We start from the raw sequence: 57,671 nt of genomic DNA, 5'->3' as shown, positions 1-57,671 counted from the left end.
AGCGGCGCGCGCGGCTCTGGCGTCCGGCAGCCTCGGGATCGTCCACGATGACGCGGGTCACGCGGTCGCCGCCGTCCGCTACGCCGACCTGATCGACGTCGCCGAGCCCGACCTGCGCACGGCCGTGCCCCGCCTCGCGCCTGTCATCGAGGTGGACGCCGACGTGACCTTCGCCGAGTTCGCCGCCTCGCCCTCCGTCACCCTTCTCGACCTGGGCGTAAGGGTGCTCGTCCTTCGGGATGGCGACCATACCGTCGGGATCGTCCCGGCAGAGGTGTTCGCCGCTCACCTCGCCTCACCGGACTACACGCCGCCGGCCCCCGTCATGGCTGGAGCGGGCGGCCTCGGCGACTCCACCCTTCCCGGACAGCCACGGACCGGCCTGGCGCCCGTCGTCTGTCAGGAACCCGGATGCGGCCATCTCAACCGGCTGGCCCACTACCGGCACAGCGCGCCGCCCTGGTGCCAGCGCCCGGAACCGCCCCGTCACCGGCTGCAGATGGGCGGCTGAGGGCGTGCTCGGTACCGTCGTCAAGGAGGCCGGGGGGCTGCTGGACCGCCGTTTCTTCCTCAACGGTCTGCTTCCCGTGCTGGCGTTCCTCGGATGCTGTCTTCTCACCGTGGCCGCCGCGAGGGGAGGAGTCGCCGGCGCGGTGAACGCTTGGCAGCGGCAGGATGTCACCATCAAGATCATTCACATGCTGGCGTTCCTCGTCGTCGCGCTCCTCGCCGCCGCGTGGCTGGCCAGTGCCGCGACCACCCTCGTCCGGCTCTATGAAGGCTACTGGCCCGGCCTGATCGGCCGTCCACTACGGGCCCTCGGCCTGCGCTGGCACCGCAACCGCCTGGCCGCCCTCGACCCCGTCGACGACCGGGACTACGCCCGTCTCCACACCAGCTATCCCAGCGACCCCTCCGAGGTCATGCCGACTCGCCTCGGCAACATCCTCAAGAACGCCGAACTACACCCCGAGGACCGCTACGGTCTAGACGCCGTCGTCGTCTGGCCGCGCTTGTATCCGTTGCTCCCCGAAGAGCAACGCACCGCCCTCATCGCCGCCCGCACCGAACTGGAGTTCTTCCTCACCGTTTCCGCCCTCGCCGCTGCCTACAGCGCCACCTCCGGAATCTTCCTTATCCTCGCCGGTGCCGACCCTGGGCTGTTTCTCCTTTGTCACGCCACCGGGGGTGTCGTCGCGCTCCTCGCCTACCGGGCCGCTCTGCCCAGCGCACGCCTCTACGGCCAGCAGGTCAAGGTCACCTTCGACGTCCACCGCGCCCTCCTGCTCACGGCGATCGGTCAGCAGGACACAGCAGGCATTGATGAACACCTTCTCTGGCAGGCTCTGGCCCGCCACTGGTATCGCGGCATCCCATTGGCCGCCACCTACCGTGCAGCCGCCGCAAGCCCCTCGCCCGACGACCTGCTTCTGGACGACCAGTCCATGCCTTCCCGCCGATCGCTCCCGCCGACGGCTGTCCTCCTCGCCGCCATCCTCATCACGAGCGCCCTCGGCGCCGTGCTTCTCCAGTGAACGGCGTTGACGACAGTGGCTCGCGCAAGCGCGCCGGGCGCTCGCAGCGTCCATGCGGAACGGATAGGCGGAATCCGGCTTCACAGGCCCGGCCAGAGTGCTTCGCCCACCCCGGCACACTCTCTCGTCACCGGCTCTCATGTGAGGCGAGGGAGGCCGGCGACCCGGCGGCCCAGCACGGCCAGCAGACACATCATGACCACGCCGACGGCCGCCAGGCCGGCGCGGTCGGCCGCCGTGTCGGTGTTGGAGATCAGGCCGAAGGCGGTGTGGGCGATCAGGGCGCCGGAGGCCAGGGCGAGACTGTGCCGGTCCGTCCACAGGCCGCCGGCCGTCCAGCGGCGCAGGAGCCACGCGGCGGTGACCGCCAGAACGGCGGCGGCCGACATGGGCACGATCACCCACCCGCCGTGGGTGAAGGCGGGCTGGGTCGCGCCGCCGAAGGGGAACAGCGACGCCAGGTATCCGAAGACGGCCACGGCGCCGAACACCCCGGCCGCCGCGGGCGCGGGCGGGCTGATCGAGGACATGCCCGGGCGGGACTTCAGCCGCAGCCCCGCCGCCGCGAGCAGGACCACGGCGGCCGCACAGCCCGCCAGGATCGCCGGCGGCGCCTCGTACCCGGGGTCGATGCTCGTCACCACCGTCGTCCGCAGCAGCAGCGTGCCGAGGACGAAGACCGCCCCGGCCAGCCAGGTGCCGAGTCTGCCCAGGTAGGGGCGGTCGCGCAGGGACGGGACGATCAGGTCGGCCAGGAGGATCGGGATCGCGGCGCTGAAGACCGCGTGGTAGGGGATCTGCAGCTCGGTGTAGGCGCTGTTCACGCCCAGGATCCGGGGCGCCCATCCGGCGGCGCCGTAGATCGTGGGGCTGCTCAGCGCCTGCAGCGCAAGGCCCTCCTCGACGATGCCGTAGGCGGCGCCGAGCAGCAGCACCCCGGTCCAGCCCGTCCCGGCCCGCCGCACCAGCTCGCGCACCAGGACGACGCCCGCGCCGTATATCGGGATCCACAGCAGCAGGAGCCAGGCCATGCGCAGTGGCGGATTGCCGAGGGTGAACTCGGCCACGAGCGGTGTGATCACCGCGAGGAGCAGTGCGGCCAGGCGGCCGCGCGTCTTGTTCGCCGTCATGCGGCCAGCGTGTTCCGCGCACACCACCGACGTCTGCCGCCCCGGGTCCTGCCCGTGGCAACCCAGGTGACAACCCGGCGCCGACTTTGGTTGCTGCCGTCGGCGGGCGCGCCGTCATTACGCTGGGCGTCCGTGACAGCAGACGTACGGCCTGGCCCTGCCAGGACCCGGCGGGACCGGGCGATCCGGGTGGGGGGCGTCGCCTGTGCGCTGGCCGCGGCGGCGGTCGTCGTGCGAGACGACCTCGGCGCGGCTTCCGGCTGGTGGCTGGTCGCGGACGTGGCCGGCGGCGCGGCGGCGTGCGTGGCGCTGTGGCTGTCGCGCCGATGGCCGGCCACCATGGCGCTCGTGGCCGTGGCGCTGGCGGTGCCCGCGGCCTCGGCGTCGGTCGCGGCCGGCATCGCCACGCTGATGGCCGCCCTGTACCGGCGCTCGATCGTCGCGATCGGTGTGGGCGCGGCCTGGGTGGCCGCGACGCTGGCCCGGTTCTGGCTGCGGCCGCCGGGGCTGGCGCCGTACCCGGTGTGGGCGCTGGTCGCGGTGCTGTTCGGGGTGGCGCTGACCGGATGGGGGATGCTGGCGCGGGCCCGCCGCCAACTGGTGCTGTCGCTGGCGGAGCGGGTCCGCAGGGCCGAGGAGGAGCAACGGCGACGCGTCGAGCGGGCCCGCCACGCCGAACGCCTGGCCATCGCCCGAGAGATGCACGACGTGCTGGCGCATCGGCTGTCGCTGCTGGCGTTGCACGCCGGGGCGCTGGAGTTCAACGCGCGGGCCGACCCCGAGGAGGTGGTGGAGGCGGCCGCGGTGGTGCGCTCCAGCGCGCACCAGGCGCTGCAGGAGCTGCGCCAGGTCATCTCGGTGCTCCGCGAGGCGCCCGTCCTGGCCGAGCTGGACCTGCGCACTCTGGTCGAGGAGGTACGGCGGGCGGGCATGGAGGTCGAGATGCACGACGGCGGTGTGCGCCTGCCCGAGCTGCCGGGCGCGACGGCGCGGGCGGCCTACCGGATCGTCCAGGAGGGCCTCACGAACGCCAGGAAGCACGCGCCGGGCATGCCGGTGAGTCTCCGCCTCGGCGGCAGGCCGGACGGGGGGCTCGCCATCGAGGTGCGCAATCCCATGGTGCGCAATCCCATGGTGCACGCTCCCCGGGGGGAGGGCGCCGGCCTGGCCGGGATGCGGGAGCGGGCCGAGCTGGCGGGCGGGCGGGTGGAGCAGGCCGGGGTGGAGAAAGGCGAGTTCCGCTTGGCGGTCTGGCTACCATGGCCGGTGTGAGCGCCATACGCGTGCTGGTCGTGGACGACGACCCGCTCGTCAGGGCGGGTCTGACGCTGATGCTCAGGGGCGCCGACGAGCTCGTCGTGGTGGGCGGCGTGGCCGACGGCGCCGACGTCGGAGCCGCGGTCGACGCGCATGCGCCCGATGTGGTGCTCATGGACATCCGCATGCCGGGTCTGGACGGGATCGACGCCACCCGGCTGCTGCGGCGGCGGCCCGACCCTCCCCACGTCATCATGCTGACCACGTTCGACGCCGACGAGCACGTCTTCGGCGCGCTGCGCGCCGGGGCCAGCGGGTTCCTGCTCAAGGACACCCCGCCGGAGGGCATCGTGGACGCGGTCCTCCGGGTCGCGGCGGGTGAGCCGATCCTGTCGCCCGGTGTGACCCGGCGCCTGATCGCCCACCTGGCGCCGGAGGCGGAGGACCGCCGTCGCGCCGACGCACGCAGGCTGCTGTCCAGGCTCAGCGACCGCGAGCGTGAGGTCGCCGCCGCGGTCGGCCGAGGCAGGTCCAACGCAGACATCGCGGCCGAGCTCCACATGAGCGTCGGCACGGTCAAGAGTTACATCTCCCGCATCCTCGCGAAGACCAGCCTGGACAATCGCGTCCAGCTCGCCCTCATCGCCCACGACAATCCGCTCTAGCCGGGCCCGTTTCCCGCACACGGCCGACCTTCAGCGGAGGTCTCCGGGAGCGGCGGCCTTCACTGGACGACGACGGGCGCGAGCGCCGCGGGAAGCAGGCGGCGCGGGGCTCCTGAGCCGTCCGCCGGCGCCGTCCAGATGTCGGCGCCGAAGTCGCCCGGCAGGGCGTAGCCGAGCGTGCTTGCGTCGAGCCACACCGCCTGGTCGTCGACGCTGCGCCGCTCGGCGATCGGGGTCTCCCGCATGGTCCGAAGGTCGAGGACGTACAGCCGCCACGGCGCGTCCTCGGGCAGGCCGGCCACCCGCTTCTTGAACGCGATGCGGGTGCCGTCGGGGGAGAGCGACGGGCACTCCACGTTCTGCCGCACCGTGGTCAGGGTGCGGGCCGCGACGTCCCCGCGCGCCAGCCACGTGCGGCCCCCGGTCGCGAGGGTGACCCAGAAGTGGCCGTCGTCGGCGAAGGTCACCCCCCACAGGTTGACGTCGGCAGCGTGATAGGGACGGCCGTCCTTGAGCACGCGGTAGGCCTCCAGGTTCTCCTCCAGCGACCAGGTGCGCGTGTCCAGGATCGAGGTGCGGGTGGAGAAGTTCGTCCCCGCGTACGAGTCGCCGCCCACGAAGACGGTCCAGGCCGCCATGCGGCCGGACGGGGAGACCCTCGTGCGGGTGGGGATGCCGGCGAGGGGGAACGCGCGCCGCTCCCGCAGCCGCGCGTCGAGCACCACGGCTCGGTAGGTGTCGCCCAGCGGGCCGTGCGCGGCCTGGAGACAGGCGCCGGTGCCGGACGAGGCGTGGAAGCGCAGGCACCGCACCCCGGACGAGACGCGCGGGCCCCCCGGGTCGTCCGCGGGCACGGCGACCACCTCGTCGCGGTGCGGACCCCACGCCATCGTCCGGAAGAGCATCCGGCGCCCCTGTCCCGCCGCGAGCGTGACCGCACCCGGACCGGCGGAGGGCTCCCCCGTCCGCGGCAGGCCCCGGCTCTCCGCGCGGGCGGCGGCGTGCACCACCACCCAGGCGGACAGACTCCCGAGGAGCAGCACCGCAGCCAGCAGGACCGTCAGGCGGGGTGGGATGGTCACGGGGCTCCCTTCCCTCCGCACGCTCAGGCCGTCCGCTGCGCGGAGGGGCACGCGGAGGAGCGGAGTGCGGCGAGCGCGATGGGGGTGGAGATCGCCAGCCCCGCCGTCGCGACGGCCAGCGCCGGGCCGTCGCCCCAGGCCGTCCAGGCGGCGCCGAACCCGATCGAGCAGGCGAATCGGGCGAGGGCCTGGCCGGTGCCCACCAGGGCCAGCCCTCTCGCCCTCATCGCGTCCGGCACGACGCCGGCGACCGCGGCCGCCAGCACGCCGTCGGTCGCCGCGTAGAAGGCCCCGTGCAGCACGAGCACCGCCACCACCGCCGGCAGCGGCCCGCCGGGGACGGCCAGCACCAGGCCGTACGCGACGAGCAACGCCAGGTGTCCGAGCAGGAACAGCCTCCGCCGCCCGACGCGGTCGGCGACGGCGCCGGCGGGCACGGCCAGCAGCAGGAAGGCGGCCGCGGTCCCGAGCGGCAGCAAGGGGAACCACCGCGCGGGCACCTCGAACCTGCGCTGCAGCAGCAGGTAGACGAAGGAGTCGCTCACCGTCGTCAGCCCCAGCAGCACCGCGCACGCCGCCAGTCGCCCCACGCCGGGCATCCGCAGGAGCGCGGGTGCCCGGAGCGGGCCGGAGGGCGCCGCTCTCCGGCCCGCTCTCCGGCTCGTTTTCGGGGCGACGCCGACGCCGCCGGGACGGCCGGGGACGAAGAGCATCAGCACCAGCACGCCCAGCGCGGCGACGCAGGCACTGACCGTGAAGACGGCGTCGTAACCCTCCGCCGCCACCCCCAGCACCAGGAACGCCAGGACGGGTCCGCAGAGGGCTCCGGCGGTGTCCATCGCCCGGTGCACGCCGAAGGCATGCCCCCGGCGCTCGGGCGGGGCCGCCAGGGAGATGAGGGCGTCCCGGGGGGCGGTGCGCAGGCCCTTGCCCGTACGGTCGAGGGCCAGCACCGCGCCGATCACCGGCAGGGTGTGGGCGACCAGCAGCAGCGGCTTGCACAGCGCCGACAGGGCGTAGCCGGCCACGGCGACCGCCTTGTGCCGCCCGCCCCCACCGTCGGCCAGGTGGCCTCCGGCCAGCCTCACCAGGGCGCCGACCCCGTTGTAGACGCCGTCCAGCACGCCGAAGCCGAGCGGGGACAGCCCCAGCCCGGAGACGAGATAGAGCGGCAGCACGGCGGTGATCATCTCCGCCGACACGTCCGTGATCAGGCTCACCGTGCCCAGGGCCAGCACGGTCCCCGGAACCGCGGCCCACCGCCGTCCCCGGTGGGGGACGACGGCGGGCGCGTCGCGACCGTCCGCGAGGTACACGCGGTCAGTTCCAGATGCCGGAGATGGCCGATGCCGACGCCGCGTTGCCCGCGTGGCCGGTGCCGTACATGTCCTCGATGGTGCGCAGCAGGTTGTAGTGGTTGTAGGTGGTGCCGGAGGACGACCCCGCCGGCACCGGCTGCCCGTAGAGCACGGTGGCGATGCGGTTGCCGCTCAGCCGGTTGTCCTCGTCGAAGGTGACCACGAGAAGGCTGTTGTGGGTCTTGGCCCAGGTCGCGTACGCGCCGAGGTTGTTCTTCAGCCAGGTGTCCCCGGTGGATACCGAGCAGTCGTGCATGTCGCTGCACAGGTTCGGGACGACGAACGACACCTTGGGCAGTCTGGTGAAGTCGGTGGGGAACTGGGCGAACGTGTACGCGGTGGACGTCGGCACGTTGGAGAACCCGAACCAGGGGTTGTGCTTGCGGGCGTACTTGCCGCTGCTGCACGTGGTCGAGCCCTGGCTGGGCAGCGATTCGTTGTAGCTGGCCCAGCTCTTGCCCGCGGCGAGCAGCTCCGACGCCAGGTTGGGCGCGGAACTGAAGCCGGGGGTGTAGCAGGAGTCGTCGGTGATGCCCTGGGTCGACCCGGAGAACATGGCGAAGTAGTTGGGCTGGCTGGGATGGGTCTCGGCGTAGAAGGCGGTCAGGTTGGCCCCGCCGCTCTTCAGGGAGTTGATGTAAGGAGCGCTGGAGCTGCCGACGATCTGGGAGTAGGCGTGGTTTTCGAAGACTACGACCACCGTGTGGTCCGGCGTCGGCAACGTTGCCGCCTGGGCGCTGAAGCCTCCGGCGGCCCACAGGCCCAGGGCGGCGGCGGACAGCGTGAAGGCGGTGGTGAGGGCGGTGATCCGGCGGGACGGCATGGCTGTCCTCCAGAGGGGGGCGTCTGGGACCAGCTCAGGCTAGGAACACCCCATGACGCTGACCGCACGCCCGACATGAAGGTTGGCCGAACGGTAAATGAAGCCCCTTGTCGCCCGCTTTGGTGATGCAGACCGCGAGGTAGTTGGCCAGCGTCAGCTCACCGCACGGCATCGCGGTCGAGCCGTACTGCTCGCAGCAGGACTCGAACACACGCCACGCGCGCCGGTAAGCGATGCGGGTGTTCTCCGCGACGCCGTCGTGGATCAGCGCGGCGGCCTCGGGCGTCAGGCGCTCGCGGGGCGCACTCGGGCAGGCCGGGTGCGCTCTCCAGCGGTAGGCGACGCGAGGCCGCTCACGGCCGGCTCGTATCGGGTGCCGCGTTCTGAGGGAGTCGCGGCACGGGCGGGAGCGCGAACCTTCCTACTTATCGTGCTGTCGGCGCACCATCTCCGTGATCCAGATGGGCGCGAACGGAGACGTGCAGCCCGGGGGAGTCGGGTAGTCCTTGAGCACCTCCAGGCGCTCACCGATGTCGATGGCACGGGCGCGGTGCTCGGCGTGCTCGATCCCGATCTGAGCCAGGCAGTGGTTCATCGCCCACTGCAGGCGATCCGGGGCGTCCTTCATCTCCGCCTCGATGACGTCGAGCAGCCCTGCGAGGTCGAGGCCCTCAGGCTTCTTCGTCACGCGTTCGGTGGTCAGCGCCCAGCCGGCACTCGCGACCACTGGATCCGAATCGGCGGACCAGGCCAGGCGCAGCTCTTCGGAGTGCGGGTTCTTCTTCACCACGTAGTTCACGAGCCAGTCGTGCACCTTCGGCGTGCGCGCCTCGCGCAGCATGACGTCCAACTCGTCACGCTCGAACGCCTTCGGACGGCAGATCAGGATCGCCAGCAGCCTCGCCGCGCTGTCATCGGTCTCCCAGAGCCGGCACGCGAGTTCCTGCTGCGTCTTCAGCCGCTTCGCGAGCGCGCGCAGCTTGCTGAGGTTCACACCGTGATCGTCACCGTGTTTCTCGTTCACCTCGCGTGCCTTCGGGTCCTCGAGCCCGGCCAGCTCGGCCATCACCTCGGCCACCAACGTCTCGGTCGGCGTCGTCTCGGCCACCTCAGCCTCCTGTCCATCACGGGTGAGATTCAGCCTACGAGCACTCGCCTGTTCAGCGGGGGAGACGTGGACGCGGTGGACGAGGTTGCCTCGATCCGATTCCGGCACCGGTGACCGGCGGAGGGGCCGGGTGCCATAGGTATCGCCTATGGCATCTGCTTACATTTCGTCTTTGCCTCTCGTTCTTTTCCGGACGTACCGTTAAACAGCTCGACGAGGTGCTCAGGACCGCCAGGTCGGCGACGAGCACGGTGCCGGAGTGGGCCACCTTCGTGGAAGCCGACGTACGGACACGGGCTGGAGCGGAGGCGCTCGCCGCGGCCGCGCAGGAGGCGCGGACCAGAACGACGGCGCCGTGCCGCTGGGGCGAGATGGTCAGCCCGACGACATCGCCCACGCGGTGCTGTTCCTCGTGTCCGGCCGGGCGAGCTGGCTGACCGGGAGCAAGCTCGTCGTGGACGGCGGCGAATTCCCCAGGGGTTGACGCCGACGGCATTCCAGAACGCCGGTTTCGACAATGAGAACTCACCGAGCCGGGCCGCGGCGAAACCCCGGCACATCACCGAGTTTTGAGAGAAAGAACAAAAGAATCCTGGCATGGATAAGTACAGCGACAAAAATGTAGTGATCACTGGCGGCGGCAGCGGCATAGGGTTCGCGATGGCGGAGCTGCTGGTGCACGGCGGAGCGCGCGTGGTGATCACCGGTCGTTCTCAGGCCACGCTCGACGCCGCGAGGGAGCGGCTCGGCAAGAACGCGGTGGCCGTCCGAGGCGATGTGGCCTCACTGGCCGACCTGGATGCTCTCGCTGACCGTGTGAAGGGCGAACTCGGCACACCCGACGAGATCGCCAGGGCAGCCGCGTTCCTCGCCTTCGATGCCACTTACACCGCCGGCGCCGAATCCGTCGTGGACGGAGTCGCCACCCAGCTGTGAGTTCGTCCTGCCGTCGGCCATGGGCTCGCACCGGTCGCTCGTGGGGGATCGACGCGGCGCGAGAAGACCGCCACCTCGTAGGAGGTGGCGGTCTTGTCGTATCCGGTGGCGGTGCGGCCGTCAGGACATCGGTGAGAAGAATGCGGCATTGTGCCAGGTCTCCTGACGCAGGAGTTCGAGCAGGGCCGTCTCCGCCGGGCCCCGCGCCGGGCCGGACCACGGCGATGACGGGCTGGGACACGGCCGGGAACACCGGGCGGACGAGGTGCTCGTGACCGTGGGGCACCGCGGAGGCCGGGACGAGCGTCACCCCCAGCCCGTGGGCGGCCCAGCGCACGGCCGTCGCCGTCTGGGACACGCGGGCGACCGTGGTGGGGGTCAGCTCGTTGTCCCGCAGCACGTTCAGCAGCACGCCGTCGAGCGCGCTGTCGCGGTCGAACCTCACCCACGGCTCCCTCTCCAGCTCGCGCAGCTCGACCCGGTCGGCGGCGAGCTGCCGGTGCCCGGCGCCCAGCACCACGACGAACTCCTCGTCGCCGAGGTGGTGGGCGTCGTCGGGGGACTGCTCGCACGCCGCCATCAGGGCGAGGTCCAGCACGCCCCGGCGCCCCAATCGCTCCAGTTCGGCGGAGCTCGGCTCTTCGAAGACGGTGACCTCCAGCCGCGGGAAGCGGCGGCGCAGCGCGCTCAGCGCGCCGGGCAGCTGCCGCGTGCCAAAGCCCATCTGCACCGCGACCACCAGCTCGCCCACCAGCTCGTCGGCATGGGCCCGCGCCGTCGCCCTCGCCCGCCGCGACGCGCTCACCGCGACCTCCGCCTCCCGCAGGAACGCTCGGCCGACCACTGTGGGCACCAGTCCGGTCGGCGTGCGGGCGAACAGTTGCACGCGTGTAAGCGAGCGGTGTCGGCGTCCCAGTAGATGGTCTCGAGACCACTTTCCCGCCTTCGTGATTTGATCAACGGGATGGACAACAGGGGCGGAGCGTCATGGCATCTCACGGAAACCTGGGCGGGAAGATCACACTGGCCGTGGTCGGGGCACTGTCATTAGCGGCGCTCGCGTTGGGCGGCATCGCTGCGGCGAACCAGTCCAACGGGTCGGCCGTGACCGTCGTGAAGGAGACGCGAGGGGTCGGCGGCCGGGAGATCCTTTCGACGAACGTGGTGTGTGGAGAGGGTCTGCGGGCCGTGGGCGGAGGTCATGCTTTTCGCGGAGCCCATGACTTGAGCAAGCCGGTGGCGTTCCCGGTGAGCGCACCCGGCAGCACGAGCGATACTCCCGGTGCTGTTCAGAACGCCTGGGACTTCGTCGTGGTGAACCCTACGAGCGAGAAGATCAGCGTCGAGCTGTACGCGACGTGCGTCCCCATAGGTTGACCAGCCCTCTAATCCTCCACGCCCCGTCGACGAACCACACCGCGCCGCGCTGCCGGCCATAGGGGGCCGCACCAGCCGGTGCCGCACCGTAAGATCCTCCGACATCGCATGGGTGCGGGCGGTGTTCGGGGTTGCCGGTGATGGAGCGCATTCCGGGTGCGGAGCATCCGCACACATTGGCCGCCCGGCCCGGCCTCAAAGGACGCGGGCAGGAAGTGAAGCGCCCCGGTCCTAGATAGCGGACCGATGCCGAATGGCGTGGGAGGCCGTCGGTCGGCTCTGCGGCGATGCTCATAACCGTGATTCAGACGGTCCGGAGGGCTGGAAACGGCCGTTCTTTTCTGAAGCGGCAAACGGCGGATCACTCATTTCATCGGGCATGCCTGAAGAAGATCCCGGCAAAGATCGCTGCTCACGGGCGCCTCTCATCGGCAAGGAGTGGCCGACTGTGGCCAGTCGGGAACTTGCCGTAAGTGGCCTATTTACATCTATTCGTCGAACAGTCACCATATGACCGTGGCCACACCCCCTCGTTGATAAGCGGCTGGCGCTGAAAGTGTCACCGAGGTTGTCAACCGACGCGAATTTGCTATCCGCTCGCACGAATACGTGAGGAGAGGGCGTCCCGGGTGGCCATTCAGAGAAATTCTGGATGGCCGGCGATCCCGAATTCCTTAATGGCATAACGCCACACCAGAAGGAATGACACCGTGAGAATGACGCGAAGATTACGGGCCGCCGTGTGCGTGGTGGTGGCCGGTGCAACGCTGGTGGCCGGGGTAGGGACGGCGTCCGCCGCGCCCGGGGTCACCCCGGCCGACGTGACGCTGAAACTGGCTCCGGGCCAGTCGACGACGATCGCCAAGACCGTGTCCACTCCGGCGATCCCGCCCAAGCCGGATATCACGTTCCTGATCGACACGACAGGGAGCATGGGCGGGGTCATCTCGAACGTGCGGACCAATGCGAACACCATCTTGTCCAACGTCGCTTCGGCGCAGCCGGACGCGCAGTTCGCGGTCGCCGAGTACAGGGACGTGTCGGCGGACGCGACCTCGTTCCGGGTGGCGCAGAACCTCACCGCCAACCAGACCGACGTCACCAACGGTCTCAACTCGCTGGTCGCGACGGGCGGCGGCGACCTCCCCGAGGACGGCATCAACGGTCTGTTCCAGGTCGCGTCCGGGGCGATCGGCTTCCGGCCGAACAGCACCCGGATCGTGTTGCTGATCGGGGACGCCCCCAGCCATGACCCCAGCAACGGCCATACGCTGGCCGACGCGATCAGCGCCCTGCAGGCAGCCGACATCACCGTGCTCGCGTTCGACCTGGCCGGGCTGAACACGGGCGGGCAGGCGACCGCGATCACCGACGCCACGGATGGACAACTGTTCTCCGGCCTCAACGCCTCGGAGGTCAGCGACACCATCCTGGCGGCCCTGCACAACCTGCCGGTCACGGTCACCCATCAGCTACGCGACTGCAATCCGAACCTGTCGGTGTCCCTGACCCCGGGCAGCCGGACGGTGACCAGCGGCGATGACGCCACCTTCACCGAGGTCGTCTCCGTCGGCGCCGGAGCCGCACCGGGAAGCACCCTGACCTGCAAGGTGGACTTCCTGCTCAACGGCGTCCTGTCACCAGGCTTCACCGAAACGATCACCGAGCACGTTCCGAAGGCGACCCCGTCGATCGCCACGACGCCGTCGGGCCAGGTGCCCGCGGGCGGGAACGTCTCTGATACGGCGACCCTGTCCGGTGGGTACCACCCGACGGGCACCGTCACGTTCCAGCTGTTCGGACCCGGCGACACCGACTGTGCGACGCCCATCGCGACTCGTACCGGGACGGTGTCGGGCAGCGGCACCGCCGCGTCCGGGAACATCCCCGCGGGCGGGGTGGGCACCTACCGGTGGGTGGCCTCCTACAGCGGCGATGACGCCAACAACCCGGTCACCTCCGCGTGCGGCGATGAAGAGGTCGTGGTTGTGAAGGCCACCCCGGGCGTCGCCACCACCCCGTCGGGGTCCGTGCCGGCCGGCGGCGTCGTGTCCGACACCGCCACCGTCTCCGCCGGGTTCCACCCCACAGGTACTGTCACGTTCCAGCTGTACGGCCCCGGTGACACCGACTGTGCGACGCCGATCGCCACCCGCACCGGCACGCTGTCCGGCAGCGGCACCGCCGCGTCCGGCGACGTGACCATCGGCGCGGCCGGCACCTACCGGTGGACCGCCACCTACGGCGGCGACGCCAACAACAACTCCGTCACCTCACCGTGCAGCGAAGAACAAGTCACCGTCACGCCGCAGCGGCTGACCGGACGGGCCTACGGCCTGACCGCAGACGCCGCCCTGGCCGGCATCCAACTGGTCAACATCGCACGCACCCCCGACACCGGCGCCATCTCCACCACCTCGACCGGCACCACCTCGGTGCCCTGCACCGCCAGCCTCAGCGGACTGATCAGCGCGCACGCCCTGTGCGCCCAGGTCGCCACCACCGAATTCCCCGGCAAATCCGTCGCCACCGCCTCCATCGACGACACCACCGTCGGGATCACCGGCATCCCGGTGATCACCGTCAAGACCATCAAATCCACCTCCACCACCACCTGCGCCGGCTCCACCGGAGCCACCACGATCGCCTTTCTCAAGGTCGGCAACACGGTGGTCATCGCGGAACCCACAAATGTCCAGCCCAACACCACGGTCAACGTCGGCGTCGTCAAGCTCGTCCTCAACGAGCAGACCCCATTCACCACCCCCGACAAGGGCCTGACCGTCAACGCCGTCCACATCACCGTCGACGCCCTCGGCCTGGCCAAGACCAACGTCGTCCTGGCCTCCTCCGAAAGCGATATCGGCAACTGCCCGTAACCCAACCCACCTGAACCAATCAACCCGAGGCCGGGCGGAACACCGTGGCTCCGCCCGGCCTCGGCCGCGCTTCAGGCCGCCGGGGTCGCCACGCGCGCTCCTGGAGCGAACGCCAAATGATCGATTCAAGGGTCGGTGGTCGTAGCGATCCCGGACTTGCCGGACGGGTGGCGCGGCCCCATAGGCTAAGCCCCCGTCCGCACTGTTGGGGGAGTCATGACCAGTAGGTTCACCGAGTTGGTTGTCGACTGCCACGATCCGGAGCGGCTCGCGGCCTTCTGGTGCGCGGTCCTGGACTTCAAGGTGATCGACCGGAGCGAGGGCAAGGTCGAGATCGGCTCCTGGGAGCCGACCGTCGAGGAGGTCCGGGCCCGCCAGATGCCGCCCACTCTGGTGTTCATTCGGGTGCCCGAGGGCAAGACCGTGAAGAACCGGCTCCACCTCGACGTCAGCCCGATCGACGGCAGTACCGACGACGAGGTGGCCAGGCTGCTCGGCCTCGGCGCCGCCAAGGTGGACGTGGGGCAGGGCTCCGGCCGGAGCTGGGTGGTCATGGCCGATCCCGAGGGCAACGAGTTCGACGTCCTGCGCACGCTGGCACCGTCCACGTACATGATCGGTCCGGAGGGTTAGTGGTCGTAGGCGGTTGCGGCCAGCTCGGAGCGTTTGACCGTCTCGATCTAGAGCGGCGCGGCATCCCGGCCGGGCGGATGGACGAACTGGATCGCCTGATCAGGCTCCGCGCCGGCTCCTGGCTCGGCGAGATGCCCGGTCGCGGCCGGCCCGGCCGACAGCGTACGGGCGCCGAATGCGGAGTTCGGGCAAGCGTCAGGCCGGACCTTCGTCGCTGCGTTCCGGAGCGGGGATTTCCCGTAGAGAGCGTAGGGGTGAGGCGTAGGCGATCGCGGTGCCCAGGAGCATCACGCCGCTGCTGATGACGAGGGTGGCTCGGAGAGAGAACAACGATCCGAGGAGCCCACCGAGGAGCGCGCCGAGGGGTTGCATCCCGGAAACGAGGAAACGCCATGTGGCGTTGGCGCGTGAGAGCAGGGCGGGGGCGATCAGAGTCTGCCGGAGGGTTTGCTGGTTGACCCCGTAGAGCGAGGGACCGGCCCCTCGCAGCAACTGCGCCACGGCCAGGATGACGAGCGTCAGTGCCACAAGGCTGCCCGCGGCCGCGAGCACCAGGCCGGCGACGGCCGCGATGAGCATCCCGGTGACAAAACACCGGCCTGGGCCGATGCGCCGGGTGACGGGGTCCACCACCAGGGCGCCGAGGATGCCCGCCACGCCACTGATCGCGATATACACGCCGATCAGGGCCGGAGTCAGCCTGAGGTCTCGAACGAGGTAGAGCACGAAGACAACGTTTTGCATCTGGCCGGCGAGGGCGCCGATGGTAGCCGCGAGGGTCACAGCGCGCATGGTCGGATGGGCGAAGACCACGCGCACCCCCTCGACGATGTCGGCGCCGAGGTGACGTTGCCGCCGCTCCGCGTGGACGGCCCCCGCTCCGGGGGCGCGAATACGGGCCTTGCACAGGCCGGCGAGCAAGAACGAGACCGCGTCGACGGCGATGGCAGCCGGCGCGGACAGGAGCGAGACCACTACACCACCCACAGCTGAGCCTGTCGTATTGACGGTCGCGTTGCTCAGCATGAGCGCGCTGTTGGCCGGGAGGAGCTGCTGACGTGGGACCAGGGCGGGGGTGAACGACTGGGCGGTCACGGCCTCCAGAAGGCCGCAGACGCCCGCGAGAACCGTCACAGCGTACAGATGCCAGATCTGCAGCAGGCCGAGTACGGCCAGGACCGGAACCGAGCCCAGCAGCAGGGTCCGCGCCAGGTCCGTCAGGACAAGGATCCGCCGGTAGGGCATGCGGTCCACCCATACGCCCGCGGGCAACCCCAGAACGAGGTGCGGAAGCAACGCCGCCGCGCTCAAGAACCCCATCTGGGCGGGCGAGGCGTCCAGGTAGACGACCGCTGTCAACGGCAGCGCCACCACGGTGACGCTTGAGCCCAGCAGTGATATCGAGTTGCCGACAAAGAGCCGACGGAAGTCGGGATACCGCCGAAGAATCGACCATGGCCTCCGGGACGGGGGACGGTCATCATCAGCCTTTGCCGGTGGTGCTGCGGCTCCTCCTTCATCAACGCTCATAGCCGGACGCTACTGAGATCTTCTGGGCAGATGCCATCGTTCTTGATGGATCAGGTCAGGGCGGACTTCGCGGCCCCCGGGGCCGGTGCGGAGTTCGGGCGTGGGGTCGAGGAGAACTTTCGCTGCGTACGCGAACCGAACGCTGTGCTCGGGCTCACGCCGAAGACCTCGCCGATGTGAAGGGGGGCGGGGCCGCGCTTTTGTCCCGGCTGGCCGGGCTGGAGAAGTCAGCTCAGCGTGGCCGCCTTGCGCAGCAGCACCGAGCGTTCGCGCTGGTTGGCGCACAGCCGGGCCGCCAGCTCCAGCTCGGCGCGCGCTTCCGCTCGCCGTCCGAGTCGGGCCAGCAACTCCCCGCGTACGGTCGGGATCAGATGCGAGCCGGGGAGCCGGTCCGAGGCGATCAGCTCGTCCACGATGGCCAGGGCCTGCGCCGGGCCCGAGGCCATGGCCACGGCGACGGCCCGGTTGAGCTCGACCACCGGCGAGGGCGCGACCCGGCCGAGTGCCTCGTAGAGCACCACGATCCGGTCCCAGTCGGTCGCCTCGACCGAGGGCGCCGACGCGTGGGTGGCGGCGATCGCGGCCTGCAGGCCGTAGGGGCCGAGGCCGCGAGTCGATGCCTTGGCCAGCGCCGCCAGCCCACGGCGGATCGCCGAGAAGTCCCACCGCCGCCGATCCTGCTCCTCCAGCAGGACCGGTGAACCGTCCGGGCCGGTCCGGGCGGGGAAACGCGCGGCCGTCAGCTCGCACAACGCGAGCAGGCCGTGCACCTCCGGCTCGTCCGGCTGCAGCGCGGCCAGCGTGCGGGCCAGCCGGATCGCCTCGTACGCGACGTCGGGGCGCAGCAGCCGGTCGCCCGACGTGGCGGTCGACCCCTCGGTGAAGATCACGTAGAGGACGCTGAGCACGGCGGCCAGCCGCTCCCGGCGCTCGGCCGCCGGCGGCAGCTCGAACGGCACCCCGGCCGCCGCGATCGTCTTCTTGCCCCGGGTGATGCGGGCCTGCACGGTCGGCACGGGTACGAGGAACGCGCGGGCGATCTCCTCGCTGGACAGGCCGCCGACCACGCGCAGGGTCAGCGCCACCCGGGACTCGGGGGAGAGCACCGGGTGGCAGCTGACGAACATCAGCGCCAGCACGTCGTCATCGATCCTGTCGGGATCGATCTGTTCGTCAGCCACCGAGTCGACCGCCAAGTCGGTCGCCAGCAGGGCGTATCGGTCCTGGAGGGCGGTCCGGCGGCGGATCGCGTCGATCGCCCGGCGCCGGGCCGTGGCCATCAGCCAGCCGGCCGGGTTCGCCGGAGGGGCGAGCGGCCACGACACCAGCGCCTCGGCCACCGCCTCCTGGGCCGCGTCCTCGGCCAGCCCGAAATCGCCGGTGAACCGGGTCAGCGCGGCGACGATCCGCGCCGACTCGATCCGCCAGACGGCCTCGACATCGGCCGTACCCATCAGATCTGGCCGTTGCTCTCGCGCCCGGCCCAGTCCTCGGTGATCACTTTCCGACCTGCGGGACCTCGTCGCTGCCGGGCACCCGCCGGACCTCGATCTTGGACCCGGGGGCCGCCGGGACCCGCTTGGCCCACTCGACCGCCTCCTGTTTCGAGGCGACGTCGAGCAGGAAGAAGCCCCCGAACAGTTCCTTGGTCTCGCCATACGGCCCGTCCGTGACCACCGGGGCCTCGCCGCTGAAGTCGACCACGACGCCCTGGCCCGGATCGTCCAGCCCTTCCGCCGCGAGGAGAACGCCGGCCTTGACCATCTCCTCGATGAACTGGCGGGTCGTGGCCATCATCTCGTCGATGTCGGCCATCATGGCCGCGTTCGACTCGTCGGTGCCCCGCATGATCAGCATGTACTTCGGCATCGCGTTCTCCTCGTCCGGCGGGGCCGCCTCTCGGCCCTCACACCCACACGTCGAACGAGCGGCCCGCGGATCGACACGGTCCCGGAGAAATTTCTCGCCGCGACGCGGCCGATCCCTCCGGCCCGCGTTTCGCCCGTCAGAGCGGCCCCTGAGCGACGGCCGACGCGGACGCCCTGCTGATCGGAAAGCTTATCGTCGCATCTTTGTCGAGAGCGGCGAGATCTCGCCGGCGCCCGAACTCATCGAGATGCCACGAGGCCGTGCGCTGCCGCATCGCCAGCGACACCGCGGCCGCGGGCGACGCTTCGGGAAGCCGGGCGAGCACGTCGACCGGTGACCGCCAATCGCAAGGTGGGAGGGCGGGAGATGCGCTTTCGGGCACGCGGACATGCCGGCTCGTGGTCGGTGACCAACGAGCCGGCATGGTGCGGTGGGAACGCCCGATGGGTGGTGGCCGGTCGGGCGGCCGGGTGCTCCTCAGCGAGAGGTTGTGCGGGACAGGCCGATCAGTGGGCGGCGATGACGGCCTTGGCGTCCGACACCCACCGGTCGAAGATCGCGCGGCCCGTCTTGAGCTTCGCCTGGTTCTGGTCGAGCAGTTCCTGCTGGTAGGCGCTTTCCAGCGCCTTGTAGGTGCCGACCAGGTTGGTCTCCTGCTCACAGGCCGCGTCGGCCGCGGCCACGCTCTTCTCGTCGTCGCCGGCCAGGGTCATGGCCGTCCGCTCGCCCCAGCGGGGATCGTTCTGTGCAGATAGCGGGGTGCGGTAGCTGAAGCCACGCTTGGCCATGCAGGAGCTCCAGTCGGCGAAGACGGCCCGCATGCGGCTGTCGTGCATGGTCGAGGCGATCGCTCGTGCCGCGAGCCTGCGGGGGTCGGCGGGCAGGTCCGGCGTGCTGCCCTTCAGCTTCGCGTCTCCCGCCGCCTCGCAGCCGCCCGCGGGCACGGCCCGGCCGGACGCGGTCCGGGCCTCGGCGCCCAGGTAGGCGCGTACGGCGTCGGAACCGGCAGGAGTGGTGGAGCCGCCGGAGGCCTGCGCCGCGTTCTGACCAGGGTGCGCTCCGCCCGATTTGTCGGTGAAGGTGGCCGGGTATCCCGACCGGGCCGCGTCCGCCGGCGACAGGTAGTCCAGGACGTCCCTGTCCTTGACGTCCGTGTCGTCGGCGGGGGCGCTGAGCGTGGCTGACGCCCATGTGGTGAACCCCAGGGCATGCATGCAGTCGCCGGCGTTCAACTCGCGCGCCTTCTCGAGCAGCGCGATGTCGGCGCGTGAGGTCATGACCGCGTCCAGGGGCATGGCGACGGGCGTGCCGCCGGTGACGGCGGGGATGGTCCCGAGGGAGGGCTCGGGCAGCGGCGGCACCTTCGGCGGCATGTCGTGAGGCGTCGTGAGGGGCTCGGGTACATCGGAACTCGCGACCTGCGACGGCGAGGCGCCACCGGCGCCCGGCCCGCCCGGCCCGCCCGGCCCGCCCGGCCCGCCCGGGGCGGCGACGGCCGCGGTGGCACCGCCACCCACGACGAGCGCGGCGGCGCCGAGCGCCGCGATCAGCGTGGCCCGCTTCCTCCGCCGGAAACCGCTTTCCTGGGTCATCGGCTGCATCGTGTCGGCCCCTCCTACTTCCAAAAGCATTCTGATAGCGGATACGAAGCGGGCACGAGGGTGCGGTTGCAGGCACCGCTGCTCTCGTTGTACAGACGCACGTCGTACGGGCTGCCGCTCGCGCCGCCTTCCTCGTAGCCGCCGTTCACGGTGAGGACGTCGTTGTAAGCGTTTCCGCTGCATCCGGCCTTGTTGATGAGCATCCACCCGTGATCACTGTCGACGTGAATCTCCCTCCATTCCTGGGTGCTCCAGCTGCCGTCTTCCCACTGCGTCACGCCGTCACCGCAGCTGTTGTACGCGGTCAGCAGCAACCAGCTGTTGTTGTTGTATTCGAGGTAATACCCGTCGCTGAGTTTCATGTCGTACCAGTATTGATTGTCGCCCCCGTTCCATTTGTACTGGCCGACCCGGGCGCCGTCGTCGAGGGAGGACCGATACACCTCCAGGTATTTCCCGGTCCAGTAGTTTTTCCAAGTGATTTTCCCGTCGGCATGCGCCGCGAGCGCCGGAATTCCGCCCAAGGCCAGCGCTGCGCCGGCCGAGACGATCGCCGCCTTCCGTGCCCAGCGCGCGGCCGCCGCGGCGAGCGCCGGTGGTCTGATCCGGAGCATGGCTCCTCCTTTTGCCGGTGTTGTCAGGGAGAGGGGAGGGCCGGCCGGTGACGGCCTCGTGGCCCCGAACGTCCGGCGCGGTCAGGCACGACCGGCCGTCCGTGATCCGGTTCTAGGGGAGATCCGTTGTCCGGTGTCGGGGGATGGGCGCCTGACAACAGGTTCCGGACAATATCGCTCCGATCGAGTCAATCGGGGAGACGGGATGCCGCGGTCCGAGCGGCCTTTGGAGGACGACGGCGATGAGTTGACGAGTTTCGCCGTTGACCTGCGATTAGTACACGTCAAAACGGACAGCCCGCCGTATCGCCGGCCGATCGGATTCCGCCCTAGCTCGGCCGGGCGTATCCGGCCCGCGGTCGCCTGGTACGAAGTGTCGCCGACGGCCTCCCGCCTCCCGGTGTGCGAATCTCACAGAGGAGCACCGGTGGAGGTGGGCAGGCCGTCGGCGGTCGTCACCCGGCTACTCGCATAGGTGCACGCTGCCCGGATCGATACCGGCCGATTCCGGCGCCGACAGGTTCCAGGGGTTTCCCTCCTGCCCGGATCCGTTGCAGGAACCATAGGCGCTGGACCACAGGCCGCCGCTTCTCGGCGCCCGGCTGAACATTCCGAAGTCCCCCCTGACGACCGGTGCGGCGCTGCCGGTCGGCTGCCCGGTCAGGTCGATCGCCTGGCCGTTGTGATACAGGTACTGGTCCGGCATGTAGCTCGAGCGCAGCACTGGGTCGCTGCCGTTCTGCCGGACCTGTCCGTCGGCGCAGACCTTGAAGTCGAGCTGCTGCCAGATGGGCGGCGCGTTGTTGAAGAGCGACCCGGCCAGCTCCGTCACCCCCGAGGGCGCGAAGAAGGCATAGGTGATCTCGGCCGCCACCTGCTGGACCTCCTGGGGGACGCGGGTGTCGCCGGACACCCGGGAGAGCCATCTGCTCACCGCCTGGCTGGGATTCGACGCCCCCAGCATGGGCCGATAGCCGATCTCGCCGCCGGAGACGGACTTGGCCGCCACACACGTTCCGTTGTCGACGAGCGTGGCCGGCCGGCCGGTGGGCAGGAAGGCACGTCCGGGCAGGATGCCGTCCCCGTTCGGCGTCACGGTCTTGACCCTGCCATCGTGCTCGTTGAGGTCGGCGGTGCTGTAGGTCAGGTCGGGCGGGTCGATGCCGTAGTCGTCCTGGATGGCCTGGAAGGTGATCATCACGAACTTGGGGAGCACGGTGTCCCCGGTGCGGTCGTCGTAGTCGACATACTGGCTGCCGTCCACGATGGTGCCGTCGTCGGCCTTGACGAAGGAGACGGTCGCCTTCTCCTTGATCTTGTAACTGGTGTCGCGTGCGTCGAACCAGGACGGCATGCTCGAGCTGGTGGGCCGGTCGGTGTAGGGATTGGCGAAATGGATCCAGTCGGTGATCGCCTTGCCGGGCGGGTGGTTGACCGGATCGGTCCCCGCCTCGACGACCTGCTGATTCCATTCCTGCATGGCGGCCTTCACCGCCGGCATCACGCAGGTGCCGGCCGGCCCCGAGCCGCAGGCCGGCAGGGTCAGAACATCGCCGGACAACTTCGATCCCCAGTCGTACAAGGACTGGCGGCTGTTCAGCGGCGAGCTGATGATCCATGTGGTGCTGCTCGCGTCGATGTTCTGGTTCTCGTCGAACAGCGCGACCGCGTCCACCGTGTGCTCGGCGAAGGTGCCCTTGATGGGCCGGATGGCGATGGCGTCGAAGACGATGCTCTCGTCTCCTTCCGCCCCGTCGACGGCCGTGCTCAGCGTCACCTTGGGAACGCCGTCGAACATGAACGCCCCGAGCGACTTCCATTGGTTGCTGTCGACCTGCTGGGAGATCGTCCGCTTCCGTACGCCGTTGCCGGTCTCGATCTCGTAGGTCGCCTTCTTGGTGTAGCCGTAGTGGTCCGGCAGGTGGACCAGGACCTGGGCGGGCTGGTTGAGGGCTTCGCCCAGCGTCCAGGTGCCCTCGATCTGCATCGACCACCGGCCGGGGTCGCGGGTGTGCCCGAAGTAGTAGTGGCCCGCGTAGCCGCCGCCGAGCTGGTGCAGGTCGATCTTGGAGGGGTAGTGGCCCTGCCCGTCGTCGTTGAACGTGAAGGTGAAGTGCCCGTCGTCGGCGCCGGTGGTCCCGCACCGAGGTGTGGGGGTTCCGCCGGGGATGTTGTCGATGATCAGGGAGCCTGGGGGCAGACCGGTCGCGCTGCAGGCGGGCGGGTAGGCCGTTCCGTTGTCCTGGTAGGCGTAGCCGGGATCGAAACGGAGTATCTCGTTGCCGCAACTGTAGGAACAGTCGCTCTTCCATGTGGCCGGCTGGTGGAACCAGCAGCGCAGGTCGCTCTGGCTGCACGGCCCGGCCGGCTCGTTGAGGTCGTTGGAGAACTTCTGCCCCGGGTAACAGGCGTTGGAGCTGTTGCAGAACAGTTCGCGCGGCGGTTTGACGTCGCGTCTGTGCTGCGGGGCAGTGGTGTCGGTGCCGTTCCACCAGGCGGGGCGGAAACCGACGACGTAGGTGCCGGGCGACTCCAGGGCTTCGATGGGGTGCCCGGCCCAGCCCAGCACCTTCTCCGGGTACGGCCAGTACTGCGGGGTCTTGGCGTCGGTGTATCCGGTCTCCAGAAAGGGGGCGCGGTCCGCCGGATATCGAGGATTGATGGGGTTGTTGGCCCAGCCGACGCCCCAGAAGCCGTCACCCTTGTCCGGGTAGAAGCCGCTGTTGTAGGCCCACAGCGCGAAGAACCAGTTCTCGATCTTGGCCGGGTCGCCGTTGTTTATCTTCATTCCGGCGCTCATGGTCTGGTTCCACTTCTGCTCCAGGATCTGGACGCCGGCCGCGATGTTCGTGGCGAAGTCCAGTGCGACCGCCCGCTGCTGGTCGTACGGCATTGTCTGCTGGCCCTTGCCGGGCAGGCGCATCCCGTCGGTCACCTGGGTGATGCCGTACCCGCAGTCCGCCTTGTCCCAGTGCACGTCCCAGTCGTCGTCGGGGTCGGAGTTGTAGATCGACAGCCCGTAGTAGTTGCCGATGAGAGGGTTTCCTGTCTCACCCGGAACGACCAGGCGGGTCGCCTGCCACAGGTTGGACTCCTGCGCGGCCACCCCGAGCATCACCTGCGCCGGGATGTAGCCCCCTCCGACGAGGCCAGGCCGGGGGAACAGCCCTTGGGGGTAGTACTCGGGCATCCCCAGGTTGTTCCAGTTCTGTGGCCGCTTGAAGCTCGCGAGGGCGCCCCGGACGGCCTGGTCCACCGCCCACTCCACCTGCCTCGGCTTGGGTTGCAGGGCCTGGTTGCGGGGGTCGTTGCGAGGGACCGAGCACGTCCTTTCGTCCTCGATCGGATCGCTGGAGGAGCCACTGACCGCGGCTTTCGCGGACGGCCGGTCCGGAGGCGTCAGCGCGGGGCTGGACAAACGGCCCGCATCGGGTTGGCTCGCCGAGCTATGAGCGGCGGTGTCCACCGTGAAGTCGACGGTCTTGCCCGTCGCGGTCACCCGCATGGCCATGGCGACCGGTCTCGGAGCCGCGGGCGCGGAGACCGCCGCCCGCGGGTCGGCGGTGCCGGCCCAGTCGACGGACACGAGAGCGGCGTGTCCCTCCGTCGAGGCCTGCGCCCCCGCTGAGGCGTCCAGCCGCGCGACGGAAGCGGGAAGCCGCGCCGTGGTGGTGACGTCGCCGGTCAGGAACACCCGCCCCGCGGAGCCGGCCGCGACGCCGACCGACCCCAGCTTCCCCTTGGCCAGGTCCACGACTTCCGCCGGAGTCACGGCGCGAGGCCGGGACGGCACGGCCGTGCGCCGGATCACCGCGGCGTCCTTGTCGTGGTCCAGGAAGACCACGCCCCCGTCGGCGTCCACGTGCAGCCGGAGAGGCACGTCACCGGTGCGCAGCAGGGGAACGCGCTTCCCCTTGTCGTTCACCATGACGAGACGCCTGCCGTCGGCGGCCACCACCCCGTCCCGCACCGGGACCGCGGAGGTCACCTCGCCCTTCACCTCCAGGGGCGCGCCCACCGAACCCTTGCCGGCGTCGAGTCGCAGGAGCCGGGTCCTGCCCCGTGTCTTCGCCTCCTGCTCCACCCCCTCCTGGGTGAGCACGGCCGACTCCCCGCTCCCGCAACCGGGGTTGAAGTAGGCCAGGGACGATTGCACCGGCAGCTTCCGCACCTCACCGGTGACCAGGTCGACCACGGCCGTGAAGCCGCCCCGAGCCGACAGTTCCTCCTTGTTGGTGAAGGTTCTGGGCGCGTAGACGACGACGATTCGCCGTCCCGCTCCCGTCAGGCAGGCGTTGCCGATCCACTGGTCCGCGTCGAAACCCGGCTCGGACAGCGTGGCGACGGTTCGCCACGCATAGCCGCTCTTCTCATCGGCGACCAGGACGTGCAAGCCGTCGCCGTCCCCGGATGTCGTCCAGATGAGATCGCCCGATGTCTGCCACCCGTTGCCCAGCAGAGCGTCCCGCTGACGCGGGTCCACCGCCGCCGCGCCGCCGCCGGGATGCCGCGGCGCGGCGATGTCGACCTCCGGTCCGGGCGGTTCCGCGGCGAAGGCGGTGGCCATGGGAGCCGACAGAAGCGAACATATGAGAGTCGTGACGGAAAGTAAGGCCAAGCGCCGATGCGCTGTCATCCATGACCTCTTCGGTTCGAGAGAAACGGCACTTTCATGCAGGCGGACACGCCGGCCCGCCATGACCGGCGGGCCGGCGTGCAGAAGGTGAGAGTGCGGAAGGTGACGGTCACGCCGCCGATCAGTTGGCGGCGACGATGGCCCTGGCGTTCGAGACCCAGGTGTTGAAGATCGACAGCGCGGTCGTCAGCTGCGTCCTGTTCTCGTCGAGCAGCCGCTTCTGGTAGGCGGTCTCCAGGGCCTTGTACATCCCGACGAGGTTGCCCTCCTGCTGACAGGCGGCGTCGGCGGCCGCGGTGGCCTTCTCCTCGGCGCCGGCCGGGGTGTCGGATGTGCGCTCGGCCCATCGGGGGTCGAGGTGGGCGCTCAGCGGGTCGTCGTAGCGGTAGCCGCGCTTGGCCATACACGCGCTCCAGGTCGCGAAGGCCTGCTGCATGCGGTCGTCGCGCAGGGCCGAGAACTGCGCCTCCACGAGGAGGAGCCGGGGGTCGACGGGCAACTCGGCCGCGGCGCCCTTCAACTGCCTGTCGCCCTCGGCCTCGCAGCCGCCGTCCGGAACCGCGGCGCCGCTCGCGGTCGTGGCCTCCGTGCCCGTGTACGCGCGCACCGCGTCCTCGCTGACCGCGGTCTGCGAAGACGCGTCGAGGGCCGGGAACTTGTCGGAGAGCGCGGGAGGATACCCCGACTGCGTTGCGTCGGCGGACGGGAGATAGTCGAACAGGTCGCTGTCCTTGTCGGCGCTGGGGCCGGGAATCGCGCCGGTGGTCCAGGTGGTGAAGCCGAGCGACCGCATGCAGTCGCGCGCCTTCAGCTCACCCGCGGTCTCGAGGAGGTCGACGTCGCTGAGCGAGGTCATCACCGAGTCCAGGGGCATGGCGATAGGAGCCGTGCTGGTGACCTCCGGAATCGTGCCGAGAGGGGGCGGGGACTCCGACGTCGACGGCTCGGGGTCGGGCGAGGGAGGCGTCTCGGTGAACTGCATCGTGGGGCTGGGGCTGGGGCTGGGCGGTGGATTGCCCGCGGCGGGCCCGCCGCCGTCGGCCATCGCGCTCGCCGCGGCGAGGCCGCTTATCGCGAAAAGGGCCGCGCCCACCGTGGCGGCCGCGAGCAGTCTTCGCCGCCGGCGGCTGTGGTCGTCGTTCACGTTTTCCTCTGTTTCCTATTTCCAGGTGCAGTCTTCGACGGGCCACATGCTCGGATACATCGCGAGGCTGCACGCTCCGTAATTCTCGGGATACAGAAAGACCGGATACCAGCTGCGGTGTTCGATGCTCAGGGAGAGCATGTCGTGATAGGCGTCACCGCTGCATCCGGCCTTGTTGATCAGGGCCCAGCCCTGGTCCAGGCCGCGGGCGCGAAGGCGTTTTTCCTTCCACTCCTGTGTGGTGTAGGCGTGATGGCCGGCGCCGGTGGGCCATTGGGTGATTCCGGACCCGCAGCTGTTGTAGGCCGTCAAATACAGATTGCTGTTCCAGTTGAGCTCGACGTAGTACCTGTTGCTGAGTTTCTGGTCCCACCACCACTGGGTCTTGGTGCCGTTCCACGGCCAGGTGCCGACGGTGGCGCCCTTCTTCTTCGAGGAGTGGGAGACCTCGAGCGCTTTGCCGGTGCTGAAGTTCTTCCACGTGACCCATTGGCCGGCGTGCGCCGCTGTGGCCGGAAGCACGCCGATGGACAATGCCGCGCCGATGGACAGTGCCGCCGCCTTCCGTGCCAATCGGGTCATGGCCGTGCCGGCCGAAGCGGGGGCAGGTGATCTGTCTCGTCTCATTTCCCTCTCGTTCTTCTGGGCGCGTCCCCGGTCATGCCGTCGCGCCGATCAGTGGGCGGCGGTGACATCTGGCCGCCACCGGCCGTCCGTGACCCGGTTGTACTGAAGGCCGGTTGTCCGGTGTCGGGGGGTGGACGCCTGACAACAGGTTCCGGACAATAGGTCCCCGATTGCATCAATCGGGGGAGACGGGGATGCCACGGTCCGAGCGGCCTTTGGAGGACGACGGCGGCGAGTTGACGAGTTTCGCCGCCGACCTGCGCTTGTTGCGCGTCAAAGCGGGCAGCCCTCCCTATCGGGAGCTGGCCGCTCGCGCTCATTACTCGTCGACCACGCTGGCCGATGCTGCGTCGGGCAGAAAACTGCCCAGTCTGGCCGTCACACTCGCCTACGTACGAGCCTGCGGGGGCGATTTGTCGGAATGGGAGGATCGATGGCGGGCACTGGCGGCGGAAGGCGCGGCCGCGGTCCCCGCCGAATCCGTTCCCATGACGGCCGACGACGGGGCTCGCGGTCCTTATGCCGGGCTGGCGGCGTTCCAACCGGAGGACGCGGAATGGTTTTTCGGCAGGGAGCGGCTCACCCAGGATTTGGTTTCCCGGGTACGGAAGTCTCGATTCCTTGTGGTATTCGGGGCTTCCGGATCGGGAAAGTCGTCGCTGCTCCGGGCAGGGCTGCTTCCCCGGATCCGCGGCGAGGAGTCCGGGACCGCGGGGTGGCCGATCCTGTTGTTCGCGCCCGGCTCGCATCCGCTCGAGGAGTGCGCCGCTCAGCTGGCCGCTCTGAGCGGAGGGTCGGCGACCATGCTTCACAACGAACTCACGAAGGAGCCGCGCGCCCTGCATCTCACCGCGCTGCAGGTCCTGGCGGACCGCCCGGTCGGCAGCGAGATGCTGGTGGTGGTGGACCAGTTCGAAGAGGTCTTCACACTCTGCCGCAGCACTCAGGAGCGTGAGCGGTTCATCGACGTGCTGGTCACTGCGGCCCGGGCCGCCAACAGCCGCACCCGGGTCGTCCTCGGCGTCCGCGCCGACTTCTACGCGCGCTGCGCCGAGCACCCCGACCTCGTCGAGGCGCTCGGTGACGCTCAGCTGCTGGTCGGCCCGATGTCCACCGAGGAGCTGCGTCAGGCGATCACCAAACCCGCGTCGCGGGCCGGGTGCGCGGTCGAGGGTGCACTGCTGGCGCGGGTCGTCGCCGACGCCGCTGGGCAGGCGAACGTGCTCCCCCTGGTTTCACACGCGCTTCGAGAGACATGGCGCCGTCGCCGCGGCAACACGCTGGCACTGTCCGGTTACGAGACCGCCGGTGGGATCAAGAACGCCCTCGCGCGGACCGCCGAGACCGTGTACGCCGGTTTGACCCCGCAGCAGCAGGACATCGCGCGGGGGATCTTTCTCCGGCTCGTCGCCGTGGGCGAGGGCACCGACGACACCAAACGGCGGCTGCGCCGCGCCGACCTCGACACCAGCCCCGACGACACCGACGAAGTCCTCGACTCCCTGGCCGGTGCCCGCCTCGTCACGCTGGACACCGACACCGTCGAGATGACCCATGAGGCGCTGCTCCACGCCTGGCCGCGACTGCGCGACTGGATCAACGAAGATCGCGCCGGACTGCTCGTGCATCAGCAACTGACGGCGGCCGCCACCGCGTGGGAGAACGAGCACCGCGACCCAGCTGCCCTTTATCGTGGCGGTCGTCTGGCTGTCGCCTCCGAATGGGCCGAACGCCATCGCGGTGACGTCCTGATCAGCGGGCGGGTCGAACGGTTCCTCGCCGCCTCGGCCAGGCAGCACAACCGCTCAGTCGCCCTGCGCCGCGCCGCCGTCGCCCTCATGGCCGTGCTCACCCTGGTCGCCTCGGCTGCCGCCGTCATCGCGTTGCAGCAGGGTTCCGTCGCCAGGGCGGAGCGCGACAGGGCGCTGTCGGAGCAGGTGATGACCGAAGCGGACCAGGTCCGGACCACCGACCCGTCGCTCGCGGCCGAACTGGACCTGGCGGCGTATCGCATCCGGCCCAACCGGGAGGCCGTCACCAGCCTGCTCGACAGCCGAAACGTCCCCCTGTCCACCCCACTGACCGGGCACACCGCACCGGTGTACGCGGTGGCGTTCAGCCCGGACGGTCGCACCATGGCCACCGGCGCGCGCGACAACACCATCCGGTTGTGGGACGTGTCCGACCCGGCCCGGCCGACCCCCCTGGGACGGCCGCTGACCGGTCACACCAGCTGGGTGTACTGGCTGCAGTTCAGCCCCGACGGCCGCACACTGGCCAGCGCGAGCCGCGACCTCACGGCACGGCTGTGGGACGTTCGCGACCCCGCGCACCCCCGGCCATGGGGACGACCACTCACCGGTCACACCAACTATGTGTTCTCGGTGTCCTTCAGCAAGGACGGACGCACCCTCGCGACCGCCAGTCAGGACCGCACACTGCGGCTGTGGGACGTGTCCGACCCAGCCCACCCGGCCGCTCTCGGCCGACCGCTGACCGGCCACACCGCCCCCGTGGCCTCGGCCGCATTCAGCCCCGACGGGCGTACGGTCGCCAGCGCCGGCCACGACCACACGATCCGCCTGTGGAACGTCACCGACCGGACCCACCCCTCACTGTGGAGGCGGCCCCTGACCGGCCACACCGACGCCGTCTACGCGGTGGCCTTCAGCCCCGACAGCCGGACTATGGCCAGCGTGGGCAACGACAACACCGTGCGGTTATGGGATGTGTCCGACCCCGCTCACGCCGCCGCTCTGGGGCACCCCCTGAACGGCCACACCAATACCATCCTCGCGGTGGCCTTCAGCCCCGACGGCCGTATCCTGGCCACCGGTGGCGCCGACAACACCGTGCGGCTGTGGGACGTAACCGACCCTGCCCACCCGGCCCCGCTGGGTGCCCCGCTCACCGGCCACACCGGCTTCATCGTCTGGGTCGCCTTCAGCCCCGACGGGCGAACCCTCGCCAGCACCAGCGTCGATCGCACCGTACGGCTGTGGAACCTCCCCCGGACCTTTCTGTCGGGCCATACCGGCACCGTCCACGCGGTGACGTACAGCCCCGACGGCCACACCCTGGCCAGCGCGAGCAGCGACCGGACGATCAGGTTGTGGGACCTGTCAGACGTGTCGCGCCCCAAAGCGCTCGGGCAGCCGCTCACCACATCCGGCACCGTCGACCAGGTCGCCTACAGCCCCGACGGCCATACCCTGGCCGCAGCCGTCGACGACCGCACCGTGCGCCTGTGGACCGTGTCCGATGCCGCACACCCCAGACTGCTCGGATCGATCCCGACAGGCGCCACCGATGCTCCCCACGCGCTGGCCTTCAGCCCGATCGGTCACCTCCTGGCCACTGATGGCGCCGATCACACACTCCGGCTGTGGGACGCGTCCGACCCGGTGCACCCGAAAACGTGGGGGCAGCCGCTGGCGGGCCAAGTCAGTCCCGCCCACTGGGTGGGCTTCAGCCCGGACGGCCACATCGTGGCCGCCTCCAGCGCAGACCAAAAGGTACGGCTGTGGGATGCCCGTGACCGAGAACCGTCCCAGCCGACGTCCACGATCGAGACCGGTGACACCGGTGGCATCCTGTGGGGCGCCTTCAGCCCCAGAGGCACGCTGCTGGCCACGGCCGGTGCCGGCCACACCGTGCAGTTGTGGGACCTCCGAGACCCGGCGCGCCCCAAACCGGTAGGTCAGCCGCTGACAGGGCACAGCAGCCCGGTGCGCTGGGTAGGCTTCAGCCCCGACGGGCGGACGCTGGTCAGCGCGGGCGACGACAAGACACTCATGCTGTGGGACGTCTCCGACCCGGCGCATGCCATGCCGCAGGGCAAGCCCCTGAACGCCGGTCACATCGGCCCGATCCTTGGTGCCGCCTTCAGTCCCGACGGGCACACCCTGGCCAGTGCGGGCGACGACCGCACCATCGAACTCACCGAGATGAACCTCGGCCGGGCCATTCAGCGGATATGCGCCACCACGGCCAACACCCTCACCCCGAAGCAGTGGCAGCAGTACATACCGGAACTGCCGTTCGAGGCACCCTGCCGATGATTCCGTCATCGGCAACACGTTCCGAGGACCGGTGCCGTCCGGCAGACGTGTACGACGTCCGCCGTACGGTGGTCGACGCCGCCCTGGTGCGCCAGGGCGGCGCCGACCCGTTCAGGAAATCCGTCGAGTCAACCGTCGGGTGACCCGTCGTGCGTTCGTGGCGAACCCCCGCGCCCCGACACCCCCTTCCATCATGCCGGGATCAGCCAGGTCACACGCCGGTGATCGTCCATTGGTTGTTGGTGTTGTTGTTGGGCGTCCACATGCCGACGGCGGAGCCGGCGGTGGTGTAGCCCATGCCGTCGAGGGACGTGCCGGTGCCGCGGTTGACGATCTGGTAGCGGCCGTTGCCGAGATCGTTGAGGCGCCACTGCTGGTTGTTGCCGCCGTTCCAGGCCGCCTGCCTGGCGTTGGCGCCGTTGGCGGTGTTGCCCCAGCTGTCGGCGACCATGCCGTTGGTGCGGTTGACGATGCGATACCAGCCGCCGCCCAGGTCGACCAGCTGCCACTGCAGGTTGTTGCTGCCGTCCCAGTTCCACTGCTTGAGGTTCGACCCCGACGCGACGTTGCCGCCGCTGTCCAGCACCAGGCCGGTGGTGGCGTTGGCGATCCGCACGTAGGTCGACGGCGTGGAGGTGCCGCCGGACCCGGTCAGGCGGTAGGTGCGGCCGGCCTGGCCGGGCAGCGCGATGACGTCGGCCTCGGGTTTGGTGACGGTGACGGCACCGCCGGTCTCGGCGTCGGCCACCTGATAGGTCCCGGTGAAGATCCGGCTGCGTACGTTGACCGTGCCGTCGCGGTCGAACTTGACGAGGATCTCGGTGTTCCCGCCGCTGACCCAGGTCGCGTCGACGGTGTAGCCGCCGCGTCCCCGCAGGCCCTGCACCTTCCCGCTCGGCCACGTCGAGGGCAGAGCGGGCAGCACGTGCAACTCCCCGTTGTGGCTCTGCAGGAGCATCTCCGCGATGCCGGACGTCGCGCCGAAGTTGCCGTCGATCTGGAAGGGCGGGTGCAGGTCGAACATGTTCGGCGCGAGCCGGTCGGTCCGCACGAGGAGGCCGATCAGCTTGCGGGCACGGTCGCCCTCCTCCATCCGCGCCCAGTAGTTGATCTTCCAGGCCAGCGACCAGCCGGTGCCGTCGTCGCCGCGCAGTTCGAGGGTGCGGCGTGCGGCGTTGTAGAGCGTGGGGGTGCCGCGCTTGGTGATCTGGTTGCTGGGGTGCAGGCCGTAGAGGTGCGAGATGTGCCGGTGGTTCTGCTCGGTCTCCACCCAGTCGTACAGCCACTCCTGGATGTTGCCGCGCGAGCCGACCTTCATCGGAGCCAGCCGGTCCCGGGCGGCCAGGACCTGGCTCCGGAAGCTCTCGTCCGTGCCGAGGACCTCGCTGGCCTTGGCGCAGCCGTTGAACAGGTCGCGCAGGATCTGGTTGTCCATGGTCGGGCCGGCGCACACGCTGACGCCCGAGTGGTGGTTCAGCTCGGGGGAGTTCGACGGGTTCGTCACCAGATACCCCAGGCTCGGCTCCTGGACGAGCGTCTCCAGGAAGAACTGCGCGGCGCCCTTCATCGCCGGGTAGTACTGCCGGAGGAAGTCGAGGTCGCCGGTGAACAGGTAGTGGTCCCAGATCATGGTGGACAGCCACGCGCCGCCGGTCTGCCACATGCCCGCCGCGGCGAAGTCGACCACCGACGAGCCCCGCCATCCGTCGGTGTTGTGGTGGGTCACCCAGCCACCCGCGTTGTACTCCACCCGGGCCGTGCGTGCGCCGCTGACCGTGAGGTCGTTGATCATCCGGAACACCGGCTCGAAGCACTCCGGCAGGTTCGTCGTGTTGGTCGGCCAGTAGTTCATCGGCAGGTTGGCGTTGAGGGTGTACTTCGAGTCCCACGCCGGCGTCAGCGAGTCGTTCCAGATGCCCTGCAGGTTGGCCGGCTGGGTGCCCGGCCGGGAGGAGGAGATCAGCAGGTAGCGGCCGTACTGGAACAGCAGCACCGAGAACTGCGGGTCGTTGGTGGTGGCGTGCTGCGCGATCCGCACGTCGGTCGGCTGGTCGGCCGCCGAGGTGCGGCCGAGGTCGAGCGTGGTGCGCCCGAACAGCCGCTGGTAGTCGGCGACGTGGCGGGCGCGCAGGTCGTCGTACGTCCTGCCGTTGACGGCGTCGAGATAGCGCCGCGCGATGCCCTGGTAGTCGCCGCTGGTGTCCTTGAAGTTCACGTAGCTGGAGCCGATGGAGATCAGCACGGTAACGCTGTTGGCGCCCCGCACCTGGAGGGTGCCGCCGGAGCTGCTGACCGTGCCGCCGTCGGCGACGGCCCGGGCCAGCGCCAGGAATTTGACCTTGCCCGCCAGGCCTCGCTGGTCGCCGGAGACGCCGTCGAGCGCCACCGTCGTGCCGTCCGGGCTGGAGCGCGTGGTCCGCTGCGGGCTGTCGAACGTCGCGGAGAACGTGATCGAGCCGCCCCTGTCGGCGGTCAGGCGGATGGCGATCACCTGGTCCGGCGCGCTCGCGAGCACCTCACGCCGGTATCGCACGCCGTTCTGCAGGTACGTCGTCGTCGTGGTGGCCGTGGTCAGGTCCAGGAAGCGGTTGTACTCCGAGACGCCGCTGGCGCTGCCGAAGGTCAGCCGCAGATTGCCCACCGTCTGGTACGCCAGCTGAGCGGAGGGGTTGCCCAGCATGTTCTGGTCGATCAGGGTCTGGGCCTGGCTCCACTGGTTCTGGAAGACCAGCTGCCGGATCTGCCCGAGAGCCGCCGCGCCCTTCGTGTTGCTCTGGTCGTAGGGCCCGCCGGCCCAGATGGTGTCCTCGTTGAGCTGCAACCGCTCGGTGTCGACGTTGCCGAACACCATCGCGCCCAGCCGGCCGTTGCCGATCGGCAGCGCGCGCAGCCAGTCGGTGCCGGCGCTCGCGTCGTACCACAGGGCCAGATCGTTCGCGGCGCGCACCTCGGGAGGGGCCACCGCCGCGGCCCGGGCGGCCGCCGTCCACTGGAACGGCGCCAGCGCGGCTCCGGCTCCGACCGCGCCGAATCGCAGCAGTTGCCTTCGGGTGAAATCAGACAATTCAGTTCTCCAAGTCCACGGCGGGTACGGACACTCGGAATCGTTTCGACCGGGAGCTCCGCTCCGGCGAGACACAGCGGGTGTCCGGGGGGATGACCTGCGACCCGAAGGCCCCGAGCGAGGAGGCGGTAAGGGTGGGTGTTCTCCGGCAGGGTCTCCCATCGCCATAAGAGGCCCTGCCGGAGCCCGGAGAGGGTCGTGTGTGCGGCCCTCTCCGGAGTCAACGGGACATCGATCGGCACAACGTGCCGCGATCAATCACGGGCTGGTGCAGGTGAGCGAGGGGGTCGACGGCGTGCCGGTGGCGAGGAACCCGAAGGTGGCCGAGCCGGACGCCGGGATCGAGCCGTTGAAGGAGGCGTTCTTCACCGTCACCGCGGAACCGCTCGTGCTCAGCGTGCCGTTCCACAGCTGGGTGATCGTCTGGCCGCTGCCGAGCGTCCACCTGACGGTCCAGCCGTTGACCGCCGAGCCGCCCGCCGTCACCGTGACCTCTCCCTGGAAGCCGCCGGGCCACGAGTTCACCGTGCGGTACTCGGCCACGCAGGCGCCCGGCGGCGGGGGCGACGGGCTGGCGGACGGCGACTGCGATGGCGACTGGGACGGCGAGGGCGAGGGCGAGGGCGAGGGCGAGGGTGACGGGAAGCGCGACGGGCTGGACGAGGGGGAGGCACTCGGCGACGGCGACGACCCGCCCGGCGGCACGTACGGGCACTTGTTGCGGTACATCGAGATGCCGGTGGAGTCCGCCAGCGGGCACAGGAACTGGGTGTACCGGGTGTCGTTGTCCACCCAGATCTTCAGCCAGGGGATCAGCACCCGCATCTCGGTCGTGTTGGCCCGCGTCGCGAACAGGTGGTCCACCCCGGTGATCTCCACCCACGCGCTCGGCGTCGAGGCCGGGATGGTGGTGTACAGCCCGTTCAGGTAGGACTGCGTGACCGTCGTGTCCTTCTGCCCGGAGATGAACATCGTCGGCACCCGGTCGTTGTACAAGTCGTAGTTGCCCACGGGAGAGCCGGGCGCGAGCCCGACCCCGGCCTTGAGGGAGGGCCGCCGGAGCAGCGCGCTGAGGACTCCCGCGCCGCCCGCCGAGTGACCGACGACCGACAACCGGTTCGGGTCGACCCGGTCGCGTACCGAACTGCGCTGGGTGAGGTAGTCCAGTGCGGCGAGCAGCTGGGTCCCCCGGGCGTCCGCGCTGTCGGTGCGGCTGTTGGTCTCGATGCCGATCACCACGAAGCCGAACGAGGCGAGCCAGGGACCCATCCAGGCCTCTTCGTTGGCGAACAGGGCGGAGTAGCCCGGCACGATCGCGACCCCGCCGAACGTCCCCTGGCTGGTGTCGGTCGGGTAGTAGATGACTCCGCCGCCGAAGCCGTTGCCGGCCGGCACGCTGGTCTGGGCGGTCGCGAAGGTCCCCCTGGTGGCCGCGACGCTCGCCACGGTCGGGTTCGGCCCGCGCTGGAAGGGATTGTCCGCGGCCGACGCCGGCCGGGTCGCGATGGCCGCCGATAACAGCCCGAGGACGGCCACCACCGCCGCCATAGCCCGGCCCATCGCACGCCGGAGCGACCGGCTCCGCGAGCCGGGCCCGGACGCGGACGGGTCCGTGGGGGGCCGCCGGGTTCCCGGCGGCGGAACGGCGTGTGCGCCCATGCCTGAGCCTCCATGACTGCAACCAGAGAAAGGGGGAGACGCGGGGCATTCAGCGCTGGACGCCGTGCTGCCGTGCGAGGGAGCGCACATCACGAGGGCGTCGCGAACGGCGGGCCTCCGCCCCGCGCACCACCACCGGACAGCGGGAGACCGCCTCGGGGCTCAGTGTGGAAACCTCACCGAAATGTGTCAAGCGTAGGCTGCGGCTGCGAAAGCCCCGTGCCGCGTAAATCACCTCGTGATCCCGGAACCGCCGCGGTCGGTGCGCGATCCGGGAGGGCGGTCATCGGATGAACGTTTCACCAGTCGTCGCCCCCGGTGAGCCCGGAAAGGCCCCTGATGCGGCAGTTGGGCCGCGTCCACGCCCTCCCGCGTTCGCGTCCGGACGTACTGCGTCACTTGACACCGTGCCCTCGCCTCGGCTTTGCTCCGCTCCACCACCACCGGTTGATCTCTCGTGGAGGAGGACGAAGACGAGCTCGAATTGTTAGCGTTAACAATCATTTGAGGGCATGCCTGCGGCGAACGCGTCCGAGCCGGGGTCAAGAGGCACCCGTTCGCGCTCATGGCCGACGCCTCGCCTGGTGTGGAAGAACTCGGTGAACGCCTCCCGCTTCGGCAGCGCCTCGAAGGTCGCATCGGGAAAGATCGCTTCCCGGAAGTCCCTACAGACGAAGATCGGATCCACTACGCTCTGCGCGTCTGAAACTGGGAGGATTCGGGATGCCCCTCATCTATGGCGGGTTCGGTCTGGTTCTGCTCGCCTTATGGATCTTCTGCCTGTTCGACGTGATCGTCGCGGCGGAGGAGGACTGCCGCAACCTGCCCAAGGGGTTGTGGATTCTGATCGTCCTGTTCCTCCCCGAGGTCGGGTCGATCCTGTGGCTGATCGCGGGCCGGCCGCAGACCGTGACGCGGCCCGGCGGGCTGCCGTACAAGGGCAACACCGGGCGCTTCCCCGAGTACGACCGGCCGGGCCGGTTCGTCCCCTCCAACCCCGACGACGACGAGGAGTTCCTCCGCCGCTGCCGGGAGCGGGCCGAGGAGCAGCGCCGCGCCTACCTCGAGCAGCAGCGTCAGGCGGAGAAGAACCAGGACCAGTAGTGGCGGCGTGCAGCTCAGGCGCCGGGGGCGACATCATGAACGCGGCCTGCCCGAAGTCGGCCGTCGATTGGGCGTACACCTCGCCGACTCGACCGGGCTTACCTGGTCGGATTCGCGCCCACCGACCCGGTACGGCAACCCGTCCGGGATAACCATGGTCCGTACGCGATCGATGACGACTTCGTGAGATGGGCATGGCGACGCGCTCGGAGCGTTCTCTCTTTATTCGCGGGGCTTCTCCTCCGTGCCAGCCGGCTCCTCTGGAGGGATGGACGGCGCGGTGGCGGCGTCTTCGCCGTTCTCCTCGCCCGCGGCGCTCTCCTGGCGGGCCAGGCCGGTGCTGCCGTCCGGGCAGGTCACCGTATGCCAGCCCGGCGGCCACACGTGATCCGGATGGTCGGCGATTTGAGTCCACTCGGCCCTGCTCATCCTAGATCCAGTGAAGTCGGTGACAGTCACCCCATCGAACACGACGTCGCTAGTGAAGGTCGCCCCGTCGAACCGGGCGAACTCGGTGAAGGTCGCCTCGTCAAACCAGGCGTTTCCGTGGAAGGTCGCCTCGGGGAACAGGGCATGGTCGGTGAAGGTCGCCTCGCTGAACCGGGCGTTCCCGGAGAAGGTCGCCCTGAAGAAGACAGCGTCCAGGGTGAAGGTCGCCCCGTCGAAATCGGCCTCCCCCGTGAAGGTCGTCCTGCTGAACCGCGCGCCGCCGGTGAAGGTCGCCCCGAAGAACCAGGTGTCCCCGGTGAAGGTCGTCCCCTCGAATTGGGCCTGGCCGGTGAAGACCGCCCCGTTGAACGAGGTGTCCCCGGTGAAGATCGCCCCGTCGAATTGGGCCTCGGCGAGGTGGGCCTCAGCGAGGTCAAGGTCGATGAGGGTGGCGCCGGTCAGGTCGATGCGCATGCCGGGCCAGTGGCGGGGCTGCGAGGGGAGACTTGCGCGCTGGTCGGGGCGTTCGTCCCGCAGGTGTTCGGCCAGGATGGTCTGGGCGGTGAGGCGGACCTGCCGTTCTCCCTCTGCTAAGTCGGGATCGGCGGGGGCGGCAACCTGCCAGGGGCCCGGCGTCGATGGGGCCGACCGCTGGGGGCCGGGACTGCGGGGCGGCGTGTAGGGCATGCGCAGGTAGGCGCAGATGACGTTGACGATGGTCTGCCGGTGGCCGGGGTTGTCTTGGGCCAGGCGCTCCAAGGCGTACAAGCCGGCCAGGCGGACGGCAGCCTTGTCATGGCCGAGCTGCTCGGCGGCTTTGGTGTACAGCTCGGTGACACGGCGCTCGGTGGCGTCGTGGGTGGCATGGGCGGTAGTGATCTCCTGGTGACGCTGGCGGCGGAACGACAGGGCCAGGGTGACGGCGGCGCCGACGCCGGCGCCGGCGGCCAGCGCGGTGCGCAGGGCCTCCCCGCGCGCGATGCCGGCCTGCCCCGGCGGGGCCGTGGGCAGGCCGGTCAGCAGCCACCACATGGTGGCAGCCACCGTGCTGCCGACCAGCAGCACTACTGGCAGGATCCACCAGGCTGCGGCGCGGGGGGTTCGCGGGGGCTCGGGCGGCGAGGCGAGCTCGGCCGGACGGCGGCGGGACAACCAGGGCATGTGGTCATTTCATCCGGTTACCGGCGGGTCCCGCCAGTAACACGGGCGTGCCGCGTCCGGAGTCCCGGCCATACGGCTGGGCCGCCTGCCGGCGTTGGCCCCGAGCAGATCCGTCACGCCCGCGACCTGCTCACCCGGCTCGGAAACACCGTCTCCCTCCTGACGAACACGGGGCCTGAGGAACACCGGAACGAAAACCGGAGGTAAGCCTTCCCGGTGCCCTGGACGGGCTTTGACCTGGACTCGGGTGTGGTGGCAAGCGGCGGGCCCGCAATCGCCTGGGCTTCGCGGTCCAGCCGCCTTCGAGACCGCGTACGCGCTGCTGCCGGGCCGTAGATACGGTCGGCCTCGGGCTCCTCGACTTCGGTGGAGGTGGCCCGGTCGCGGGTACATGTGCGCGCCGACTCTTGGCGGACGCGCCCGGGTGCCGCAGGCCGCACGTGAGCGGGCATCGTGAGCGTCACTGCGCGATGAGCAGGCGTGGTGGGGGAGAGCGCGTTGGTGCGAGTTGTTGCGGCGTACGGCGGGAGCGTCGCGCATCAAATTCCTCGGGGGCTATTCCATTCGTGTGGCCGAACATCGTGATTTTCCCGACATGAAAGGAGTGGCCCATGGCCAGATGGCGCGTCGCCCTCGCCCTTAAGATGATCCTCTTGCCCACCCTGGGCATCATGGCTCTCGCGACAGGCGGGACAGCCGCGAACGCGAAGTCGGTGGCCCCGGCGGCCACCCCGACGCCTGCATCACGATGTCACGACACGCCTGGCAAGGCGACCTGCGACAACACAGATCCGGAGACCACCGGCTGCTCAGCGGGTGCCTACACCGTGGGACGCTCGACGCTCTGGTTCCACAACACCCGCGGTGAGCCGACCCTGGCCGCGAACGCCACGATCGAGCTGCGCTACTCGCCCACGTGCAAGACCAATTGGGCTCGGGTGACCGTCAACAGCGAGAAGGACCGCGGTGACGGTCTGGTGAGTGTCAAGCTGTGCCGAGGCACCGGATCAACTGACTGCACCGACCAGTACAGCGTGTACAACACCTGGGCCTACTCCGACCAGCTCTACGCCCCGGACGTGCTCGCCTACGCGTACGGCTGGTGCTGTGCCGGCAACGGGTCCGGCGGAGCGTCCGGGTCCTTCGGCGCCTGAGCGACTTCGCTCCTCAGCAGGCCCGAAAGCAGGTGTCGGGTCGACGGTTTCAGAGCCGGCGGCACCGCTGTCACTCGTCTCTCGCGGATGCGGAGGCGACCTGTGCTTCGAACTCTTGGTCTCCCGGCGGCCGGCCGGTCTGCCCTCGCCCACGTCCCCGACGGTGCGGCATCCGCGAATGGAGTCGATGTGTACCTTTGGTCATCTCGGACAGCACGATGCGTCGTGCGGAGCACGACGGCCTTGGTGGTCTCGCTCGGCCTGTTGCTCGGCGGCACCGAGGTTCCCACCGAGGCCGCGCCGTACGCCGGGACGACCGAACAGACGGCCCCGCGTCCCGGCGGGGCCGTTCCGGAGGGGACACGTCCGGCCGGAAGCCCGGTCGTGCCCGAGGGGGACGAGATCGTCTTCGGGGACGGCGACACCTCCGGGTACCACCTGTACGCGGCGGGGCCGGCGGACGGCTGGACGTGGCATGCGCTGGCGACCATCCAGCCTGGCCACGGCGAAGACGAACGCTGGATCGGACAGCAGTGCCTGACCGGCGACGGGCGCTGGGCGGTGGTCGTCGTAGCGCCGTGGAGCGCGTCGAACTCCGAGGCGGGGATGAACAGCGGAGGCATGGCGTACGCGGTGGACGCGCACACCGGCGCCGTACGGCCTCTCGCCTCCGGCGTGTCGCTGGCGTACTTCAATCCGGGCTGCGGCGCAGGCAGCGAGGTGGCGCTGACCAGCTATCTGGGCCGGGACCAGCGCCCGACCCGGGTTGGCGTGCTGGACGTCGCCAGTGGACGCCAGACGCGGACGACCACGGTGCGGGCGGAGATCACCTCGGCCGTTCCGGCCGGCGACCGCATCGTCGCGGCGCGAGGCGGCGACCTGGTGGACGTCACCGATGACCGGATCGCCGCGCTGCATCGGTTCCCCGGCCGGGTGACCGACGTGACGCCGTCCGCCGGTGGAGGCGTCCACTTGATCACCCATGTAGGTGGGACCGGTGAGGTCTGGGGGTGGGCGGCCGGTCATGGCCGGCGCCTCGCCACCGGTACGTCACTCGTCCTCCACCTGCACAATGGCCGTGCGGGCCGGACGATCGTGTCCGGCGCCGCCCATCTGGAGGTCGGCTCCGATCTTGTCTCCGCGCCCGCAGCCGTCGATCCGGAGTCGGTATCGCTGTCCGGCGGTGCGGCGCTGCCCGGGCAACGCGGCAAGGACGGCAAGCGGGCCGACATCCTCCCCAGGGGCGCCGCCGGCCCGACGGCCCGCAACCTGCCGGCCCCACTGCCGCTGCGTACCGCTGCCCTGCCGAAGCTGCGGCTCGATGGCGCCTCAGCAGCCCAGACGCTCGGGATGGATGGCGAGTACGCCTGTGCGGTGCCACGCAACGACGTGTTCAAGCAGGTGTGGCAGCCGACCTCCGAACAGGTTCTATGGGCGGTCAACCAGGCCGTCCAGGGTGCACTGAAGCCCGGACTCACCGGTGCGCGGCCGACCCATCTGGAGATGTACGCCCGGGATGCCGGCAAACCCCTCGCCCCGGGATACCCCAGTGAGGACTTCCCCCTGGTCTCCGGCGCGCCCGCCGTGCCGCCACTGGTGCTGTACGGCATCCTCGCCCAGGAGTCCAACTTCAGCCAGGCCAGCTGGCACGCGCTGCCGGGCCGGCCGGCGAACCCGCTCATCGCCAACTACTACGGCACCGGCACCGACGGAACCTCGATCGACTACTCCCAAGCCGACTGCGGGTACGGCATCGCCCAGATCACCGACGGCATGCGGTTGTCCATCGGCGCTGCCATCCCCAGTGACCAGCAGCTGCGAGTGGCCGTCGACTATGCCACCAACATCGCCGCGGCCGTGACCGTCCTGCAGGACAAATGGCTGCAACTGCACAGCCTCGGCATCACCATGAACGACGACGACCCCACGAAGGCGGAGAACTGGTACGCCGCTATCTGGGGATACAACTCCGGCGTGCACACCGATCCCGCCGACCGTAAGGGGCTGGGGTGGTTCAACAATCCCGCCAACCCGATCTACCCTCCGCGGCACGCCTTCCTGCACAACGGGACGCAGGTGACGTACGGAGATGCTCGCACGCCGTCCCATTGGCCCTATCAGGAGCGGGTCTTCGGATGGATCGACGTCCCTCAGATGGACACCCGCGGCTATCTGAAATACCGCGGCACCTATGACTGGGACGATGGAGTCGGCCGGTTCCTGCAAGTCCCCGGCCCCACCACGTTCTGCGATGTGGACGTCAACTACTGCCTCCCCGGTCAGGTCGGCGGGTCCTCGGACCCCTGCCCGTCGGAAGACAGCCTCTGCTGGTGGGACAAGCCGGTGACCTGGACGGACTGCGCCACATCCTGTGCCACCTCCACACCGAGCAACGCGCCCAACGGTCACACCTACTTCCCGCAGCCCGGCGCCGCGGAGCCCGACGCCGATCCGGACAGCGCGACCTGCTCCCTGACGGGATCGGCCGACCCGGGGGCGAACGCGATCGTCGTCGACGACACCGCCCTCGGCGACGACGAGAACCCCGCCCGGCTGACCCCCAACCTCATGAACTGCGACAGCCATGCCCCCGGCGCCATCGCCCCGGCCTCGGCCAACGCCACTTTCCGCCTCGTCGGACCCGACGGCGAGGACGTGCTGAACACAGCCTCGAGCGTTTCCGCCATCGACCTCCATCAGATCGGCGGTGGCGCGGCGGGGCATGTCTTCTTCACCCACACCGCCGGGACGGAGTACGCGAATACCGAGGTGCGCGGGCAATGGGCGGCGACCCTGACCGCCGACCCCGCTTACGGCACGGTCTACCAGGTGAAGGCATTCGTACCGGACCTTGCGGCCGCCACCGGTCACGCCACGTACGAGATCAAAGCCAGCGACCTTCCAGATAGCGAGCCCGACCTTCCCGGCGCCCAGAACAACAGGAAACTACGGCGCACGATCGACCAAGGCGGATACGTCAACGCCTGGGCGCCGCTCGGCTACTACCTGTGCGGCGGCTCCTCTTCCACCACGTCGACCGGCCCCTCCTCGTGCCGGATGACCGTCACCCTGCGCTCGATCACACCGGATGACGACGGCACCCAGGGATCGGACACGGCATTCGACGCGGTCGCCTTCGTGCCCGTGCCGACCGGAGGATACGTCGCCTTGGGCGACTCCTACTCCTCGGGCGAGGGCCTCGGCGGCGGCGACAACCTGTCCCCAGCAGGCTGGGAAGACGGCACCGACGTATCGCAGAACAACCCGGGCGACCACGGAAACCTGTGCCACCGGGGCACCTACAACTGGCCCTACCAGGTCGCCATCGACAAAAACCTGCTGAACTTCATCGACCTGACCTGCTCCGGCTCCAACCTGGGCGACATCGCCGGCCTCCGGTACTACATGGAGGAAAGGATCGACGGATCGTGGATTGCAGGACTGTACACCGCATGGTTCCTCGGCGACGGGCGACTCCACGAGACACCCGGTCCGGAAAACGATTGGTATACTGACATCCCCAACAACGAGCAGGCGGGGTCCGCCTTCTTCGGTGAGCCCAGCACCCAGCTCCAACTGCTCCGCGCGCTGCGGCCCAGGCTGGTCACCCTCACCGTGGGCGGCAACGACGCAGGGTTCGCCGACGTCATCAACACCTGCCTGCACTCTCCGCCCTCGTGTCTGGAGGTCTACGGGGCGGGCAGCGGGCAGGACAAGCTCGACGCCCGGATCGACAGCCTGAAGAGCTTCCTGACCACGGCATACCAGGACATCGCAGCCGCGGCGGGTGGGGCGGACAAGGTCTACGTGGTGACCTACCCCGGCATCCTCACTCCGCCCGATGAGAGCGGAGATCCCACCGCCACCGACTGCGTCGGCATGACCAATGCCACCCGTCGCTGGCTGCGGCCGAAGGTGACCCGGCTCGCAGGTGTGATCAAAGCCGCCGCCACCGAGGCCAACATCCACTCCATAGACATCAGCGGGCTGTTCGACGGCCACGAGGCCTGCACCGGCGACCCCTACATCACCCTCCCGAACCTGCTCTACGCGGGCTCATGGCCGGCCTTCGACAACTGGTTCCACCCGAACCAGGCCGGCTACGACGCCATGAGCAGACAGATCGCGAGGCAGATCACGATCCCCTGAACGGGCGAGCTCGGCCGGGCACCGAAAACGAGGTCCTGCCGGCTTACCCGACGGGCCACGCAGACCCAGTCAGACGGGCCAACCCACTCTTCATAACGCGATCCAGAGAAACGATCTCGCGGAGAACAGGTCTAGCCAGCGGCAGTCGCAGGGCAGAACACCGATGCGAGGGCGTGGTCGATACGCTGCGCCACAGCACCGCGCTCGGCGTCATCCATGGCCACCGTCACGGAAACCGCGAACTGCAGCCGCCCGTCCGGGGAGGTGTAGGTCGCGGCGACGAAGCCAGGGGCGCTGCCGCCACGTGGCTGGAAGGCCGGCTTGCCCATACACGGACCGCCCTGCGGCGGCGACGGCTGGCCGGGCACCGGATCGTTGATCACTTTGCGTAGGGAGTCCGGCAGCAGCCTGCCTTGGATGAATGCGCGTTGGAAGGCGCTGATGTCATGCGCGGTGGAGATCACGCCGCCGGCGCCCAGCATGGTGGTGGCGTTGAGCTTGTCGGCATCGAGCAGCTTGCCCGTCTCATCCTTCCTATAGCCGTGCCCATGCGGGCCCTTGATTCCCTCGGCGGCCTTGATCGGCAGGTAGGTGGCCCGCATGCCGAGCGGGGTGAAGATCCTCTGCTTGAGCTCGGTCGCCAGCGAATGCCCGGTCACCTTCTCGATGATCATGCCGAGCAGGATGTAGTCGGTGTTGGAGTAGTTGAAGGTCCCGATCTCCGATGGCCGTCGTTGCTTGCGCGAGGCGGCCAGCAAGTCGACGGGGCGATACGTGATCGTGGAGCCGAGCGGGTCGATCTCGGGGGTGAGGAAGTCGGGGATGCCCGAGGAGAGCTGGATCAGGTTGCGTACCGTGATCTCGTCGGCCCGTTCCACTAGATCCTTCTCCGCCACCTCGGGGAGCACCTCGCTGAGCTTGTCGTCCAGTTTCAGCTTGCCGCTCTGGACGAGTTGCAGGGCCACGGTGGCGGTCATGTTCTTAGTCTGCGAACCGATCCGGTAGCGGGCGGTGGAGGGGATCACGCCGCCTCCGCCGTCGAGCAGCCGGGAGCCGGCCGATCCCTTCCCGACCCGCCTGCCGTTCACATACACCTCGCCGATGGCGCCCACCACGTGGCCTGACTTCACCAGGGCCTCCATCGCCTTCTGCACGTCCCCTACCTTGACCGGGGCGTTGTCCGTCGACGCGATGGCGGGCGCGGACACGCTCAGAGCCAACGCCGCGCATGCCGCCGAGACGACGCGTGCGCCTGCCGATTGACGCGAAACCATGAAGCACTCCTCCTGGAAAGCCGAAGCTCCGATGTGAAGCTCCAGTCCTAGACAGGGAGCTGCTACATAGGCATAAGTAACAACCCGAGGGGTGGGGGGAGCGATCAATACCTGTGGATCAAGAATCATCGAGCAGCGGCGGGTGACTGGTCCTCGCAGGACTTCTCGTCCGGTCGCAGAAGGCGAGTAGTTCGTCCAGGTCGTCGACCACCTTGGCGACGCCTTGGGGTACTTGGCGCCGTAGGCGTCCTGGAACTTCTCGACCGCCTTCAGTGCGTGGTCCTTGTCCTCGGCGTTCCAGATCTCCGCGAGCGCCTTCTTGGCGGCCGGGTGAACGTCGGCGGGGAGCGACCCCCGCGCCTCACGGAACTTGCCTGTCGGGGGATCGTCGACACTCCGGGCGAGAGGGTCCGATACTTTCGCCTCCGTACCGATAGTTTTCTGGGCAGCCGCCTACCAGAGCTCGAACTCCCCAGGTACGGTTTCACATCAGGGCATGTCAGCGGCCACTCAACGGGAAAAGCGGAATGAGCTTCGGGTGGCGGACGGCTGAGTAAATCCTTTGATCGTGCTGCTGAAGGTTCCAAAGACGCGACTCATGACGCCGCGGAACGCGAGGAGCGCACCGATCGCGGCACGGCTTCCTCGGGCCATGCCCGGCGGGTTCCGCGTAACTTTCATCGCCTCCGTCGGCGCCCGCCCCACTGCCGGTCGCCCGTGAGCAGGACCGATCCGTCGAGACGACACCTCTGGGCGGAACCGGCTTTACGGGAGTCGTTGACAGCCCCACAGGCTCGGGCTGACACTTTCGCCGTCTGTCCGATAATTTCGCTCGAACGAAGGGCCTCGACCACTGTCGATCCGGGTCACGAACCGCGACATGGTCCTCAGGTCGGCGACCGCGTGACGACCGGCCAACCTCCGCCGCGGTGTGCGACGTCGGCGTGCGGTGGCCGCCACCCCGGCCGTCGGCATCACGTAGCCCGGCCGCCGTCGGCCCGTTGAGGAGGAAGTGCGTACATGAATCACAGTCCCGTCCGGATGAGAAGCCGCGGGCGCGGCAGTGTGCGGCTGTTGATCGGCCGTGTCTGCGCCGTGGCGCTGGCCGCGGCCGTGGCGCTGCTGCCCGGCGTCGCCCACGCGGCCGTCACCACGAACCAGACCGGCACCAACAACGGATACTTCTTCTCGTTCTGGACCGACAGCCAGGGCACGGTCTCCATGGATCTGGGGTCCGGCGGCAACTACAGCACCTCATGGCGCAACACCAACAACTTCGTCGCCGGCAAGGGCTGGAAGCCCGGCGGACGCAGGACCGTCACCTACTCCGGCAGCTTCAACCCCTCCGGCAACTCCTACCTGTCGGTGTACGGCTGGACCCGCAACCCGCTGGTCGAGTACTACATCGTCGACAGCTGGGGCTCCTGGCGGCCCACCGGCACCTACAAGGGCACCGTCACCAGCGACGGCGGCACCTACGACATCTACGAGACCACGCGCTACAACGCCCCGTCCATCGACGGCAACCAGACCTTCAACCAGTACTGGAGCGTCCGCCAGCAGAAGCGCGTCGGCGGCACCATCACCACCGGCAACCACTTCGACGCCTGGGCCCGCTACGGCATGAACCTCGGCACCCACGACTACCAGATCCTCGCCACCGAGGGCTACCAGAGCAGCGGCAACTCCAACATCACCATCGGCGGCACGACCGATCCCTCGCCCTCGGTTTCGCCCTCCCCCCGCCCCTCGCCCTCGGTTTCGCCCTCCTCGCCGGGAGGCACCGGCGCGTGCCGGGTGTCCTACTCGAAGAACGAGTGGAACAACGGCTTCACCGCCGACGTGACCGTCACCAACACGGGCAGCGGCACGATCAACGGCTGGACGCTGGCCTGGTCCTTCTCCGGCGGCCAGCAGATCACCAACTCCTGGAACGCCACGGTGAGCCAGAGCGGCTCGTCGGTGACCGCGCGCAACGTGTCCTACAACGGCTCACTGGCCCCCGGCGCCACCACTTCGTTCGGCTTCCAGGGCACCTACTCCGGCAGCAACCCCAACCCCTCGGCCTTCAGCCTCAACGGCTCGGCCTGCACCACCGGCTGACCGGCACGACCGTGCGTCACGGCGCGGCGACGCGCGAGCGGGGAGCGGGCGCCCTCGGGCCCCGCTCCCTCGCCGCACCGGGCGGCCGTGTTCGCGCAGGTCGCCGTTCGCAGAACTCCTCGCAGAACCTGCCGGTTGTGCGAGGGGGTTCTGCGAGACTGGCCGGGCCTAGTTGGTGCAGTCCTGGTTCTTCAGGGCCAGAGCCAACTCGTAGACCTTGCCTCGGTACGACAGGAAGTAGTACAGGGCCTTCGGGTTACCGGGAACGACAGCGACGGGGTAGTTGCCCGTGGTGTCGAGTCGGGGGTAGGCCTTCTTGACCTGCTTCATGGTGGAGCCGACCTTGATGCCCTCGGGCGTCTTGACGCCCTTGGGTGCTTGGATGAGGGCAACTCCCAGATGCTTGGAGATGTAGAGGCCCACACTGTCGCGGCCGGTCGGGTGCGCCTTGAGATCCCACCCCGAGCATTGACCCTCGTCGAGCTTCTTCACGACCTTGCGGGTCGCCTCGGCCTGCTTGAGAGTCATCCCGAGCCGCACCCCTCCGTAGCCGTATGGGCCAAACTTGCCGCCCGCACTGGTGGTGGCGTTGGCGGCCGCGTCGGCGGACGTCGCGGCCGCGCTCGCCGCCGTGACGCCGGTCATTGCGATCCCCGCGGCGAGCGCCGCCGCAATGGCCGGGCGTCCCAGCCGAACCACCTTGTGCTTGCGGATTCCTCTGTCATCGATGTGCATGCCACATTGGACTGCCGCCCGGCCGGGAAAGTTCTGATCGAGAGAACGAAGGGCCGCAGAACGAGGCCGCCACCCAAGCCCTGCAGCAGCGCCAGGCCGAATGGGAACGCGCCGAGGTCCTGGCCAGAACGAACCGGACGGTGGAGAAGGCGAGCCGAACAGCTCCGCGCCGACGCCACCCGCGAGCGGGAGACGCTGGGCGAGGCCTTCGGAGCCCGCATCAGCACGCCGAGGACGCCCGCGACGAGCTGCGCCGCCGCGCCTAACGGGCCGAGGCCGACCTGGTCGGCATTCGCGACGAGTTGGCCGCCACCCGCGGCGAGGCCGGCCTCTTCGAGCCCACGTGGCGATCGCCCGGTTCGCTGTGTGATCTCGGTCTCATCCCGGGTTCGCGCGTCACGATCGCGCGTCCGGAGGGCTCTGTACTCGTGTACCGCTCTTTCCGATCCCCTTCCGAAAGGATCGATCATGCGCCGAAACGCATTCCGGTTCCTGGGCGCCGCAGCCGTCATCGCCGCGACCGCGGTCGTCGGCGCTCCCGCAAGCGCGGACACCTACATGGTGGGCAGCTGCGGGTCCGGATACTCCGTCGTGGAAGCGACCCCCCTCAGTAGCGACACCGCCCCCGCCACCGGCTCGGGCGTCGTCTTCCTCTACTACAACAGCTCCAACGGCAAGAACTGCGCGATCTTGCGCCGCGACGTCGACTTCGTCGCGTCGGGAGGCATGGGCATCACGCTCCGGGTCTCCGACGGCCAGGTCGCCACCGACGCGAGCAGCACCTATCGTTCCTACGCCGGTCCGGTCTACCTGTACGGCCGGGGCCACTGCGTGAGCGTCGACGCCTGGGTGCGCGGCTTCTGGAAGGACAGCACGAGCCTGCCGCACACCGACACCGGCGGCATCGCCTGGAGTCACTGCGGCTGAGAGCCGACCGGCCGGAACACCACTGTTGATGACCTCCACCAGCGACGATCTCCGGGCCTAACGCCGACTACTGGAACTACATCGTGCGCGACGTCAACCGGGTGGCCTGCGGCTGATCGCTGCGGGACGCGATCGGCGGCGAACCGGATCGGTTGCGCTCGGCCGGCTGACGGCCGCTACCGCACGAGCAGCGGGAGCGCCGGGAAGGTGTGGTCCTGCCACAGCAGCCGCGAGGTCTCCTCCGGATAGGCGGTGACCACCGACGGCGTGTCGAAGAGCTGTGCGAGACGGCGGTCGGTGTCGTACGGAGGCCAGCCCGGGTCTCCGTGAGCGGCGAACGCCGTCCACGCCCTGCGGATCTGCGCGGAGAGCTCCTCCGCCGCCGGGGAGGGTGGGTCGCCGATCAGCATGGCGGGCTGTCCGCTGCTCAGGTTGCCGAAGACGAGCGGCACGTCCAGGCCGTGGCAGGCGCCGAGGGCACCGCCCAATCCCGGGGCGGACCAGGTCAGCTCGTAGAGGTGAGCCTGGCCGCCGCCCGCGATCTGCGCGTCGGCGAGGTGAAGGCTCGGCATGCGGAACAGCCAGTCCGCGTTGACCAGTTCGTACAGCTCCTCATCGGCCGCGGCCGGGAACGCCTCCCGGTATAGGCGTGCGCCGTCCGGGTGGGGGGCGAGCATGTGCAGAGCGGTCTCGGTCTGCTCGTGCGTGACCTGGCCAAGCACGCCGTCGATCAGGCTGAACAACCGGTGCTCGTCACGGGTGTGCCCGACGAGAAGCCCGATGTCCCGGGCAGCGCCGTCAGCCAGCGCCTGCCAAGGGGTCGCCGGCAGGACGTCACCGTCGACGACCGGTGCGAACGGGATCGGCCGGTGTGTGATCTGCCCCCAGCGCTCCCGCCATCGGGCGGTCTTGGCGGAGATCGCGTCGCCCACGGCGGGCAGCCGGTCCGGAGCCACCGCCGACAGGCCGGACACTGTGGGCCGTACTCCCAGCTCGGCGGCGCAGGCGGCGGCGATGTCGGCGGCGAGCTCGGGGGAGAAGAACGTCCCCGGCACGCTCTGCGCGACCGCCCGGCGGAAGAGCCCGGCGGCGCGCGGCATGGCGAGCAGCGCGGCGACCGATCCGCCACCCGCCGACTCCCCGAAGACCGTGACCTGGCCCGGGTCGCCGCCGAACATCCGGACGTTGTCCCGCACCCACTGCAAGGCCGCGACCTGGTCGAGCAGTCCCCGGTTGGCCGGAGCTCCGTCGATCTGCGCGAAACCCTCGATACCGAGACGGTAGTTGAGGGTCACGACCACGACTCCGCTCCCGGCCAGGCGTCCTGCGTCGTATTCCGGGAGACTGGAGTCGCCCGACACGTAACCGCCGCCGGGGATCCACACCATCACCGGGAGCCCTGCCGCCGGATCCGGATCCGGCGTCCACACGTTCAGCGTCAACCAGTCGTCGCCGGCGGTGTCCTGGGACGCCCCGAGCAGGCCGGACTGCGGGGGCGGCGGGCCGTACGCGACCGCCGGGCGCACACCGTCCCAGCTGCGCACCGGCTGCGGCGCGGCGAAACGGAGCGCGCCGACCGGCGGTTCGGCGAACGGGACGCCGCGGAAGACCGCCAGGCCCGCCTCCCGGCCGCCGCGGAGGACGCCGGCCGCCGTGCGGACTTCCGGCTCGGACTCGGACGGCTTGCTGGATGCGGTGACGGCCACGTCGCGGTTTCCTCTCTGTTCCTGCTCGGCGGAGCATTCCAGTGCGCGCCATCTGCGGGCAAACCATTTATTCAGGGGAAGAACAGGTAAGGAGGAAAGGAAAAGGAGTAACGGTCACGCGGGTGACCAGCGGGTTCCTTCTTGTCATCCGCTGAGTCCAGCTCGAGGTTCAACGACCGTCCTGGCCGGCGTAGGGCCGTAAGGCGGCGAGGAGCGCCGCAGCTTGATCCTCCGGGAGCACAATTCGGCAGGGGAGGGCGTCCAGAAATCTAATCAGACAGAATTATTCTGACGGATATAAGTGGAGGTCCTGCGACACCCACACGTATTCCTCCGGCTGGGCCGCTCGTCGAAGATGCTGGTCATCGACGCCGAGTTGATTCCACCCACCTTGCTCGGTCAGCCACGCGGCGCGTACATGATGATCAGAACGCCGGCCAGGCAGACGAGCGCGCCGATGACATCCCAGCGGTCGGGTCGGAACCCGTCAACGAGCATGCCCCAGGCCAGGGACCCGGCGACGAAGACGCCGCCGTAGGCGGCCAGAATGCGGCCGAAGTTCGCGTCCGGCTGGAGCGTGGCGACCAGCCCGTACAGGCCCAGCGCGATCACGCCGCCGCCGATCCACAGCAGGCCACGCTGCTCGCGTACGCCTTGCCAGACCAGCCACGCTCCGCCGATCTCCGCGACGGCGGCCAGGACGAAAAGCAGCAGGGAGCGGATGACCGTCATGGCCGGTAGTACAACGCATGGCGGCGGCCCGTCCGTCGCCGGGTCACTCTCCTCGCCGCGGTGCGGGTGCTCAGCATCCGCAGCTGCTCCCGCCGCATCCGCAGGGGGAGCTCGCGCGAGAGGCCCGATGGTCGGGGTGGGTGCTCACGATGGTCAGCCGTCCTCGGGGGTGTGGCCGGTGGCCAGGTCGGCGTACGGCAGCGGGCAGTCGGGGCAGGTGCAGTTCGTCAGGCTGTCGCAGCCTGCGGTGACCACCTGAGTAAGCGCGGTGCGGATGGTGGTCAGGTCGGCGATACGCGCGTCCACCTCGGCGATCTTGGCCTGGGCGCGGGCACGCAGGTCGGGAGTGGGGTGACCGCGCCGACCGGTGTCGATCAGCTCGGCGACCTCGTCCAGGGTGAAGCCGAGCCGCTGGGCGGCCTTGATGACGGTCAGCAGGGTGACGGTCTCCGGCGGGTAGGCGCGGTGCCCGCCGGGACTGCGCGCCGGTTCGGCGATCAGCCCGCGACGCTCGTAGTAGCGCAACGTCTGCAGGTTGACCCCGGCCTGCTTGGCCACCTGCCCGCTGCGTAGGTAGGGGCCGTCGAGATCCTGCCTCACGCCGATCCTCGCGATGTGGCAGGTCCCGTTATGGCCGACCCTGATGCGGCCGCCGCGGCGGCGCGTGCCTGCAGCGCGTCCAGCACCTCGATCTGCGCCGGCGGCACCGCCACGTCCAGTGTCAGGCCGCCGTCGGCGATGGCCAGGGTGAAGGAGAAGAAGGAGCAGCAGCCGTTCTCCCGCGCGGTCAGCTCGGCCGCCCGGGCCGCGTGCTCCGGGCTGAAGACGAGCTCCAGCCGCAGCCGCTCACGCCCGGGGCGCCGCACCGCCTGGACCGCGTCGGCGAACAAGGTGTCGAACTCGGCCACCCGCAGCGGCTGCTCCGCGGTGGGCAAGGTGCATGCTGAGGGAGCCCATCCCTGGTCAAGGGCGATGTCCTGTGTCACGCCTCTGACGGTAAGCCTGTACCTGGGTATCGGATGCAACCCCTTTGCGCGCCGATGACCGTGGGGGCGGCGCGTACGCGGGACGGCGTCGGGCCGCCTATCACCGGGGGTCGTCCTGGGCAGGGGAGCAGCACGCGTCGGCGCACGCGCCGGACGAGGTGGACGGGGTGGACGGGGTGGACGAGGTGAGGGCGGGAGCGGCGCAGCAGGCGTCACCGCGCCAGGCTTCGCGGCCTTCCTTGACCGCCACGGCGGCGATGACCAGGGCGGCGATCGGGTCGGCCCAGGACCAGCCGAAGGCGCTGTTGAGGGCGAGCCCGGCGAGCAGCACCGCCGACAGGTAGGTGCACAGCAGGGTCTGCTTGGAGTCGGCGACCGCGGAGGCGGAGCCCAGTTCGTGGCCGGCGCGACGCTGGGCGTACGAGAGCAACGGCATGATCACCAGTGAGAGGGCGGCCAGGACCAGGCCGGGAGTGGAGTGCTCGGCCTCACCGGCGCCGAGCAGGGCGCGCGCGGCGTCGACGGTGACGTAGGCGGCCAGCGCGAAGAAGGAGATCGCGATGATCCTCAGCGCGGTCTTCTCCCGCGCCTGGTGGTCGGTCGCGGAGAACTGCCAGGCCACCGCGGTGGCGGAGGCTACCTCTACGACGGAGTCCAGGCCGAATCCGACCAGTGCGGCCGAGGAGGCGAGGGTGCCGGCGGTGACGGCGACGACAGCCTCGATCACGTTGTAGGTGATGGTGGCGGCCACCAACAGCCGGATGCGCCGCCGGAGCGCGTCGCGGCGGGCCGAGGTCGGGCCGAGGGAGATCGTGGTCATCAGCAACACCCTTTCTCATCCGCGTCCACGCAGGTGCGGTCGGCGGCCACCGCGATCACCGCGGTGCGCAGGTCGTCCAGCGCATGGCCGAGCCGCTCGTCGGCCAGTTCGTAACGCGTACGCCGGCCGACGGGCACGGCGACGACCAGGCCGCAGTCACGTAGGCAGGCCAGGTGGTTGCTCAGGCGAGTGCGGGAGACGCCCAGCAGGTCGGCCAGGTCGGCCGGATGGGCCGGAGCCTCGCGAAGCGCGATCAGGATGCGGCAGCGGATCGGGTCGGCCAGGGCGCGGCCGAACCGGGCCAGTACGTCGATGTCGGAGGCGATGGCGACCATGCCTCGACAGTACACGGATTCCTGAATTCAGTCAGTCGTGGATTGGGGCGTGCATCCTGAACGGCGCGAGCGGCCGCCGGGGGTGACAGGCGTCGCGCACGAGATGCGGGAGGCGGGACGGATGGCGGTCAGTCGCCGATCTCGCCACCTGCGAGCGTTGACACCCCTGGGGGGTATGCTATGGTCTCTCGCGACAGGTACCCCCCGGGGGTAAGCGACATAAGGAGGACGGGTATGTGCACGGCATGTGCGTGCGGTACGGAGTCGGCTCAGGCCGCGGCGACCGCTGAGGCAGGCGCGGCGGACGGCAGGGCTTATTCGGTGAGCGGGATGACCTGCGGCCACTGCGTCTCGTCGGTGTCCGGGGAGATCGGCAAGGTCGGCGGCGTCACCGGCGTGGCCGTCGATCTGCCGACCGGCGTGGTCACCGTCAGCGGCGCGGGATTCACCGACGAGGAGATCCGCGCCGCGGTGGAACAGGCCGGCTACCAACTGGCGAGCCGGGTCTAGCGGGTCGAGCCCCGGAGAAGGCGGTGGGCGTGCACTGCCATGCACGCCCACCTGCGGGGCCGGTCCGATTCGGCATCACACCCAACCCCCTAGCGCATCCTCCCATCGCGAGGCGGATGCGAAGAACAGGAGTGCGGCATGAACGCCGTCAATCCGCGCAGGTGGCGGGCACTGGTCGTGCTCGCCGCGGCGCAGTTCATGGTCATCATGGACACCTCGATCATCGGTGTCGCGTTACCCGACATGCAGCGCGACCTGGCTTTCTCCTCGGACGCGCTGCAGTGGGTGTTCAACGCCTACGTCATCGCCTTCGGCGGCCTGCTGCTGCTCGGCGGACGCCTGTCCGACCTGTTCGGCGCCCGCAGGGTCTTCATCACCGGCTGGCTCGTCCTGATCGCCGGGTCGGCCGTCGCCGCCGCGGCGAGCAGCCCGTGGATGGAGATCCTCGGCCGTGGTGTGCAGGGCGTCGGCGGCGCGCTCATCGCCCCGGCCTCGATGACCCTGCTCATGATGCTCTTCGGGCACGATCCGCGGGAGCTCGGCAAGGCCATGGCCCTGTACGGCGCCGCGGCGCCGGCCGGCGGCACCGCCGGGGTGTTCCTCGGCGGAGTCATCACCGAGTATCTGAGCTGGCCGTGGGTCTTCATCGTCTACATCCCCATCGGCGTCGCCACCCTGCTTGCCGTGCCCGCGCTGCTGCCCGCGGTCGCCGGCCGGCGCGGGTCGGTGGACGTGCTCGGCGGCGTCGCCGTCACCGCCGGGATCGCCCTGGCCGTGTTCGCGATCGTGCGAGCGCCCGAACAGGGCTGGGGTTCCGCCGCGACGCTGCTGGAACTGGCGGGGGCGATCGTGCTGCTCGCGCTGTTCCTGCTCGTCCAGCGCGTGATCCGGGAGCCGCTCATGCCGCTGGGGATCTGGCGGACCCCCGGGCTGGCCGTCGCCAACCTCGCGATGGCACTGCTGGGCGCGGCCTGGATCCCGATGTGGTACTTCCTCAACCTCTATCTGCAGCAGGTCCTGGGCTACAGCGCCTTCCCCAGCGGAGCGGCCCTGCTTCCCATGACGATCGCGATCATGATCTTCATGATCGGGATCACCGCCCGGCTGCTCGGCAGGTTCGGCGCCAAGCCGTTGATCGTCATCGGGCTCGCCGTGCTGGCGGCGGGGGTGGCCGGGCTGTCCCTGGTGCGTCCGGACGGGACCTTCGTCGCCGACGTGCTGCCCGCCTCGCTGGTCGCGGCGGTGGGGATGTCCCTGGCCTACATCCCCGCGATGATGTCGGCGATGTCCGGCGCGCGGCCCGAGCAGAGCGGGCTGGCCTCGGGCATCGTCAACACCACCTATCAGATCGGCTCGGCGCTCGGCCTGGCCGTGATGACCGCGCTCGCCACCAGCGGGGGAGCGGCCGCGGCGAATGGCCCGGCCGCGCTCACCGACGGTTTCCAGGCCGCCTTCGTCGGCGCGGCGGTCGTGGCGGCGTCCGGTGCCGTACTGACCCTGCTGCTCATGCGGAAGTCCGCATCGGCGGCGCCCGCCACGACGGACACCCAGGCGGTGGGGGTGTAGATCCCACCGAGCGGGCCCGCCCTCGGTCACGGCGGGCCCGCGAAATACCCTAGGGGGGTAGGGTGTTCAATAGAGACAACAGACCTCAGAGCAAGGCGGGGAGATGGCCGGATACACGGGGACCAAGGAAGACCACCTCAGGAGGCTGCGCCGGATCGAGGGACAGGTCCGCGGACTGCAGCGGATGGTCGACGAGGACAAGTACTGCATCGACATCCTCACCCAGGTCTCGGCCGCCAACAGGGCGCTGCAGGCGTTCGCCCTGGAGATGCTGGACGAGCACATGGCGCACTGCGTCGCCGAGGCCATCGCCAAGGGCGGCACCGAGGCCGACGTCAAGATCAAGGAAGCCTCCGACGCCGTCGCCCGTCTCGTCCGTTCCTGATCGATCTCGCTCACGAAGGAGAAGCGTCATGACCACAGCCACCTACACCGTCACCGGCATGACCTGCGGCCACTGCGTCAGCTCCGTGAAGGAAGAAGTCGGCGAGGTCCCCGGTGTCACCGGCGTCGAGGTCGATCTCACCACCGGGATTGTGACCGTCGAAAGCGACAGCCCCCTCGACACGGCCCAGATCAGGGCCGCCGTCGAGGAGGCCGGATACGAAGTGGTGGACAAGCAATGAACACGCCAGCCCGGCTGGGCACCTATGTCCTCGGTCTCGCCGTGGTCTTCGCGGGAGCGCTCGGCGTCGGCGGCGCCGTCGGCGCGACCGGACCGGCGCCCGCGAAGAACGGCCATGGGGGCCACACGACCCCTTCACCGGCCGCGCAGAAGACGGAACACGTACCGGGAGGACTCCAGGTGTCCCAGGGTGGCTACACCCTCACGCCGCAGACCACGAGCATCACCCCCGGGACGGAGACCGACTTCCGGTTCACGGTGAACGGTCCCGACGGCCGCCCGGTGACCGCCTACGAGACCCAGCACGACAAGAAGCTGCACCTCATCGTGGTCAGCCGGGATGCGACGATCTTCCGGCACCTGCACCCCGAGCTGTCCGGCGAGGGGATCTGGTCGGTGCCGCTGACGCTGCCCGGCGCCGGCGCCTACCGGATCTTCGCCGACTTCGCGCCGCAGGGCGGGGAGGGCCTGACCCTCGGCGCCGACCTGTACGTCCCCGGCGACTATGCGCCCCCGGCCCTGCCTGCGCCCAGCCGTACGGTGGCGGTGGACGGATACACCGTCCGGCTCGACGGCACGCTCACACCGGGTGCGGCGAGCAGGATCACCGCCGAGATCAGCAGGGACGGCAAGCCCGTCACCGACCTGCAGCCCTATCTGGGGGCCTACGGGCACCTGGTCGCGCTGCGTGTGGGCGACCTGGCCTACCTGCACGTCCACCCCGACGGCGCTCCGGGTGACGGCGTCACCCCCGCCGGCCCGGGCATCACCTTCTACGCCGAGGTCCCCAGCCGCGGCGACTACCGGCTCTTCCTCGACTTCCAGCACGACGGAACCGTGCACACCGTCGCCTTCACCGTACGGGCGGAGCAACCCTCAGGGGCGGTCCCCACCGCCACGGCGGACCACGGTGCCGAACACTCCCACTCCGGCCACTGACAGCGGGCATGACGCGGAAAGGAGGGGTGATGGCCTCCATCACCGACGACAAGCCGTCCGCCACCGGCGGCAGCGTCGAGCTTTCGATAGGCGGCATGACCTGCGCGTCGTGCGCGAACCGGATCGAGCGCAAGCTCAACAAGCTGGAGGGCGTGTCCGCGACGGTGAACTACGCCACGGAGAAGGCCAAGGTGACCTTCCCTGTGGAGTTGGACCCGCAGACGCTGGTGGCGGAGGTGGAGAAGGCCGGATACACCGCCAGGCTGCCCGAGCCGCCCAGACCCGAGCAGGCGCCTGAGGAACCGGAAGACGAGCTGGCTCCCCTGCGCACCCGGCTGATCGTCTCCGTCGTGCTCGCCGTACCGGTGATCGCGATGGCGATGATCCCGCCGTTGCAGTTCACCTACTGGCAGTGGCTGTCGCTGACGCTCGCCGCCCCCGTCGTGGTCTACGGCGGCCTGCCCTTCCACCGCGCGGCCTGGACCAACCTGCGGCACGGCACCGCCACGATGGACACCCTGGTATCGCTGGGCACGATCGCCGCGCTGGGCTGGTCGCTGTGGGCGCTGTTCCTCGGCGACGCCGGGGTGCCGGGAATGCGGCATGGGTTCGATCTGACCATCGCCCGCAGCGACGGCTCGGGCAACATCTACCTGGAGGCCGCCGCCGGGGTGACCGCGTTCATCCTGGCCGGGCGGTATTTCGAGGCGCGGTCCAAGCGGCGTGCGGGTGCGGCGTTGCGTGCGTTGCTGGAACTGGGCGCCAAGGATGTGGCCGTGCTCCGCGACGGGGCCGAGGTGCGCATCCCCACCGGTGACCTCGCGGTGG

General features: G+C 69.7%; 45 protein-coding genes and 3 pseudogenes (1 of these 48 running past the window's edge). 22 read left to right on the top strand and 26 right to left on the bottom strand.

Annotation, left to right across the window (positions count from 1 at the left end):
- Positions 1-511, top strand: the 3' portion of a protein-coding gene (locus FH610_RS38230) for a hypothetical protein (RefSeq protein WP_139580121.1). Its footprint begins 68 nt before the window's first position; 511 of the gene's 579 nt are visible here — the last part of the coding sequence; its start codon lies beyond the left edge, outside the window; the stop codon is at positions 509-511.
- Between the two features lie 4 nt (positions 512-515).
- Positions 516-1,535, top strand: coding sequence for a hypothetical protein (locus FH610_RS38225; protein WP_139580120.1), 1,020 nt, complete (start codon positions 516-518; stop codon positions 1,533-1,535).
- Between the two features lie 137 nt (positions 1,536-1,672).
- Here FH610_RS38225 and FH610_RS38220 read toward each other — a convergent pair whose 3' ends face one another.
- Positions 1,673-2,665 carry a hypothetical protein gene (locus FH610_RS38220; protein ID WP_139580119.1) on the bottom strand — a complete coding sequence of 331 codons (993 nt, stop codon included), beginning with the start codon at positions 2,663-2,665 and terminating at the stop codon, positions 1,673-1,675.
- Between the two features lie 132 nt (positions 2,666-2,797).
- Between FH610_RS38220 and FH610_RS38215 the strand changes: the two genes are divergently transcribed.
- Both FH610_RS38215 and FH610_RS38210 read left to right on the top strand, forming a co-directional pair.
- A complete protein-coding gene (locus FH610_RS38215) occupies positions 2,798-3,937 on the top strand; it encodes a sensor histidine kinase (RefSeq protein WP_139580118.1) in 1,140 nt (379 codons plus the stop codon).
- Positions 3,925-4,587, top strand: coding sequence for a response regulator transcription factor (locus FH610_RS38210; RefSeq protein WP_139580117.1), 663 nt, complete (start codon positions 3,925-3,927; stop codon positions 4,585-4,587). Before FH610_RS38215 ends, FH610_RS38210 begins: the two co-directional genes overlap by 13 nt.
- Before the next feature lie 59 nt (positions 4,588-4,646).
- Here FH610_RS38210 and FH610_RS38205 read toward each other — a convergent pair whose 3' ends face one another.
- From FH610_RS38205 to FH610_RS38190, 4 genes are all read right to left on the bottom strand, one after another.
- Positions 4,647-5,669 carry a TolB family protein gene (locus tag FH610_RS38205; protein WP_139580116.1) on the bottom strand — a complete coding sequence of 341 codons (1,023 nt, stop codon included), beginning with the start codon at positions 5,667-5,669 and terminating at the stop codon, positions 4,647-4,649.
- A 23-nt stretch (positions 5,670-5,692) separates the two neighbouring features.
- A complete protein-coding gene (locus FH610_RS38200; RefSeq protein ID WP_139580115.1) occupies positions 5,693-6,985 on the bottom strand; it encodes an MFS transporter in 1,293 nt (430 codons plus the stop codon).
- A gap of 4 nt (positions 6,986-6,989) precedes the next feature.
- On the bottom strand, positions 6,990-7,850 hold the full coding sequence (locus FH610_RS38195; RefSeq protein WP_139580114.1) for an alkaline phosphatase family protein: 861 nt from the start codon (positions 7,848-7,850) through the stop codon (positions 6,990-6,992).
- Between the two features lie 421 nt (positions 7,851-8,271).
- Positions 8,272-8,916: a DNA alkylation repair protein gene (locus FH610_RS38190; RefSeq protein ID WP_205826359.1), complete on the bottom strand. Its 645-nt coding sequence runs from the start codon at positions 8,914-8,916 to the stop codon at positions 8,272-8,274.
- 397 nt (positions 8,917-9,313) lie between these two features.
- Here FH610_RS38190 and FH610_RS45775 point away from each other — a divergent pair, with 397 nt between their 5' ends.
- Together FH610_RS45775 and FH610_RS38180 are read left to right on the top strand one after the other, a co-directional pair.
- Positions 9,314-9,442, top strand: a complete 129-nt coding sequence (locus tag FH610_RS45775; protein WP_420813766.1) for an SDR family oxidoreductase — start codon at positions 9,314-9,316, stop codon at positions 9,440-9,442.
- A 113-nt stretch (positions 9,443-9,555) separates the two neighbouring features.
- Positions 9,556-9,894 (top strand): SDR family NAD(P)-dependent oxidoreductase, encoded by a 339-nt coding sequence (locus FH610_RS38180; RefSeq protein WP_139580112.1) that lies wholly within the window; start codon positions 9,556-9,558, stop codon positions 9,892-9,894.
- A gap of 262 nt (positions 9,895-10,156) precedes the next feature.
- On the opposite strand, the pseudogene FH610_RS45770 reads toward FH610_RS38180, so the two are convergent.
- A pseudogene (locus FH610_RS45770) lies at positions 10,157-10,618 on the bottom strand (LysR family transcriptional regulator substrate-binding protein); the annotation flags it as partial.
- Positions 10,619-10,881: 263 nt separating this feature from the next.
- Here FH610_RS45770 and FH610_RS38170 point away from each other — a divergent pair.
- From FH610_RS38170 to FH610_RS38160, 3 genes are all read left to right on the top strand, one after another.
- Positions 10,882-11,271: a hypothetical protein gene (locus tag FH610_RS38170; protein WP_139580111.1), complete on the top strand. Its 390-nt coding sequence runs from the start codon at positions 10,882-10,884 to the stop codon at positions 11,269-11,271.
- Between the two features lie 716 nt (positions 11,272-11,987).
- Positions 11,988-14,150, top strand: coding sequence for a vWA domain-containing protein (locus tag FH610_RS45405; protein WP_139580110.1), 2,163 nt, complete (start codon positions 11,988-11,990; stop codon positions 14,148-14,150).
- Between the two features lie 216 nt (positions 14,151-14,366).
- On the top strand, positions 14,367-14,783 hold the full coding sequence (locus FH610_RS38160) for a VOC family protein (protein WP_079312085.1): 417 nt from the start codon (positions 14,367-14,369) through the stop codon (positions 14,781-14,783).
- Positions 14,784-14,978: 195 nt separating this feature from the next.
- Here FH610_RS38160 and FH610_RS38155 read toward each other — a convergent pair whose 3' ends face one another.
- A complete protein-coding gene (locus FH610_RS38155) occupies positions 14,979-16,313 on the bottom strand; it encodes an MFS transporter (RefSeq protein ID WP_139580109.1) in 1,335 nt (444 codons plus the stop codon).
- A gap of 45 nt (positions 16,314-16,358) precedes the next feature.
- On the opposite strand from FH610_RS38155, the gene FH610_RS45400 reads away from it, so the two are divergent.
- Positions 16,359-16,493 (top strand): hypothetical protein, encoded by a 135-nt coding sequence (locus tag FH610_RS45400; RefSeq protein WP_276607732.1) that lies wholly within the window; start codon positions 16,359-16,361, stop codon positions 16,491-16,493.
- A gap of 47 nt (positions 16,494-16,540) precedes the next feature.
- On the opposite strand, the gene FH610_RS38150 is transcribed toward FH610_RS45400, so the two are convergent.
- The 7 genes and pseudogenes from FH610_RS38150 to FH610_RS38120 all read right to left on the bottom strand — a co-directional run bounded on the left by FH610_RS38150 (position 16,541) and on the right by FH610_RS38120 (position 26,804).
- Positions 16,541-17,767, bottom strand: coding sequence for an RNA polymerase sigma factor (locus tag FH610_RS38150; RefSeq protein ID WP_139580108.1), 1,227 nt, complete (start codon positions 17,765-17,767; stop codon positions 16,541-16,543).
- A pseudogene (locus FH610_RS38145) lies at positions 17,767-18,182 on the bottom strand (YciI family protein). The gene FH610_RS38150 and the pseudogene FH610_RS38145 overlap by 1 nt, the downstream one beginning before the upstream one ends.
- 506 nt (positions 18,183-18,688) lie before the next feature.
- On the bottom strand, positions 18,689-19,774 hold the full coding sequence (locus FH610_RS38140) for a hypothetical protein (protein WP_161628187.1): 1,086 nt from the start codon (positions 19,772-19,774) through the stop codon (positions 18,689-18,691).
- 23 nt (positions 19,775-19,797) lie between these two features.
- Positions 19,798-20,397 (bottom strand): RICIN domain-containing protein, encoded by a 600-nt coding sequence (locus FH610_RS38135; RefSeq protein ID WP_139580105.1) that lies wholly within the window; start codon positions 20,395-20,397, stop codon positions 19,798-19,800.
- A 463-nt stretch (positions 20,398-20,860) separates the two neighbouring features.
- Entirely contained in the window at positions 20,861-24,964 is a 4,104-nt protein-coding gene (locus FH610_RS43115) for a golvesin C-terminal-like domain-containing protein (protein WP_161628186.1), read from the bottom strand.
- A 190-nt stretch (positions 24,965-25,154) separates the two neighbouring features.
- Complete coding sequence (locus FH610_RS38125) at positions 25,155-26,177, bottom strand: hypothetical protein (RefSeq protein ID WP_139580104.1); 1,023 nt, start codon at positions 26,175-26,177, stop codon at positions 25,155-25,157.
- Between the two features lie 15 nt (positions 26,178-26,192).
- Positions 26,193-26,804 carry an RICIN domain-containing protein gene (locus FH610_RS38120; protein ID WP_139580103.1) on the bottom strand — a complete coding sequence of 204 codons (612 nt, stop codon included), beginning with the start codon at positions 26,802-26,804 and terminating at the stop codon, positions 26,193-26,195.
- Between the two features lie 194 nt (positions 26,805-26,998).
- Between FH610_RS38120 and FH610_RS38115 the strand changes: the two genes are divergently transcribed.
- Complete coding sequence (locus FH610_RS38115) at positions 26,999-30,865, top strand: nSTAND1 domain-containing NTPase (RefSeq protein WP_139580102.1); 3,867 nt, start codon at positions 26,999-27,001, stop codon at positions 30,863-30,865.
- A gap of 211 nt (positions 30,866-31,076) precedes the next feature.
- Here FH610_RS38115 and FH610_RS38110 read toward each other — a convergent pair whose 3' ends face one another.
- Positions 31,077-33,929, bottom strand: a complete 2,853-nt coding sequence (locus FH610_RS38110; RefSeq protein ID WP_139580101.1) for a glycosyl hydrolase family 95 catalytic domain-containing protein — start codon at positions 33,927-33,929, stop codon at positions 31,077-31,079.
- A gap of 258 nt (positions 33,930-34,187) precedes the next feature.
- Positions 34,188-35,477 (bottom strand): poly(ethylene terephthalate) hydrolase family protein, encoded by a 1,290-nt coding sequence (locus FH610_RS38105; RefSeq protein WP_139580100.1) that lies wholly within the window; start codon positions 35,475-35,477, stop codon positions 34,188-34,190.
- A gap of 834 nt (positions 35,478-36,311) precedes the next feature.
- Between FH610_RS38105 and FH610_RS38100 the strand changes: the two genes are divergently transcribed.
- On the top strand, positions 36,312-36,692 hold the full coding sequence (locus tag FH610_RS38100) for a PLDc N-terminal domain-containing protein (protein ID WP_139580099.1): 381 nt from the start codon (positions 36,312-36,314) through the stop codon (positions 36,690-36,692).
- Between the two features lie 222 nt (positions 36,693-36,914).
- Here the strand turns inward: FH610_RS38100 and FH610_RS38095 are convergent, their stop codons facing one another.
- Positions 36,915-38,282 (bottom strand): pentapeptide repeat-containing protein, encoded by a 1,368-nt coding sequence (locus tag FH610_RS38095; protein WP_205826355.1) that lies wholly within the window; start codon positions 38,280-38,282, stop codon positions 36,915-36,917.
- 611 nt (positions 38,283-38,893) lie between these two features.
- Between FH610_RS38095 and FH610_RS38090 the strand changes: the two genes are divergently transcribed.
- Together FH610_RS38090 and FH610_RS38085 are read left to right on the top strand one after the other, a co-directional pair.
- Complete coding sequence (locus tag FH610_RS38090) at positions 38,894-39,436, top strand: DUF2690 domain-containing protein (RefSeq protein ID WP_139580098.1); 543 nt, start codon at positions 38,894-38,896, stop codon at positions 39,434-39,436.
- Between the two features lie 225 nt (positions 39,437-39,661).
- Positions 39,662-43,585 carry an SGNH/GDSL hydrolase family protein gene (locus FH610_RS38085; protein WP_139580097.1) on the top strand — a complete coding sequence of 1,308 codons (3,924 nt, stop codon included), beginning with the start codon at positions 39,662-39,664 and terminating at the stop codon, positions 43,583-43,585.
- Positions 43,586-43,716: 131 nt separating this feature from the next.
- Here the strand turns inward: FH610_RS38085 and FH610_RS38080 are convergent, their stop codons facing one another.
- Together FH610_RS38080 and FH610_RS44905 are read right to left on the bottom strand one after the other, a co-directional pair.
- Complete coding sequence (locus tag FH610_RS38080; RefSeq protein ID WP_161628185.1) at positions 43,717-44,859, bottom strand: serine hydrolase domain-containing protein; 1,143 nt, start codon at positions 44,857-44,859, stop codon at positions 43,717-43,719.
- Between the two features lie 178 nt (positions 44,860-45,037).
- A pseudogene (locus FH610_RS44905) lies at positions 45,038-45,210 on the bottom strand (transposase); the annotation flags it as partial.
- 669 nt (positions 45,211-45,879) lie between these two features.
- On the opposite strand from FH610_RS44905, the gene FH610_RS38070 reads away from it, so the two are divergent.
- The gene (locus FH610_RS38070; RefSeq protein ID WP_139580095.1) at positions 45,880-46,962 is read left to right on the top strand and encodes a glycoside hydrolase family 11 protein; all 1,083 of its coding nucleotides are present in this window, start codon (positions 45,880-45,882) and stop codon (positions 46,960-46,962) included.
- Positions 46,963-47,130: 168 nt separating this feature from the next.
- Here the strand turns inward: FH610_RS38070 and FH610_RS38065 are convergent, their stop codons facing one another.
- Positions 47,131-47,697, bottom strand: a complete 567-nt coding sequence (locus FH610_RS38065; RefSeq protein ID WP_139580094.1) for a hypothetical protein — start codon at positions 47,695-47,697, stop codon at positions 47,131-47,133.
- A gap of 468 nt (positions 47,698-48,165) precedes the next feature.
- Between FH610_RS38065 and FH610_RS38060 the strand changes: the two genes are divergently transcribed.
- Positions 48,166-48,624 (top strand): hypothetical protein, encoded by a 459-nt coding sequence (locus FH610_RS38060; protein WP_139580093.1) that lies wholly within the window; start codon positions 48,166-48,168, stop codon positions 48,622-48,624.
- A 176-nt stretch (positions 48,625-48,800) separates the two neighbouring features.
- On the opposite strand, the gene FH610_RS38055 is transcribed toward FH610_RS38060, so the two are convergent.
- The 6 genes from FH610_RS38055 to FH610_RS38030 all read right to left on the bottom strand — a co-directional run bounded on the left by FH610_RS38055 (position 48,801) and on the right by FH610_RS38030 (position 53,203).
- A complete protein-coding gene (locus tag FH610_RS38055; RefSeq protein ID WP_139580092.1) occupies positions 48,801-50,330 on the bottom strand; it encodes a carboxylesterase/lipase family protein in 1,530 nt (509 codons plus the stop codon).
- A 399-nt stretch (positions 50,331-50,729) separates the two neighbouring features.
- On the bottom strand, positions 50,730-51,062 hold the full coding sequence (locus tag FH610_RS38050) for a YnfA family protein (RefSeq protein WP_139580091.1): 333 nt from the start codon (positions 51,060-51,062) through the stop codon (positions 50,730-50,732).
- A gap of 153 nt (positions 51,063-51,215) precedes the next feature.
- Complete coding sequence (locus FH610_RS38045; protein WP_139580090.1) at positions 51,216-51,662, bottom strand: MerR family transcriptional regulator; 447 nt, start codon at positions 51,660-51,662, stop codon at positions 51,216-51,218.
- On the bottom strand, positions 51,659-52,048 hold the full coding sequence (locus tag FH610_RS38040; protein ID WP_139580089.1) for a hypothetical protein: 390 nt from the start codon (positions 52,046-52,048) through the stop codon (positions 51,659-51,661). Before FH610_RS38040 ends, FH610_RS38045 begins: the two co-directional genes overlap by 4 nt.
- 100 nt (positions 52,049-52,148) lie before the next feature.
- Positions 52,149-52,868 (bottom strand): cation efflux transmembrane domain-containing protein, encoded by a 720-nt coding sequence (locus FH610_RS38035; RefSeq protein ID WP_139580088.1) that lies wholly within the window; start codon positions 52,866-52,868, stop codon positions 52,149-52,151.
- Positions 52,868-53,203, bottom strand: a complete 336-nt coding sequence (locus FH610_RS38030; protein ID WP_139580087.1) for an ArsR/SmtB family transcription factor — start codon at positions 53,201-53,203, stop codon at positions 52,868-52,870. Before FH610_RS38030 ends, FH610_RS38035 begins: the two co-directional genes overlap by 1 nt.
- A gap of 321 nt (positions 53,204-53,524) precedes the next feature.
- Between FH610_RS38030 and FH610_RS38025 the strand changes: the two genes are divergently transcribed.
- The 6 genes from FH610_RS38025 to FH610_RS38000 form a co-directional block, all read left to right on the top strand.
- Complete coding sequence (locus FH610_RS38025) at positions 53,525-53,713, top strand: heavy-metal-associated domain-containing protein (RefSeq protein ID WP_276607731.1); 189 nt, start codon at positions 53,525-53,527, stop codon at positions 53,711-53,713.
- A 138-nt stretch (positions 53,714-53,851) separates the two neighbouring features.
- Entirely contained in the window at positions 53,852-55,279 is a 1,428-nt protein-coding gene (locus FH610_RS38020) for an MFS transporter (protein ID WP_139580085.1), read from the top strand.
- A gap of 103 nt (positions 55,280-55,382) precedes the next feature.
- Positions 55,383-55,664, top strand: coding sequence for a metal-sensitive transcriptional regulator (locus FH610_RS38015; RefSeq protein ID WP_139580084.1), 282 nt, complete (start codon positions 55,383-55,385; stop codon positions 55,662-55,664).
- Between the two features lie 28 nt (positions 55,665-55,692).
- The gene (locus tag FH610_RS38010) at positions 55,693-55,905 is read left to right on the top strand and encodes a heavy-metal-associated domain-containing protein (RefSeq protein ID WP_139580083.1); all 213 of its coding nucleotides are present in this window, start codon (positions 55,693-55,695) and stop codon (positions 55,903-55,905) included.
- A complete protein-coding gene (locus FH610_RS38005) occupies positions 55,902-56,843 on the top strand; it encodes a hypothetical protein (RefSeq protein WP_139580082.1) in 942 nt (313 codons plus the stop codon). The genes FH610_RS38010 and FH610_RS38005 overlap by 4 nt, the downstream gene beginning before the upstream one ends.
- A gap of 29 nt (positions 56,844-56,872) precedes the next feature.
- A partial coding sequence (locus tag FH610_RS38000; protein WP_139580081.1) for a cation transporter occupies positions 56,873-57,671 on the top strand: 799 nt, incomplete at its 3' end.

The sequence above is a fragment of the Microbispora catharanthi genome, from assembly GCF_006334915.2.
Taxonomy (GTDB): domain Bacteria; phylum Actinomycetota; class Actinomycetes; order Streptosporangiales; family Streptosporangiaceae; genus Microbispora; species Microbispora catharanthi.
Note: the sequence above shows the minus strand (reverse complement) of the source record. Positions and strands in the feature narration are given on the sequence as shown.

What these genes read in the sequence shown, in the direction of transcription:
- FH610_RS38220 (WP_139580119.1), bottom strand. Translation starts at nt 2,665, where the DNA reads ATGACGGCGAACAAGACGCGCGGCCGCCTGGCCGCACTGCTCCTCGCG.
- FH610_RS38210 (WP_139580117.1), top strand. Translation starts at nt 3,925, where the DNA reads ATGGCCGGTGTGAGCGCCATACGCGTGCTGGTCGTGGACGACGACCCG.
- FH610_RS38195 (WP_139580114.1), bottom strand. Translation starts at nt 7,850, where the DNA reads ATGCCGTCCCGCCGGATCACCGCCCTCACCACCGCCTTCACGCTGTCC.
- FH610_RS38190 (WP_205826359.1), bottom strand. Translation starts at nt 8,916, where the DNA reads ATGGCCGAGCTGGCCGGGCTCGAGGACCCGAAGGCACGCGAGGTGAAC.
- FH610_RS38180 (WP_139580112.1), top strand. Translation starts at nt 9,556, where the DNA reads ATGGATAAGTACAGCGACAAAAATGTAGTGATCACTGGCGGCGGCAGC.
- FH610_RS38170 (WP_139580111.1), top strand. Translation starts at nt 10,882, where the DNA reads ATGGCATCTCACGGAAACCTGGGCGGGAAGATCACACTGGCCGTGGTC.
- FH610_RS45405 (WP_139580110.1), top strand. Translation starts at nt 11,988, where the DNA reads ATGACGCGAAGATTACGGGCCGCCGTGTGCGTGGTGGTGGCCGGTGCA.
- FH610_RS38160 (WP_079312085.1), top strand. Translation starts at nt 14,367, where the DNA reads ATGACCAGTAGGTTCACCGAGTTGGTTGTCGACTGCCACGATCCGGAG.
- FH610_RS38155 (WP_139580109.1), bottom strand. Translation starts at nt 16,313, where the DNA reads ATGAGCGTTGATGAAGGAGGAGCCGCAGCACCACCGGCAAAGGCTGAT.
- FH610_RS45400 (WP_276607732.1), top strand. Translation starts at nt 16,359, where the DNA reads ATGGATCAGGTCAGGGCGGACTTCGCGGCCCCCGGGGCCGGTGCGGAG.
- FH610_RS38150 (WP_139580108.1), bottom strand. Translation starts at nt 17,767, where the DNA reads ATGGGTACGGCCGATGTCGAGGCCGTCTGGCGGATCGAGTCGGCGCGG.
- FH610_RS38140 (WP_161628187.1), bottom strand. Translation starts at nt 19,774, where the DNA reads ATGACCCAGGAAAGCGGTTTCCGGCGGAGGAAGCGGGCCACGCTGATC.
- FH610_RS38135 (WP_139580105.1), bottom strand. Translation starts at nt 20,397, where the DNA reads ATGCTCCGGATCAGACCACCGGCGCTCGCCGCGGCGGCCGCGCGCTGG.
- FH610_RS43115 (WP_161628186.1), bottom strand. Translation starts at nt 24,964, where the DNA reads ATGGCCACCGCCTTCGCCGCGGAACCGCCCGGACCGGAGGTCGACATC.
- FH610_RS38120 (WP_139580103.1), bottom strand. Translation starts at nt 26,804, where the DNA reads ATGAGACGAGACAGATCACCTGCCCCCGCTTCGGCCGGCACGGCCATG.
- FH610_RS38115 (WP_139580102.1), top strand. Translation starts at nt 26,999, where the DNA reads ATGCCACGGTCCGAGCGGCCTTTGGAGGACGACGGCGGCGAGTTGACG.
- FH610_RS38105 (WP_139580100.1), bottom strand. Translation starts at nt 35,477, where the DNA reads ATGGCGGCGGTGGTGGCCGTCCTCGGGCTGTTATCGGCGGCCATCGCG.
- FH610_RS38100 (WP_139580099.1), top strand. Translation starts at nt 36,312, where the DNA reads ATGCCCCTCATCTATGGCGGGTTCGGTCTGGTTCTGCTCGCCTTATGG.
- FH610_RS38095 (WP_205826355.1), bottom strand. Translation starts at nt 38,282, where the DNA reads ATGCCCTGGTTGTCCCGCCGCCGTCCGGCCGAGCTCGCCTCGCCGCCC.
- FH610_RS38090 (WP_139580098.1), top strand. Translation starts at nt 38,894, where the DNA reads ATGGCCAGATGGCGCGTCGCCCTCGCCCTTAAGATGATCCTCTTGCCC.
- FH610_RS38080 (WP_161628185.1), bottom strand. Translation starts at nt 44,859, where the DNA reads ATGGTTTCGCGTCAATCGGCAGGCGCACGCGTCGTCTCGGCGGCATGC.
- FH610_RS38070 (WP_139580095.1), top strand. Translation starts at nt 45,880, where the DNA reads ATGAATCACAGTCCCGTCCGGATGAGAAGCCGCGGGCGCGGCAGTGTG.
- FH610_RS38065 (WP_139580094.1), bottom strand. Translation starts at nt 47,697, where the DNA reads ATGCACATCGATGACAGAGGAATCCGCAAGCACAAGGTGGTTCGGCTG.
- FH610_RS38060 (WP_139580093.1), top strand. Translation starts at nt 48,166, where the DNA reads ATGCGCCGAAACGCATTCCGGTTCCTGGGCGCCGCAGCCGTCATCGCC.
- FH610_RS38050 (WP_139580091.1), bottom strand. Translation starts at nt 51,062, where the DNA reads ATGACGGTCATCCGCTCCCTGCTGCTTTTCGTCCTGGCCGCCGTCGCG.
- FH610_RS38035 (WP_139580088.1), bottom strand. Translation starts at nt 52,868, where the DNA reads ATGACCACGATCTCCCTCGGCCCGACCTCGGCCCGCCGCGACGCGCTC.
- FH610_RS38030 (WP_139580087.1), bottom strand. Translation starts at nt 53,203, where the DNA reads ATGGTCGCCATCGCCTCCGACATCGACGTACTGGCCCGGTTCGGCCGC.
- FH610_RS38020 (WP_139580085.1), top strand. Translation starts at nt 53,852, where the DNA reads ATGAACGCCGTCAATCCGCGCAGGTGGCGGGCACTGGTCGTGCTCGCC.
- FH610_RS38015 (WP_139580084.1), top strand. Translation starts at nt 55,383, where the DNA reads ATGGCCGGATACACGGGGACCAAGGAAGACCACCTCAGGAGGCTGCGC.
- FH610_RS38010 (WP_139580083.1), top strand. Translation starts at nt 55,693, where the DNA reads ATGACCACAGCCACCTACACCGTCACCGGCATGACCTGCGGCCACTGC.
- FH610_RS38005 (WP_139580082.1), top strand. Translation starts at nt 55,902, where the DNA reads ATGAACACGCCAGCCCGGCTGGGCACCTATGTCCTCGGTCTCGCCGTG.